Here is a 46296-nt window from a genome sequence, read left to right as displayed (position 1 = left end):
TGCCAATGGTAGAAACAGCAGCGCATAAGCGATCAGCAGCAACGCCGATGTCTGGTACAGCGCCGGCACATAGTGCAGGGCGAAATACACCAGCGTCAGCGCAATCACGAGTCCTGGGAGTGCATGCAACAGGTACGGCAAGCGCTCGGCCCAGATCGCCAATTGGCCTTTGTAGCGCACCACCAACAAGCCCACCGGCACCGCCAGCACCAGGCACAGCGCGGCGCCACCCAGCGAAAGCGCAAGGGATGACAGCAGCGCCTCGCTGATCGCCGCCACCGGAAACGCTGCCGACGAACCTACCGCCAGCCAGTACACCAGCATCCCCAGTGGAATGCCGCTGCCGATGATCGCCAGTGCCAGACAGTAAATCTGCCCAACAGCCGCCCAGGGTCCCAACTGCACCTGTTCCGCCTGCCGCGCCGCGCCCTGGCCGGTGCGCACGTGCCGACCCTTGCCACGGGCTCGCAGCTCAAGCCACAAGAGCATCAGGCACAGCGCGAGCAGCACGGCGGAAAGCATCGCCGCATTGGCATTGCTGAATTCCAGTTCGAATTGCTGATAGATCGCCGTGGTGAACGTCTGCAAGCCAATAATCGACAGCGCGCCGAACTCAACGAGCATGTGCAATGCGATCAGCAGCGAACCGGCGAGCAGCGACGGCCACAGCAGTGGCAGGGTGATCCTGAAAAACACGCCCCAGCGATTCTGCCCGAGCGTGCGTGCGGACTCTTCAAGCGACGGATCGAGATTGCGCAGGGTCGCCGCCACCGGCAGAAAAATCAGCGGGTACTTGGACAGGGTCATCACCAGAATCGCCCCGCCCAAACCCTCGAAGTGCGCGCTCAGCGAGACCCAGGTAAAGCTGCTGACAAACGCCGGCACCGCAAACGGCAAGCACAGGATCACGCCCCACAATCGTCGGCCTGGCAGATTGCTGCGTTCCAGCAGCCAGGCCAGCGACAAACCGATCACGCCACAAGCGACCGTTACGCCGACCATCAGCTCCAGGGTGTTGCGCAGCAAGCCAAACACGTAGGGCCGCCACAGCAAATGCAATGCCTGGGCCCAGCCGGCTTGCCAGGTCTTGAGCCCGACATACACCAGCGGCAACACGCTGAGCAGTACCAACAGCAAAACCGGCAGCAGTAGCCAGATCGACGGCCGCTTGCGCCGTGGCACGTAGCTTCCGCGCATGGCTGGGGCAGAGGGCGGTGCGCTCATCAGTTCAAGCCAACGTCGCGTTCCAGGTCCAGGGCTTCTTCGGCGTTGCCGAGGTCGGCTGGCGTGACTTTCGGTGCTTCAAGCTCGCTGAACGGCTTGAGGCCTCGGTCCGACTCCATGCCTTTGTGCAGCGGGTATTCGGCGGTGGTCTGGGTGATCACGCGCTGACCTTCTTCGCTGGCCATGTAGGCGAGGAATTGCTGGGCTTCCTTTGGGTGTTTGCTGGACTTCAGCACGGCTGCACTGGAAACGGTGATCAGCCCGCCGACGTCGCCGCCAGTGAAGTAATGCAGTTTCGAATCGAGCTGGCCTTTTTCGCGTTGCAGGGCGAACCAGTAGTAGTTGTTCACCAGCACGGTCGCGACTTCGCCGTTCTCCACGGCTTTCAAGGCGACCATGTTGTTGCTGTAGGTCTTGCCGAATGCGCGCAAGCCGGTCAGCCATTCTTCGGCTGCATCCATGCCGTGCACTTTGATGATTGCCACGGCCTGTTCCTGGAACGCGCCGCTGGTGGGCACGAAGCCAACCTTGCCTTGCCATTTCGGGTCGGAGAATTCCATCACCGATTTGGGCAGGTCTTTTTCATCGATCAGTTTGGGATTGAACGCAACCACGCGGACTCGCGCGGTGATGCCGATCCAGGTGCCATTGCCGGCGACGTAGTCTTTTGGCAGAACGGCGAGGGTGGCGGCATCGGTTTGCGCCAGTAGGCCTTGCTCGCCGAGTTTGTTCAGCGGTGGCGATTCTTCGGTGTAGATCACGTCGGCCGGGGAGCGATCGCCTTCTTCGACGATCTGGCTGGCAAGCTGGTTGCTGCTGCCTTTGCGCACATTGACGTGGATGCCGGTCTTGGCTTCGAAAGCTTTGGCGACGGCGTCGCCGACTTCCTTGTGTTGACCGTTGTAGAGTGTCAGGGAAACTGGATCAGCAGCCTGGGTGAGGGGGGTAGCGAGTGCCAGGCCGAGCAGGGTGATGGTCAGGCCGCGGCGCAGGGTATTTCGAAACGTCATTCGCAGGGTTCCTCACTGTCGCATTGCAAAAACTTGAAACAATGATAAACGATATTGTTTCTCAAGTGCGCCTTGCGGAGGGTGCCTGACTCCTGTAGGAGCGAGCCTGCTCGCGATGGACGTGAACGATGACGGCGGCGCCTGTGAGTTCATCACGAGCAGGGGGGGGGTGTGATTTTTCGAATGCCGGAAACGCAAAAACCCGCTTTCGCGGGTTTTTGTGAAATTCCAGAGCAAGCTCTGAAATTTGAATTGGTGCCCAGAAGAAGACTCGAACTTCCACGACCGTAAGGTCACCAGCACCTGAAGCTGGCGTGTCTACCAATTTCACCATCTGGGCATAATCTTCAGCGTTGCCGCTGTTGATGTGGCGCACTATACGGAGAGCAGTTTGATCTGTAAACCCCTGATTTGGTTTTAATAAATCAGAACCGTAGAATGCAAAAAACCCGCTTTCGCGGGTTTTTGTGCGAGCCTTGAAATTGATCTAATCTCAAGCTCTGAATTGGTGCCCAGAAGAAGACTCGAACTTCCACGACCTTGCGGTCACCAGCACCTGAAGCTGGCGTGTCTACCAATTTCACCATCTGGGCAGTATCGGCAACGTCTCCGTCGTCGATGGCGCGCACTATACGGAGCGTCTTTTTAACTGTAAACCCCCAGCGTCAAAAAAACCTGGAAAATTTTACCAGCGGCATTTAAATCAGCTTTGCGCTGTCGATAAAGGGCTTTAGATGGGCTCTCGTAGCCTGAAATTTCCCGTTTCATTACGCCTATGCCAAACTAACCCGCATATAGACAAGGTGAAAACTCTCTAATGGCCGATTGGCAGTCCCTCGATCCCGAGGCCGCTCGTGAAGCGGAAAAATATGAAAACCCTATTCCTAGCCGCGAACTGATCCTTCAGCACCTTGCTGATCGGGGTTCGCCTGCTAACCGCGAGCAACTGGTCGAAGAGTTTGGTCTGATCACAGAAGACCAGATCGAAGCCCTGCGCCGCCGCCTGCGCGCCATGGAGCGCGACGCTCAACTCATCTATACCCGTCGTGGCACGTATGCGCCGGTGGACAAGCTCGACCTGATCCTGGGCCGCATCAGCGGTCACCGTGACGGCTTCGGCTTCCTGGTCCCGGACGACGGCAGTGACGACCTGTTCATGAGCCCGGCGCAAATGCGTCTGGTGTTCGATGGCGACCGTGCCCTGGCCCGTGTTTCCGGTCTGGACCGTCGCGGTCGTCGCGAAGGCATGATCGTCGAAGTGGTGTCCCGCGCTCACGAAACCATCGTCGGCCGTTACTTCGAAGAGGGCGGTATCGGCTTCGTGGTGGCGGACAATCCGAAGATCCAGCAAGAAGTGCTGGTTACGCCGGGGCGCAATGCCAACGCCAAAGTCGGTCAGTTCGTCGAAGTGAAGATCACTCACTGGCCGACGCCACGCTTCCAGCCGCAAGGCGACGTGGTCGAAGTCGTGGGCAACTACATGGCGCCGGGCATGGAAATCGATGTCGCCCTGCGCACCTACGATATTCCGCACGTCTGGCCTGAAGCGGTCTTGAAAGAAGCCGCCAAGCTCAAGCCGGAAGTCGAAGAGAAAGACAAAGAGAAGCGCATCGACCTGCGCCATCTGCCGTTCGTGACCATCGACGGTGAAGATGCGCGCGACTTCGATGACGCGGTCTACTGCGAAGCCAAACCGGGCAAGCTGCGCCTGTTCTCCGGTGGCTGGAAGTTGTACGTGGCGATTGCCGACGTTTCCAGCTACGTGAAAATCGGTTCCGCGCTGGACAACGAATCCCAGGTTCGCGGCAACTCCGTTTACTTCCCGGAGCGCGTAGTGCCGATGCTGCCTGAGCAGCTGTCCAACGGCCTGTGCTCGCTGAATCCACATGTCGATCGTCTGGCCATGGTCTGCGAGATGACTATCTCCAAATCCGGCGAGATGACCGACTACTGCTTCTACGAAGCAGTGATTCACTCCCATGCCCGTCTGACCTATAACAAGGTCAGCACCATGCTGGAGACGCCGAAAGTTACCGAAGCGCGCCAGCTTCGCGGCGAATACACCGACGTTCTGCCACACCTCAAGCAGCTGTATTCGCTGTACAAGGTGCTGCTGGCGGCCCGTCATGTGCGTGGCGCGATCGATTTCGAAACGCAGGAAACCCGGATCATCTTCGGTTCCGAGCGCAAGATTGCCGAAATCCGTCCGACCGTGCGTAACGATGCACACAAGCTGATCGAGGAATGCATGCTGGCGGCCAACGTGGCCACTGCCGAATTCCTGAAGAAGCACGAAATTCCTGCGCTGTATCGCGTCCACGATGGTCCGCCACCGGAGCGTCTGGAAAAACTGCGCGCCTTCCTTGGTGAGCTCGGCCTGTCCCTGCACAAAGGCAAGGACGGCCCGTCGCCGAAGGATTACCAGGCCTTGCTGGCAAGCATCAAGGACCGTCCGGATTTCCACCTGATCCAGACCGTCATGCTGCGTTCGCTGAGTCAGGCGGTGTACAGCGCTGATAACCAGGGCCACTTCGGCCTGAATTACGAAGCCTATACCCACTTCACATCGCCGATCCGCCGCTACCCGGACTTGCTCACGCATCGGGCGATCCGCAGCGTCATTCATTCGAAAATGGACACCCCGCACGTTCGCCGTGCCGGCGCGATGACCATTCCGAAGGCGCGCATCTATCCGTACGACGAAGCCGCGCTGGAGCAACTCGGCGAGCAGTGCTCGATGAGCGAGCGCCGTGCCGACGAAGCGACCCGCGACGTGGTGAACTGGCTCAAGTGCGAGTTCATGAAAGACCGCGTGGGCGAGTCGTTCCCGGGTGTGATCACCGCCGTGACCGGTTTTGGTCTGTTCGTCGAGCTGACCGATATCTATGTCGAAGGCCTGGTGCACGTCACCGCGCTGCCGGGCGATTACTACCACTTCGACCCTGTGCATCACCGCCTCGCCGGTGAGCGCACCGGTCGCAGCTTCCGCCTTGGCGACACCGTTGAAGTGCGCGTAATGCGCGTCGACCTCGACGAGCGCAAGATCGACTTCGAGATGGCTGAAAAAACCATCAGCGCACCGATCGGCCGCAAAAAACGCGGGACTGAAACCGCTGCACCTGCTGGCAAGACCGCAGCAGAGCCGGCACCGGCAAAAACCGGTCGTCGTCCTGCCAAGGAAAAAGCAGTCGAAGCCTATCGCCCAAGCGATGCGGCAGCGAAAAATGCTGAGCTGCGCAAAAGCCGTGAAATGAAGCAGGCGTTGCTGTCTGAAGCGAAAAGCGGTGGTAAAGCGGCGTCTGGGGGAAAGACCGGACGGTCGGCGCCTGACAAGGCTCCCGGCAGCAAGCCGAGCAAACACCGTAAAGGCCCGCCGAAAGCGGGCTCGGCCCCAGCCAAAAGCGGCGGGGCGCGTAAACCTAAGGCCAAGTCATGAGTCAGTTGGAAAAAATCTACGGCGTGCATGCAGTAGAAGCATTGCTGCGTCACCACCCGAAACGCGTCAAGCAGATCTGGCTGGCGGAAGGCCGCAGTGATCCGCGGGTTCAGACGCTGATCGCGCTCGCGGCCGAAAACCGCGTGGCCGTCGGCAATGCCGAACGTCGCGAGCTGGATGCCTGGGTTGAAGGCGTGCACCAGGGCGTGGTGGCGGACGTGAGTCCGAGCCAGGTCTGGGGCGAAGCAATGCTCGACGAGCTGCTCGATCGCACCGATGGTGCACCGCTGTTGCTGGTGCTCGACGGCGTGACCGATCCGCACAACCTTGGCGCTTGCCTGCGTTCGGCCGATGCGGCCGGTGCGCTGGCGGTGATCGTGCCGAAAGACAAGTCGGCCACGCTGACTCCAACGGTGCGAAAGGTTGCGTGTGGCGCGGCGGAAGTGATTCCGTTGGTCGCCGTAACCAACCTGGCGCGTACCCTGGAAAAACTCAAGCAGCGCGGCTTGTGGGTTGTCGGTACGGCGGGCGAAGCCGAGCAGAGCCTGTATCAGCAAGACATGACCGGGCCGACCATCCTGATCATGGGCGCGGAAGGCAGCGGCATGCGTCGCCTGACCCGCGATCTTTGCGACTACCTGGTGCACCTGCCGATGGCCGGCAGCGTCAGCAGTCTCAATGTGTCCGTGGCCACCGGTGTCTGCCTGTTCGAGGCCCAGCGCCAGCGCAGCGTAAAAGCCGCCACTGGCAAGAAGCCCTGACACTCCCTTGTAGGAGCCGGCTTGCTGGCGATCCAAGCGCCACGGTACTTCTGAAGCACCGCGTTGCCTGAATCGCCAGCAAGCCGGCTCCTACAGAGGCGGGGTTGTTGGTGGTTGTTCAAATAATCACCAATTGCCTTGCACCTCTTCTGTCCCTTCTCTACAATTGCGCCCCTTGCTGTGACGGCAGGCACGCATGTGTCTATCGCAAGCAAGTCCATAAGTGTCATTCACTCCTTGTCTGACCGCTTTTGAGCGGCAGGCTACAACCCGTAAGGAGCATTCATGCGTCATTACGAAATCATCTTTTTGGTCCACCCGGATCAAAGCGAGCAAGTCGGCGGCATGGTTGAGCGTTACACCAAGCTGATCGAAGAAGACGGCGGCAAAATCCACCGTCTGGAAGATTGGGGCCGTCGTCAACTGGCCTACGCAATCAACAATGTTCACAAGGCTCACTACGTGATGCTGAACGTTGAGTGCACTGGCAAGGCCCTGGCCGAGCTGGAAGACAACTTCCGCTACAACGATGCAGTGATCCGTAACCTGGTCATCCGTCGCGAAGAAGCCGTTACCGGCCAATCCGAGATGCTCAAGGCTGAAGAAAACCGCAGTGAGCGCCGTGAGCGTCGCGACCGTCCTGAGCACTCCGACGCCGAAGGCGTTGATGGTGATGACAGCGACAACAGCGATAACGCTGACGAGTAATCCACGGACCTTTTGAGGAGCCTATTACATGGCACGTTTCTTCCGTCGTCGTAAATTCTGCCGCTTCACCGCTGAAGACGTGAAAGAGATCGATTACAAAGATCTCAACACTCTGAAAGCCTACGTATCCGAGACCGGCAAAATCGTTCCAAGCCGCATCACCGGTACCAAAGCTCGTTATCAGCGTCAGCTGGCCACCGCTATCAAGCGCGCCCGCTTCCTGGCCCTGCTGGCCTACACCGACAGCCACGGCCGCTGAGACCGGGCAGTCGACACGTAGCAAAGGATTGAATGCATGCGTGCCATAGCTGAGTTCATCATGCGCGGCCGTATGCAGGCCACTCTCGTAGTGGCTGGATGCGCAACATTGCCGTTGTTGTATTGGTTGGGTGCTGCCGCCGGATGCCTTGTGCTCCTGCGGCGCGGATTGAAGGACGCCCTTGGCGTACTTGCTCTGGGACTGCTGCCGGCGTTGATCTGGTGGCTTTACTCCGATGACCCACGGGCACTTCTGGTGCTGCTGGGGTCTTCGAGCCTTGCGTTGGTTTTGCGCGCAAGCGAGTCCTGGAACCGCGTGCTGCTGGTCAGCATAGCGATGGGAGTGGTGTTTGCAGTGGTGCTGGGGACAGTTTTTGCTCCCCAAATCGAGATGCTGGCGCAGGCCTTGATAAAGGTCATGCCGTCGCTACTCGGTGATGTCTACCAGAAGTTGTCGGTAGACGAGCAAGCGCATTTTGCGTCCCTGATTGCACCGGTCCTGACTGGCCTGATTGCGGCCTTGTTGCAAATCGTCAGTGTGCTGAGCCTGATTGTCGGGCGCTACTGGCAGGCGTTGTTGTACAACCCGGGTGGTTTTGGTCGCGAATTTCGCGCCATCCGATTCCCGCTGGGGCTGGCGATGTTACTGCTGGCGTTCATGCTTCTGGGGCCGAACATCGGTCCGCAGATGGCCATGTTGACGCCGTTGTGCAGTGTACCGCTGGTGTTCGCCGGGCTGGCCCTGATTCACGGGCTGGTGGCGCAAAAGCGACTGGCCAGATTCTGGCTGGTGGGGTTGTACGTCACGCTGTTGCTGTTCATGCAGCTGATCTATCCGTTGCTGGTGGTCCTGGCCATCGTCGACAGCCTGATTGATTTTCGCGGTCGTTCGACGCCGAAAGACGTCGATAGCGCGAACGGTGAAGGTTAAAAGTTAAGAGGATTTTCACATGCAACTGATCCTTCTGGAAAAAGTCACCAACCTGGGCAACCTGGGTGACAAAGTAAACGTTAAGGCTGGTTACGGTCGTAACTACCTGCTGCCTTACGGCAAAGCTACCGCCGCGACCCCAGCCAACCTGGCTGCGTTCGAAGAGCGTCGCGCTGAGCTGGAAAAAGCCGCAGCAGACCGTAAAACTTCGGCTGAAAGCCGTGCCGCCCAACTGGCTGAGCTGGAAGTGACTATCACTGCCACCGCTGGTGACGAAGGCAAGCTGTTCGGTTCGATCGGTACTCACGACATCGCTGATGCACTGACCGCCTCTGGCGTTGAAGTTGCAAAAAGCGAAGTTCGTCTGCCGAACGGCACCATCCGCAACGTAGGCGAATTCGACGTAGCCGTGCACCTGCACGCCGAAGTTGAAGCCACCGTACGCGTTGTCGTGGTAGCAGCTTAAGCAGCACTTGTCGGCTGGCACCCTCGGGTGCTTGCCGGTAACATCGGGCACGATCCTGTTTACAGGTCGTGCCCTTTGTCTTTCTGCAGTTCCTGATTTTCACAACTATTCAAGTGGCCATGAACGATATCTCCGCTCCCGAGCAATACGATCTGCAAACCGCTTCCCTGAAGGTGCCGCCGCATTCCATCGAGGCCGAACAGGCCGTGCTCGGTGGTTTGATGCTGGACAACAACGCCTGGGAGCGCGTGCTCGATCAAGTCTCCGACGGCGATTTCTATCGACATGACCACCGCCTGATTTTCCGCGCGATCGCCAAACTCGCCGACCAGAACTCCCCGATCGACGTCGTGACCCTTGCCGAGCAATTGGACAAGGAAGGTCAGACCTCGCAGGTCGGTGGCCTCGGTTACCTCGGTGAACTGGCGAAAAACACGCCGTCCGTCGCCAACATCAAGGCGTATGCGCAGATCGTTCGCGCGCGAGCGACGTTGCGGCAGTTGATCGGCATCGCCACCGAGATTGCCGACAGCGCCTTCAACCCGGAAGGTCGCACGGCTGAAGAGATTCTCGACGAAGCCGAGCGGCAGATCTTCCAGATCGCCGAGGCCCGGCCTAAAACCGGCGGCCCGGTGAGCGTGAATGACCTGCTGACCAAGGCCATCGACCGCATCGACACCTTGTTCAACACCGATAACGCCATCACTGGCTTGTCCACCGGTTACACCGACCTCGACGAGAAGACCAGCGGCCTGCAGCCGGCCGACTTGATCATCGTCGCTGGCCGTCCGTCGATGGGTAAAACCACCTTTGCGATGAACCTGGTGGAAAACGCCGTGTTGCGCAGCGACAAGTGCGTACTGGTTTACTCGCTCGAGATGCCAGGCGAATCGCTGATCATGCGTATGTTGTCGTCCCTCGGCCGTATCGACCAGACCAAGGTCCGTGCCGGTCGCCTGGACGACGACGATTGGCCGCGCCTGACATCGGCGGTCAACCTGCTCAACGACCGCAAGCTGTTCATCGACGATACGGCGGGCATCAGCCCGTCGGAAATGCGCGCGCGGACCCGGCGTCTGGTGCGTGAGCACGGCGATGTCGCCCTGATCATGATCGACTACCTGCAATTGATGCAGATTCCGGGTTCCGGTGGTGACAACCGGACCAACGAGATTTCCGAGATCTCGCGTTCCTTGAAGGCCCTGGCCAAGGAATTCAATTGCCCGGTGGTGGCGCTGTCCCAGCTCAACCGCTCCCTGGAGCAACGACCGAACAAACGGCCGATCAACTCCGACCTCCGGGAATCCGGAGCGATCGAGCAGGATGCCGACGTCATCATGTTCGTGTACCGGGATGAGGTTTATCACCCGGAAACCGAACACAAAGGCATCGCCGAAATCATTATCGGCAAGCAGCGGAACGGCCCGATCGGCACGTCGCGACTGGCGTTCATCGGTAAGTACACCCGCTTCGAAAACCTGGCGCCGGGTAGCTACAACTTCGACGACGAGTAAGTTATTTGTTGTTTTTTTGGGCCTCATCGCCGGCAAGCCGGCTCCTACAATGATTGTGTAGGAGCCGGCTTGCCGGCGATGGGGCCTGATAATTTCCGACCATAACCGTCGGAATTGGTCATTTTTTGTGCTATATTCCGCGCCCGCGATTTTTCATCTCAACACCGGTCATCGTCATGCAAACAGCCAAGCCGTTATTTGACTATCCCAAGTACTGGGCCGAATGCTTCGGTCCAGCGCCATTCCTGCCAATGAGCAGGGAGGAGATGGATCAGCTCGGCTGGGATTCATGCGACATCATCATCGTCACCGGTGATGCCTACGTTGACCATCCGTCGTTCGGCATGGCGATCATCGGCCGGCTGCTGGAGTCCCAGGGCTTCCGCGTCGGGATCATTGCCCAGCCGAACTGGCAGTCCAAAGACGACTTCATGAAGCTCGGCGAGCCGAACCTGTTCTTCGGTGTCGCGGCCGGCAACATGGACTCGATGATCAACCGCTATACCGCCGACAAGAAGATCCGCTCCGACGACGCCTACACCCCCGGTGGCCTGGCGGGCAAACGTCCGGATCGCGCGAGCCTGGTTTACAGCCAGCGCTGCAAGGAAGCCTACAAGAACGTGCCGATCGTACTCGGCGGCATCGAAGCGTCCCTGCGCCGCATCGCCCACTACGACTACTGGCAGGACCGGGTGCGCAACTCGATCCTGATCGACGCCTGTGCCGACATCCTGCTCTACGGCAACGCCGAGCGTGCGATTGTCGAAGTTGCCCAGCGCCTGTCCTACGGTCACAAGATCGAAGACATTACCGATGTGCGCGGCACCGCGTTCATCCGTCGCGATACGCCGAAAGACTGGTACGAAGTCGACTCCACGCGCATCGACCGTCCGGGCAAGATCGACAAGATCATCAACCCGTACGTGAACACCCAAGACACCCAGGCCTGCGCCATCGAGCAGGAAAAGGGGCCGGTTGAAGACCCGAGCGAAGCCAAAGTCGTACAGATTCTGGCCAGCCCGAAAATGACCCGCGACAAAACGGTTATCCGTCTGCCGTCGGTCGAGAAGGTTCGTGGCGATGCGGTACTTTACGCTCACGCCAACCGCGTGCTTCACCTGGAAACCAACCCGGGTAACGCCCGCGCGCTGGTGCAGAAGCACGGCGAAGTCGACGTCTGGTTCAACCCGCCGCCGATTCCGATGACCACCGAAGAAATGGACTACGTGTTCGGCATGCCTTACGCACGTATTCCGCACCCGGCGTACGGCAAGGAAAAAATCCCTGCCTACGACATGATCCGCTTCTCGGTGAACATCATGCGTGGCTGCTTCGGCGGCTGCACCTTCTGCTCGATCACCGAGCACGAAGGCCGGATTATCCAGAACCGTTCCGAAGAGTCGATCATTCGCGAAATCGAAGAGATCCGCGACAAGGTGCCAGGTTTCACCGGCGTCATTTCCGACCTCGGCGGCCCGACCGCGAACATGTACCGCATCGCCTGCAAGAGCCCGGAAATCGAATCCGCGTGCCGCAAGCCATCGTGCGTGTTCCCAGGCATCTGCCCGAACCTGAACACCGACCACTCGTCGTTGATCCAGCTGTATCGCAGCGCCCGTGCGTTGCCGGGTGTGAAGAAGATTTTGATCGCTTCCGGTCTGCGCTATGACCTTGCGGTCGAGTCGCCGGAATACGTCAAGGAGCTGGTGACCCACCACGTCGGTGGTTACCTGAAGATCGCCCCGGAACACACCGAGGAAGGTCCGCTCAATCAGATGATGAAACCGGGCATCGGCAGCTATGACAAGTTCAAGCGCATGTTCGAGAAGTACTCCAAGGAAGCCGGGAAAGAGCAGTACCTGATTCCGTACTTCATCGCCGCTCACCCGGGCACGACCGACGAAGACATGATGAACCTGGCCCTGTGGCTCAAGGGCAACGGCTTCCGTGCCGACCAGGTGCAGGCGTTCTACCCGTCGCCGATGGCCACCGCCACCGCGATGTACCACTCGGGCAAGAACCCGCTGCGCAAGGTCACTTACAAGAGCGACGCCGTGACCATCGTCAAGAGCGAAGAGCAGCGTCGTCTGCACAAGGCGTTCTTGCGTTATCACGACCCGAAAGGCTGGCCGATGCTGCGTGAAGCGCTGACCCGCATGGGCCGCGCCGACCTGATCGGGCCGGGCAAGAACCAGTTGATCCCGCTGCATCAGCCAGCGACCGACAGCTACCAGAGCGCCCGTCGCAAGAACTCGACGCCGGCCGGCAGTCACAAAGTCGCAGGTGAGAAGACCACCAAGATCCTGACCCAGCACACCGGTCTGCCACCACGTGCCAGCGATGGCGGTAACCCGTGGGACAAGCGTGAACAGGCCAAGGCAGCGGCATTCGCCCGCAACCAGCAGGCGGCCAAGGAGCGCAAGGATGCAGCCAAAGGCAAAGGGCCGAAGCCCGCGCGCAAGCCGGTTGTGCCGCGCTAAACCGCACTTGAGCTGAACAGAACGCCAACCTTCGGGTTGGCGTTTTTGTGTGCGGCAACCAAGCGGGCGTTTTCAGAGTCAGATAATGGGGTGTAGCTACTGGCCTCATCGCGAGCAGGCTCGCTCCCACAGGTTTTTCTTTGGATGCAGAATTTGTGAACGACAGAGATCATTGTGGGAGCGAGCCTGCTCGCGATGAGGCCACTACAGCCGCAGCCAATTCCAGCTGACAGCCCACTGGTCGCCACATTTGCGTGCAACGCCCCCAAACCAATTTCCTGCATCGCCCGATTTTGGTGCTGTACTGCCTCAAGCAACCGGAGAAAGCGCCAGCGCCACTGGATGGCATAAGTCTTGCGCGCTTTCGATAACGCTTAAGGCTCGCAGGAGGCACGCCGTGTCGATTCATGTCGCATTGCACCACGTCACGCATTACCGCTACGACCGCGCTGTCGAGCTCGGTCCGCAGATTGTTCGCCTGCGCCCGGCCGCCCACAGCCGTACGCGGATACTGTCGTATGCGCTGAAAGTCTCGCCCGAGCAGCACTTCATTAACTGGCAGCAAGACCCCCAAGGTAATTACCTGGCGCGTCTGGTGTTCCCGGAGAAAACCGAGGAACTGCGGATCGAGGTCGATCTGCTGGCGGAAATGGCCGTATTCAATCCGTTCGACTTCTTCCTCGAACCCTACGCGGAAAAAATCCCGTTTGCCTACGCCGCGGACGAGCGCAAGGAACTGGCGCCGTACCTGGAAACCCTGCCGCTGACGCCGAAATTCAAGGCCTATCTGGACGGTATCGACCGCACGCCGCTGCCCAGCGTGGATTTCCTCGTCGCGCTCAATCAGCGCCTGAGCGAGGACATCGGCTACCTGATCCGCATGGAGCCGGGCGTGCAAACGCCCGAACACACACTCGAACATGCCTCCGGTTCCTGCCGCGACTCGGCGTGGCTGCTGGTGCAACTGCTGCGTAACCTGGGTCTGGCGGCGCGTTTTGTCTCCGGTTATCTGATTCAACTGACCGCCGACGTCAAAAGCCTCGACGGCCCGTCGGGTACCGAAGTGGATTTCACCGATTTGCACGCCTGGTGCGAGGTCTATTTGCCCGGTGCCGGCTGGATCGGCCTGGACGCGACCTCAGGCCTGTTTGCCGGTGAAGGACACATTCCGTTGGCGTGTAGTCCCGATCCGGGCTCTGCGGCACCGATCAGTGGCCTGGTGGAACCGTGCGAGTGCGAATTCACCCACGAAATGTCCGTTGAGCGGATTTGGGAGGCGCCGCGCGTCACCAAGCCCTACACCGAAGATCAGTGGCTGGCGATCCAGGCGCTGGGCCGACAGATCGATGCCGACCTGCTGGAAGGCGACGTACGCCTGACCATGGGCGGCGAGCCGACCTTCGTCTCCATCGACGATCCGGACGGCGCCGAGTGGAACACCGCCGCGCTGGGGCCAGACAAGCGGCGTTTGTCCGCCGAGCTGTTCCAGCGCATGCGCAAACATTACGCACCCAAAGGTCTGGTGCATTTTGGTCAAGGCAAGTGGTACCCCGGCGAGCAACTGCCGCGCTGGTCGCTGAACTGCTACTGGCGTCGCGATGGTGTGCCGATCTGGCACAACAGCGCGCTGATTGCCGATGAGCAGGAAGACTACGGTGCCGATGGCGAACTGGCTGGGCGTTTTCTGGCGAGTGTCGCCGAACGCCTGAAAATTCCGACACGCTTTGTGTTCCCAGCCTACGAAGACAATTTCTATTACCTCTGGCGCGAAGGCACTTTGCCGCTGAATGTCAGCGCCGAAGATTCGCGTCTGGAAGAACCCTTGGAGCGTGCGCGACTGCGCAAAGTCTTCAGTCAGGGACTGGATAAAGTGATCGGCCAGGTGTTGCCATTGGCGCGCACCGCCAAGGGCGATCAGTGGCAAAGCGGTCGCTGGTACCTGCGCGACGAGCACTGCCGGTTGGTGCCGGGCGATTCGCCACTGGGTTATCGCTTGCCGCTGGGCTCGCAGCCGTGGGTGAAAGCCGCCGAGTATCCCTTTATCTATCCCAACGACCCCAATCAGGAATTCCCGGCGCTCCCGAATACTCAGCAGTTGAGCAGCCCCGCCGCCGCGGCCGAAGCGGTCGAGCGTGATCTGGAAATCGACGAATCCGCCGATTGGCTGACACGCACCGCGTTCTGCGCCGAGGCGCGGGAGGGGCGGTTGTACTTGTTCATGCCGCCGCTGGAGCGGGTCGAGGATTATCTGGAGCTGGTCACTGCAATCGAGGCCACGGCTGAGGAACTGCATTGTCCGGTGCTGCTGGAAGGCTATGAGCCGCCAAGCGATCCGCGCCTGAGTAACTTCCGCATTACCCCGGACCCAGGCGTGATCGAGGTCAACGTGCAGCCGTCCGCCACCTGGGATGAACTGGTCGAACGCACCGAGTTTCTCTACGAAGAAGCGCGCCAGACGCGGCTGACCACTGAAAAATTCATGATCGACGGCCGACACACCGGCACCGGCGGCGGTAACCATTTCGTACTGGGCGGCGCGACACCGGCTGACTCACCGTTCCTGCGCCGTCCCGATTTACTGCGCAGCCTGATCAGTTACTGGCATAACCACCCGTCGTTGTCCTACCTGTTTTCCGGATTGTTCATCGGCCCGACGTCCCAGGCGCCGCGCGTCGATGAAGCGCGAAACGATGCGTTGTACGAGCTGGAAATCGCCTTCGCCCAGATGCCTGAACCCGGCGAGGAATGCGCGCCGTGGCTGGTCGACCGGCTGCTGCGCAATCTGCTGATCGACGTGACCGGTAACACGCATCGCGCCGAGTTTTGCATCGACAAGCTTTATTCGCCCGATGGCGCAACGGGGCGCCTTGGCTTGCTGGAGTTGCGCGCTTTTGAAATGCCGCCCCATGCGCGCATGAGCCTGGCTCAGCAGTTGTTGCTGCGAGCGCTGGTTGCGCGGTTCTGGCGCGAGCCTTATGCGCCGCCGAAACTGGCGCGCTGGGGCACGGAATTGCACGACCGGTTCCTGTTGCCACACTTTATCGAGCAGGATTTCGCTGATGTGATCGTCGACCTCAATGCCGCGGGTTATCCGGTGCGGGCCGAGTGGTTTGCCGCGCATCTGGAGTTTCGCTTTCCCAAGGTCGGCGATTACGCCGTCAGCGGCATCGAACTGGAAGTGCGTCAGGCGCTGGAGCCTTGGCATGTACTGGGCGAGGAGGGCGCGGTCGGCGGCACGGTGCGCTACGTGGATTCATCCCTGGAGCGCTTGCAGGTGAAGCTCACCGGCCTGGCACCGCAGCGCTATTTGCTGACCTGCAACGGCGTTCCGGTGCCTTTGCAGCCGACCGGCCGGGTTGGCGAATTCGTCGCAGGCGTGCGCTTTCGTGCCTGGCAACCGGCCAACTGTCTGCAACCGACGATCCCGGTCCATGCGCCGCTGGTGTTCGACCTGCTCGACACTTGGATGCAGCGTTCGCTGGGGGGGTGTCAGTACCACGTCGCCCATCCGGGCGGGCGCAACTATGACAGCTTGCCGGTGAACGCCAATGAAGCCGAGAGTCGGAGGATGGCGCGTTTCTTCCGCATCGGACACAGCCCGGGGAAACTTCCTATACCAATTCTGGAAATAAACGACGAGCTGCCGATGACTCTCGATTTGCGACGTTTCTAAACCGTACGCGACGCTCGGATTTTTCGTATATCCGGGCGTCATGAGCGTGCGTTAGTCTGACCGTTCCTTGCTGTCTGCCGAGCTTTCCATGCCTGACCTGCTTGACCGCTACCCGCTGACGGCGGGCACTTATCACGAACTGCTCGACGACAGTGGCGCCGTACGCCCGCACTGGCGTCGGTTGTTCGACCAGTTGCAACGCAGCACGCCCGCGCAGCTGGTGCAGCGTCAGGCACTGCTGACCCGGCAGATCCAGGAAAACGGCGTGACCTACAACGTCTATGCCGATCCCAAGGGCGCGGACCGGCCGTGGGAGCTGGACTTGCTGCCGCACGTGATCGCTGCGGATGAATGGGAGCACTTGTCGGCCGGGATCGCCCAGCGGGCTCGACTGTTGAATGCTGTGCTGGCGGACTTGTATGGCCCGCAACGGTTGATCGCTGAAGGCTTGTTGCCGGCTGAGCTGGTATTCGGCCACAACAACTTCCTCTGGCCTTGTCAGGGCATCTCGCCGCCCGACGGGGCCTTTCTGCATCTGTATGCCGTGGATCTGGCGCGCACGCCCGACGGTCGCTGGTGGGTGACGGCGGATCGAACCCAGGCACCGTCCGGCGCCGGTTACGCGCTGGAAAACCGCACGATCGTGTCCCGGGCCTTCCCCGAGTTGTACCGTGATTTGAAGGTGCAGCATCTGGCCGGGTTCTTCCGCACGCTTCAGGAAACCCTGGCCCGTCAGGCGCCAAGCGACGATGAAGTGCCGTTGGTGGTGCTGCTGACACCGGGGCGTTTCAACGAAAGCTATTTCGAGCACCTGTACCTGGCGCGGCAACTCGGTTATCCGTTGGTGGAGGGCGGCGACCTCACGGTGCGCGATGCCACGGTTTACCTGAAAACCTTGAGCGGCCTGCGCAGGGTCCACGCGATCATGCGTCGGCTCGACGACGACTTCTGTGATCCGCTGGAGCTGCGCACCGACTCGGCGCTCGGTGTGCCGGGCCTGCTCGAAGCCGTGCGACAAGGACGGGTGCTGGTGGCCAACGCACTCGGCAGCGGCGTACTGGAATCGCCGGGGTTGCTGGGCTTCCTGCCGAAGATCAATCAATTCCTGTTCGGCGAAGAGTTGATCCTGCCCTCTATCGCCACGTGGTGGTGCGGCGAAGCGCCGGTGCTGGCCCAAGCGCTGGAAAAACTGCCGGAATTGCTGATCAAACCAGCGTTCCCCTCACAGAGCTTCGCGCCGGTGTTTGGCCGCGATTTGAGTGAAAAACAGCGCCAGGCGCTTTCCGAGCGCATGCAGGCACGACCTTATGCCTATGTGGCGCAAGAACTTGCGCAATTGTCCCAGGCGCCGATCTGGCAGGCCGAGGGCGGTCAGTTGCAACCTCGGGCCATCGGCATGCGCGTGTACGCAGTGGCGAGTCGCGACGGGTATAGGGTTCTGCCTGGCGGTTTGACCCGGGTGGCCGCCGAGGCCGACGCTGAAGTGGTGTCGATGCAACGCGGCGGTGCGAGCAAGGACACCTGGGTGCTGGGGGACCGGCCACCCAGCGGCGAACAATGGAAAGCCCAGCGCAACATTGGCGTGCACGATCTGGTGCGACGCGATCCGTATTTGCCGTCGCGGGTGGTGGAAAACCTGTTCTGGTTCGGCCGTTACTGCGAGCGCTGCGATGACAGTGCGCGGTTGCTGCGGATCATGCTGGCGCGCTACGTCGATGGCGATGACCCGCAGGCGCTGGACGCTGCGGTCGATCTGGGTGAACGGCTGATGTTGCTGCCCGAAGAAGGCGAGCTGCCTGAACGTTTGTTGGCGGCGTTGCTTGGTGACGACTGGCCGTTCAGCCTGCGTTCCAACCTGCAGCGCTTGCAGTGGGCGGCGTCGCAAGTGCGCGGCAAGCTCTCGCGGGAAAACTGGCAAGCGCTGGTGGAGTTGCAGCGCGAGGCCGTCGAGCTGGAAACCGAAGAACCGGATTTCGGCGAGTTGCTGGATTTTCTCAACCGTCTGGTGATGTCGCTGGCGGCACTGTCTGGTTTTGCACTGGACGACATGACCCGGGACGAAGGCTGGCGCTTCCTGATGATCGGTCGACGGATCGAACGCCTGCAATTTCTCAGCGGCAGCCTCGCGGCGTTTCTGCGCGGTAGCGGCGCCTTTGATCAGGCCGGGCTGGAGTGGCTGCTGGAGCTGGGTAACAGCAGCATCACCTACCGCTCGCGGTATCTGGCGGTGGCGCAATTGATTCCGGTGCTGGACCTGTTGCTGCTCGACGAACAAAACCCGCATGCGGTGCTGTTCCAGTTGAAGCTGGTGACCCGCACGCTTAAACGTTTGAACGATGATTTTGGTGTGCCGCGCGAAGCTGGTCTGCCGTTTCTGGTGGAGCGTCTGGCGCGCTTTGATCTTGGGTGTCTGGAGAATTCGCTGTTCGGTGAAGCCAGCGTACGCGCCGCCATCAATGGCCTGGCCGACCTGCTGCAAGAGATCGCCGATGCGAGCGGGCAGGTGTCGGATCGTTTGGCATTGCGCCATTTCGCCCACGTCGATGATGTCAGCCAACGCACGGTGTCCGTCTGATGAGCGCTCATTACCAGATTTTCCATGACACCCATTATCACTACGACAGCCCGGTGTCCCTCGCTCAGCAGTTGGCGCATCTGTGGCCGCGCTCGTGCGCCTGGCAGCGTTGTACTGCGCAACAATTGCAGATCAGCCCCGACCCGACGGCGCGCCGCGATGAACTGGATGTATTCGGCAATCCACTGACCCGGCTGGCGTTCGAGCGGCCTCACGATGAGTTACTGGTCAACGCCAGTCTTACCGTCGAAGTGCTGGCCCGGCCAACGCTGGATTTCACTCAATCGCCGGCCTGGGAAGAAACCCGCAACGCACTGACCTACAGCAGCCAGCCGCTTTCGTCCGACGTGCTCGAAGCGTGTCGTTACCGGTTTGAATCGCCGTATGTGCATTTGAAGCGCAACTTCGTCGAATTCTCGGAAAGTTGTTTTCCGGCAGGCCGGCCGCTGTTGCTCGGCGTCCAGGCGTTGATGGAAAAAATCTTCAGCGAATTCACCTTCGACGCCGAGGCCACTCAGGTGGCAACGCCTCTGGTGGAAGTGCTGGAGCGCCGTCGCGGGGTGTGCCAGGACTTCGCTCACCTGATGCTCGCGTGCGTGCGTTCCCGTGGGTTGGCGGCGCGTTACATCAGCGGCTACCTGCTGACTCAGCCGCCACCGGGCCAGCCGCGGCTGATCGGTGCCGATGCATCACACGCCTGGGTTTCAGTGTTTTGCCCGGTGTTGGGTTGGGTGGATTTCGATCCGACCAACAATGTGCAACCGGCACTCGAACACATCACCCTGGCCTGGGGCCGGGATTTCTCCGATGTATCGCCGTTGCGCGGGGTGATTCTGGGGGGCGGAAATCACGATCCGGAAGTCCGGGTCACCGTGATGCCACTGGAGTAACAAAGATCCACCCTGTAGGAGCGAGCCTGCTCGCGATGGACGTCAACGATGACGCGTCCTGTCTGGAAAAACGCGCTGTCTTCGATATCTTCGCGAGCAAGCTCGCTCCTACACGGGACACAGATCCGGTGGGCCTGATCAGATCATCGGGCCCTGAGGGTCTCAGGCGTCGGGTGCCTGATCTTTCGGTGCTTCAACATCACTTTCTGCGGTCACTTCACCGTCTGCTTCCGGGTTCAGTGCGGCGGCGTCTTCTTCAGCTGAAGCTTTCTTGCGCTGAAGCTTTTCCTCTTTCTTCTGCTCCTTGGCCAAGTCTCTCTGACGTTTGGCGAAGGAATAATTAGGTTTAGCCATGGGCGATCCTCTGGGGTCGAAGGTGAGGTTGAGCGGCGCATATTCTGCCCTGTATCGGTGCCTAGCCGTTAGCTGGGTTTTTGCTCGGCCCATTTTGGCAGTACCGAGGGCTGCCAGGCGTCCAGTGCATCGAGCAGGGTGTGCGGCGATTCGCTCACTTGCAGCATGTCACGGTGTGCTTCGCGAACGAAGCCTTCGCCGACGATATGATCAAGAAAACCGGTCAACTTGCTGTAGAAACCGTTCACTTCCAGCAGTCCCAGCGGTTTGCCGTGGTAGCCGAGCTGGCCCCAGGTCCAGACTTCGAACAGTTCTTCCAGAGTGCCCAGGCCACCGGGCAGCGCGATAAAGGCGTCGCTGAGCTCGGCCATCCGCGCCTTGCGCGCATGCATGCCGTCGACCACTTCCAGGCGCGTGAGGCCGCTGTGACCGATTTCCTTGTCTTTGAGGCTTTGCGGGATGATCCCGATCACTTCACCGCCGGCCGCCAGTGCGGCGTCGGCGACGATCCCCATCAGCCCGACGGCACCGCCGCCATAGACCAGGGTCAGCTTGCGCTCGGCCAATGCTCGCCCGAGGGCGACAGCGGCTTCACGATAAGCCGGGTTGGTGCCGGTGCTGGCACCGCAAAATACACAAACGGACGCTAAAGACATGCCTTACTCCATGGTCAGGATGGCCACAGAGTAAAGGCAGAGGCGCTATGCTCCAAGGTCTAAACTTCACGCCGGGACGTTTCACAGGTGCCACTGGCGCCACAGGCGTAAGCGGCGAGCAAACTGCACAACAGGCTATTGATGGACATGACAGACGCTCCGTATAAGTGATGACGACCTGATGATAGGGCCGCCCTAGACGTCTGGCTGGTAGATTGTTTCGATAGGTGTCATAGCCCGAAAGTTGTATACAATTTTTGATTCAGGTCATAGGAACTTGCGAAGTTTTCAGGCAGTCTTCTGTCCATTCGCACTTTTGTTAACCCTGCCTTGGAGATTCACCATGTTTGCCAAACTTGTTGCGGTATCCCTGCTGACACTGGCCAGCAGTCAATTGATGGCTGCCGAGTGCAAGACGACCATCGATTCCACCGACCAAATGGCCTTCAACACCAAGGCCATCGAAATCGACAAAAGCTGCAAGACCTTCACCGTTGAACTGACCCACTCCGGCAACCTGCCGAAAAACGTCATGGGCCACAACTGGGTGCTGAGCAAAGAAGCGGACATGCAGCCGATCGCTACCGATGGCCTGTCTGCCGGCATCGACAAGAACTACCTGAAAGAAGGTGATGCGCGCATTATCGCTCACACCAAAATCATCGGCTCCAAGGAAACCGACTCGGTGACCTTCGATGTGTCCAAGCTTGATGCTGCCGAGAAATACGGCTTCTTCTGCTCGTTCCCGGGCCACATTTCGATGATGAAAGGCACGGTTACGCTGAAGTAAGCGAATCGCTCGCATAAAAAAAGCGTCCACTTGGGACGCTTTTTTTGTGCCCGGCGTTTGACCGCGTCATCGTTCATCGCCAGCAAGCTGGCTCCTACAGTGACCGCGCGGTACTTGTAGGAGCCAGCTTGCTGGCGATAGCGTCGGGACTGACAACCCAAATCTTATGGGGCGAAAGGCATCACCCGCTTGTGATGGGTCTTCCTGTACGTATCGCAAATGATCTTGAACGCTTCCTCACGCACCGGCTGCCCATGCAGGAACGCGTCGATCTCGGCATACGTCACGCCATGGGACGCTTCGTCCGGTTTACCCGGCGACAGGTCTTCAAGGTCCGCCGTCGGGACTTTTTCCACCAGCGATTCCGGCGCGCCGAAACTGCGGGCAATTGCCCGGACCTGATTTTTTACCAGGCCGCTCAACGGGGCCAGGTCGCAGGCGCCGTCGCCGAATTTGGTGAAGAAACCCATCACCGCTTCCGCTGCATGATCGGTGCCGATCACCAGGCCATGGGCCGCGCCGGCGATGGTGTACTGGGCGACCATGCGCATCCGCGCCTTGGTGTTGCCGAGGACGAAATCCACCGAGACCGCGTGCTTGCCTTCGAACGCTGCCACTTCATTGGCCAGGGATTTGACCGCCGGGCCGATGTTCACGGTGTGGCGCTCGTCTGGCTTGATGAAATCCACCGAGGCCTGGGCGTCGTGTTCATCGAACTGGGTTTCGTACGGCAGGCGCACGGCGATGAACTTGTAGTTGTCATCACCGGTGCGGGTGCGCAGTTCACACATGGCGCGCTGCGCCAGCAGGCCGGCGGTCAGGGAATCGACGCCGCCGCTGATCCCGAGCACCAGTGTCTTGAGCCCGGAATTGACCAGGCAATCCTGGATGAAACTGATGCGCCGCGCGATTTCAGCCTCGAGGGCGGCCTCGTCGGCGAATGGCGGTTGAACCTTGAGCTGCTCAGCAATCTCACGCTGTACGGCTTGCATGAATTCACTCCTTGCTTGGTGTGCTGGAAAGGGCGGCAGGAACTTTGAAAACGTGTCGCAAATAGGCAACGAAATTCGGGTCTTTACAGTGAGTCTTGCCAGGCTCGTCGGAGATCTTTGCCACCGGCTGGCCGTTGCAGGCCGCCATTTTAAGCACGATGCTCATCGGTTCGACACCCGGAATATCGCACGTCAGGTTGGTACCGATGCCGAAGCTGACATTGATCCGACCGCGCAATGCGCGAAATATTTCCAGCGCCTTGGGCAGCGTCAGGCTGTCGGAGAACGTCAGCGTCTTGCTCATCGGGTCGATACCCAGCTTTTGATAGTGGGCGATCGCCTTTTCCGCCCAGATCACCGGATCTCCGGAGTCATGTCGCAGACCGTCAAAGAGCTTGGCGAAGAACAGGTCGAAGTCGTTGAGGAAGGCATCCATGGTGATGCAGTCCGTCAAGGCGATCCCCAGCAGGCCGCGGTACTCGCGGACCCAGCAATCGAGGGCGGCGATCTGGCTGTCGATCAGCCGCGGGCCCAGTTGCTGGTGGGCCATGATCCACTCGTGGGCCATGGTGCCCAGCGGTTTCATGTCCAGCTCTCGCGAAAGGTGCACGTTGCTGGTGCCGACGAAGCGCCCGGGGAAATCGTGCTTGAGCACGTTCACCACTTCTTCCTGCACACGGTAAGAGAAGCGACGGCGAGTACCGAAATCGGCTACTTGCAATTCGGACAATTCGTCGCTGCCGGCATTCGCGGTCAGCCAGTCGAACTTGCGATAGAGCTGTTCACGCGCCTGTACCAGCACGATCTCCCGGTAGCGATAGCGGTTGCGCACTTCGCTGACGATGGACAGCAGCGGCACTTCGAACAGGATCACATGCAGCCACGGTCCGCGCAGGCGGATGAACAGTTCGCCGTTTTCGATGCCGGTGTGGACGTAGCGCAGATTGAAGCGGAACAACCCGAGAAAACGCAGGAAATCCGGTTTCATGAAGCTGATGCGCTCCATGAAACTCAACTGGTCGGCGCTCAGGCTCAGCTCGGCCAAGCGCTCGATCTGAAAGCGGATTTCCGCCAGGTACGGGCGCAAATCCTCACTATTACGGCAACGAAACTCCCATTCGACTTCTACGTTCGGGTAGTTGTGCAGCACCGCCTGCATCATCGTCAGTTTGTAGAAGTCGGTGTCGAGCAGGTTCTGCACGATGCGATCGGCAAACACACTCTCGCTCATAACGGGATTCTCCAGGCTGGCCGCGGCCCGTGGCGGCGACGTTGCAGCTGTTTCAATGATGGGGGCTAGTGGCGCATATCAGCGCGGGGTATTGCCAGTGTTTTTTTGTGAGGGTTGTGCCGCTGCCGATGGCCTCTTCGCCGGCAAGCCCGGCTCCTACAGGACCTTTGTCTGGCCCGAAACCTGTAGGAGCACGGCTTGCCGGCGAAGGCGTCCTCAAGGCATTACAGGGCTGTCGATCTGCTCCAGCATCCACTTCACAAAATCCCGCACCTTCGGCACTTCCGCCGAATGCTCCGGGTACGCCAGGTAATAGGCGTCGGAACTGGGCATCGCATGCTGCCAGGGAATGACCAGTTTGCCGTCGGCCAATTCCTCTTCCACCAGAAACCGCGGCAGCAGCGCCACGCCGCAGCCGACCTGTGCGGCACGGATGCACATATAAAAGGTTTCGAAGCGCGGGCCGTGGTAGCTGTGTTCGGTGTGGTAACCCTGGCTGTCGAACCAGTCGTGCCAGGCCTGCGGCCGGGAGGCGTTTTGCAGCAGGACCAGGTCGGTGAGTTGCGTCGGATCGGTGAACGGCGTGGCCGGCAGGCTGCTCGGTGCACACACCGGAACAAGCTCTTCGCCGAACAGCTTCAGGCATTCGGTGCGGGGCCGTGAGCCCTGGCCGAAATAGAACGCCAGATCGCTGCGACCTTGCAGCAGGTCATCGGCTTCCTGCTCGCTGCACAGGTCTAGATGAATCGACGGATGGCGCAGTCGCCAGCCCTTCAAACGGGGGACCAGCCAGCGGGCGCCGAACGTCGGAGGCGTCGAGACGCGCAGGACTTCGGTCTCACCGCCGTAGGAACGCAGGTAATGGGTCGACATCTCGACTTGCGTGAGGATTTTTCGTACCTCAACCAGATACAAATCACCGGCCGGGGTCATTTGCAGGCGTCGGCGTACTCGACGAAACAACAGGTGCTGCAACAATTCTTCGAGTTGCGCGACCTGTTTGCTGACGGCACTCTGGGTCAGGTTCAGCTCTTCGGCGGCCCGCGTGAAGCTCAAATGCCGGGTCACGGCCTCGAAACACTGCAGTGCAGTGATCGACGGCAGGTAGCGTTTATTCAGCATGGGTTGTCCTTTTTTCTTGTTTCTTGCTGACCAGCAATTCGCAGCATGAATAAACGGAATGATATCTCTCTTAAAGGTCGTTTGTTGGGTAACCTCCGGCGAGCTAAAACTACAGGTCTGATCAGCCGTGATATTCCGGCTGCACGTTTTCTGTTTTAGCTCGAGGAGTGACCCATGGTTGCCGCATTGCTTGATCGTCTTGGTGTGAACCCGGCCCTGTACCAGAACGGCAAAGTGCCGGTGCATTCGCCGATCGATGGCAGCAAGATCGCCTCTGTGAACTGGGAAGGCGCCGCTGAAGTCGAGCAGCACATCAGTCGCGCAGATCATGCGTTCGAATTGTGGCGCAAGGTCCCGGCCCCGCGCCGTGGCGAATTGGTGCGTCAACTGGGCGACATCCTGCGCGAATACAAGGCCGACCTCGGCGAGCTGGTGTCCTGGGAAGCGGGCAAGATCACTCAGGAAGGCCTGGGTGAAGTTCAGGAGATGATCGACATCTGCGACTTCGCCGTCGGTCTGTCCCGTCAACTGTACGGCTTGACCATCGCCTCCGAGCGTCCAGGCCACCACATGCGCGAAACCTGGCACCCGCTGGGCGTCGTGGGTGTGATCAGTGCGTTCAACTTCCCGGTCGCGGTCTGGGCCTGGAACACCACGCTGGCGCTGGTCTGCGGCAACCCGGTGATCTGGAAACCGTCGGAGAAAACCCCGTTGACCGCACTGGCCTGCCAGGCGCTGTTCGACCGCGTACTGAAAAACTTCAGCGATGCACCTGCGCACCTGAGCCAGGTGATCATTGGCGGTCGCGATGCTGGCGAAGCACTGGTCGATGACCCGCGTGTCGCGCTGATCAGCGCCACCGGCAGCACCCGCATGGGCCGCGAAGTGGCACCGAAAATCGCCGCACGTTTCGCCCGCAGCATTCTCGAACTGGGTGGCAACAACGCCATGATCCTCGGCCCAAGCGCAGACCTGGACATGGCCGTTCGCGCCATCCTGTTCAGCGCCGTCGGCACTGCCGGTCAGCGCTGCACCACGTTGCGTCGCCTGATCGCTCACGAATCGGTGAAAGAAGAAATCGTCACCCGCCTGAAAGCCGCGTACTCGAAAGTTCGTATCGGCAACCCGCTGGAAGGCAACCTGATCGGTCCGCTGATCGACAAACACAGCTTCGACAACATGCAGGATGCGCTGGAGCAGGCCTTGAGCGAGGGCGGCCGGGTCTTCGGCGGCAAGCGTCAGCTGGAAGACAAATACCCGAACGCTTACTACGTCTCGCCGGCCATTGTTGAAATGCCGGAGCAGAGCGACGTGGTCTGCCACGAAACCTTCGCGCCGATTCTTTATGTGATCGGCTACAAAGACTTCGACGAAGCCCTGCGTTTGAACAATGCCGTGCCACAAGGCCTGTCTTCGTGCATCTTCACCACTGACGTGCGTGAAGCCGAGCAATTCATGTCCGCAGTGGGCAGCGACTGCGGCATCGCCAACGTCAACATCGGCCCGAGCGGCGCGGAAATCGGCGGCGCGTTTGGTGGCGAGAAAGAAACCGGCGGTGGCCGTGAGTCGGGCTCCGATGCCTGGCGCGGGTACATGCGCCGCCAGACCAACACCGTGAACTACTCGCTGGAGTTGCCGTTGGCGCAGGGCATTACGTTCGACTGATGGGCCCCTTCGCGGGCAAGCCTCGCTCCTACACAGGATCACTCAACACCTGTAGGAGCGAGCGGGCGGCGATCCGACTTGCCCGCGAAGCTTTTGCTTTGTTGTTTGTTAGGTTTCTGTTGGAGTCTGGCAATGCCGTTACGCGAAGAGTGTCTGTGGGAAAAACTGACGCCGCAAAGGCCCGACAATGCTGCGCTCAAGGGCGAAGTAACGGTCGATGTCTGCGTCATCGGTGCCGGGTTCACCGGTCTGTCGGCGGCGGTGCATCTGCTGGAACAAGGCAAGACGGTGTGTGTGCTGGAAGCTCATCGTGCCGGTCATGGCGGTTCTGGACGCAACGTCGGGCTGGTCAACGCCGGCATGTGGATTCCACCGGACGAGATCGAAGCCGGGTTCGGCGAAGCGGTGGGCAGTCAGCTCAATCGCATGCTGGGTGCCGCGCCGTCCCTGGTGTTCAGCCTGGTCGACAAATACAACATTGATTGCCAGTTACGCCGCGAAGGCACGTTGCACATGGCGCACAACGCCCGTGGCGAAGCGGATTTGCGCAGTCGTGAAGAACAATGGAAACGTCGCGGCGCCCCGGTGGAACTGCTGACTGGTCAAGCCTGCGAACAAGCAACCGGCACCAAAAAGATCGCCGCTGCGTTGCTCGACAAGCGTGCCGGCACGATCAACCCGATGGCTTACACCACGGGGCTGGCCAAGGCGGCTATCGGCCTTGGTGGTCGGCTGTTCGATCATTCTCCCGTGACCAGGCTCGAACGTCAGGGCCAGCGCTGGTCGGTGCAAACGGCGCAGGGTTCGGTGCTTGCCGAGCAAGTCGTGATTGCGTCCAACGCTTACACCGAAGGTGACTGGACGGAACTGCGGCGCAATTTCTTCCCCGGTTATTACTATCAAGTGGCCTCGGTGCCGCTGACTGACGACGCCGCGCAGCAAATCCTCCCGGGTGGCCAGGGCTCGTGGGACACCCGGCAGGTGCTCAGCAGTATTCGTCGCGACAAAGACGGTCGCCTGTTGCTCGGCAGTCTGGGTAATGGCAATCAGAAGCCGACCTGGTTCCTCAAGGCTTGGGCCGACCGGGTTCAGCAGCACTATTTTCCGTACCTCAAACAGGTGGAATGGGAGTGCACCTGGACCGGTTGCATCGCGTTTACGCCCGATCATTTGATGCGCCTGTTCGAACCGGCGCCCGGTTTAGTGGCAGTCACCGGTTACAACGGTCGGGGCGTGACTACGGGGACGGTGGTCGGCAAAGCCTTTGCCGATTATTTGTGTAACGGAAATCCTCAGGCGCTGCCGATTCCCTTCGCACCCATGCAGCCACTGGCGGGGGTGGGGCTGCGTAGCTGTCTATATGAGGCGGGGTTTTCGCTGTATCACGCGGGCCAGTGCCTGCGGATCGTGATTTGATTGTTGAAATTTGTTGCTGGAAGCGGCGCTTTTCGGCGCAGCGGCTAGCCTGTAAAAGGTGCGGGTTGTAGCAGTACCGCACCAGCAGTGTGCACTTCGGTGACGCACGTTGTTACAGGCTGGTTGCACGTCGTTTGGCGCCGCGGTTGCAATGATGGCGCGTGCGGGTTGCGCCTTAAAAAATAAATGGTTTCACCTTCCGCGGTTTAGACGGTTGCACGCCCAATGAAAATGGGCTCGAAACAGTCGAAATAACAATAAAGCAGCGACTTTTTTCAGAATAAAAAACCGATGGCACGGCCCTTGCTCTGAGCATTCAGTGAAGTCGCAGTGCCAACTAAAAAAAAACCTTGGAGCACCACCTCATGTCCCAGACGTTTTACAAGAAAGGCTTTCTGGCCCTCGCAGTGGCAGCTGCGCTGGGTGTTTCTGCGTTTGCACAGGCTGACGTAAAAATCGGTGTTGCGGGTCCTATGACAGGCGCCAACGCAGCATTTGGCGAGCAGTACATGAAGGGTGCACAGGCAGCAGCCGACGCAATCAACGCGTCGGGCGGCGTCAACGGGGAAAAAATCGTACTGGTCAAGGGCGATGACGCCTGCGAACCGAAACAGGCTGTGACGGTCGCCAAGGACCTGACCAACCAGAAAGTGGCAGGCGTGGTTGGTCACTTCTGCTCCTCGTCGACCATCCCGGCCTCCGAGATCTACGACGAAGCAGGCATCATCGCAATCACTCCGGGTTCCACCAACCCACAGGTGACCGAGCGTGGTCTGAGCGCCATGTTCCGTATGTGCGGTCGTGACGACCAGCAGGGCATCGTTGCCGGCGACTACATCGTCGACGTGCTCAAGGGCAAGAAAGTCGTGGTTCTGCACGACAAAGACACCTACGGCCAAGGTCTGGCCGACGCCACCAAGGCTCAACTGGCCAAGCGCGGCGTAACGCCGGTTCTGTACGAAGGCCTGACCCGCGGCGAGAAAGACTTCAGCGCCGTGGTAACCAAGATCCGTGCAGCCGGTGCCGATGTCGTCTATTTCGGCGGCCTGCACCCGGAAGCCGGTCCACTGGTTCGCCAACTGCGTGAACAAGGCCTCAAGGACGTCAAATTCATGTCCGATGACGGCATCGTTACTGACGAACTCGTGACCACCGCCGGTGGCCCGCAGAACGTTGATGGCGTGTACATGACCTTCGGTGCCGACCCACGCTTGCTGCCAGACAGCAAAACCGTGGTAGACACCTTCCGCAAGGCCGGCACCGAGCCAGAAGGCTACACCCTGTACGCCTACGCTTCGGTTCAGACCCTGGCGGCTGCTTTCAACGGCGCCAAGTCCAACAGCGGCGAAAAAGCGGCTGAGTGGCTGAAGAAAAACCCGGTTAAAACCGTGATGGGCGAGAAGACCTGGGACGCCAAGGGCGACCTGAAAGTCTCCGACTACGTGGTTTATCAGTGGGACAAGGATGGCAAATACCACCAACTGGAAAAACAGAAGTGATATGAGCTGTTGATCTGCCCGGCGCCTTGAGCGCCGGGCAATCGAAGAACATGTCCGTGCAGTACCTGTCTTTTCTCGTAGAGCTGCACACAACCGTGTTGCGCGGGTGGCTGAACCCCGGTCCGTCGCACCTCGCTTCTGTGCAGTCTCTCAAATGCGTGAGATTGCGTTATGGATGGTATTTTCCTGCAGCAACTGGTCAACGGCCTGACCCTCGGGTCGGTCTATGGCCTGATCGCCATCGGCTACACAATGGTCTATGGCATCATCGGCATGATCAACTTCGCCCACGGCGAGGTTTACATGATTTCCGCTTACCTCGCGGCAATCAGTCTGGCTCTGCTGGCATACTTCGGTATTGAATCCTTCCCTCTGCTGATGCTTGGCACACTGGTCTTCACCATCATCGTCACAGCGGTATATGGCTGGGTCATCGAGCGTGTCGCCTACAAACCCCTGCGTAACTCCACCCGACTGGCACCGCTGATCAGCGCCATCGGTATTTCGCTGATCCTGCAAAACTATGCACAGATCGCACAGGGCGCCCGTCAACAAGGCGTACCGACCCTGTTGACCGGTGCATGGCGAGTGGAAGTCGGAAGCGGCTTCGTTCAGCTCACCTACACCAAGATCTTCATCCTGGTTGCCGCATTCGCCGGCATGGCCCTGCTGACCTACGTCATCAAGTACACCAAGCTCGGCCGCATGTGCCGCGCCACCCAGCAAGACCGCAAGATGGCCTCCATCCTTGGGATCAACACCGACCGCGTCATTTCCTACGTGTTCATCATCGGTGCGGCAATGGCGGCCCTGGCCGGCGTGCTGATCACCATGAACTACGGCACGTTCGACTTCTACGCAGGCTTCGTCATCGGCATCAAGGCGTTCACCGCAGCGGTACTCGGCGGGATCGGCTCGCTGCCTGGCGCGATGCTCGGCGGGATCATCCTCGGGATTTCCGAGTCGCTGTTCTCGGGTCTGGTCAACTCGGACTACAAAGACGTTTTCAGCTTCTCGCTGCTCGTTCTCGTTCTGGTCTTTCGGCCCCAAGGCCTGCTCGGCCGTCCTCTTGTGTCGAAGGTGTAAGCGATGTCTTCAACCACTAAAAAAACCATTGATCTCAAAAGAAGCCTGGTTGACGCGATTCTTGCCGGTCTTGTTGCCCTCATCGTGTTCGGCCCGATTGTCGGCATAGTCCTCGACGGCTATGGCTTCAATCTGGAAACGACCCGAGTGGCGTGGATTGTCGCCATTGTCATGGCCGGCCGCTTTGCCTTGAGCCTGTTCCTGCAAACGCCGAAAGGCCTGAGAATTCTCGAAGGCTTTGAAACCACCGGTTCGGGGGTTCATGTACTGGCACCCGATTACAAATCCCGGCTGCGCTGGATCATCCCGCTGATGATCGTCATCGCCGTGGTGTTCCCGTTTTTCTCCAACTCCTACCTGCTGGGCGTGGTCATCCTCGGGTTGATCTACGTGCTGCTCGGGCTTGGTCTGAACATCGTGGTTGGCCTGGCCGGTCTGCTCGACCTCGGTTATGTGGCGTTCTACGCCATCGGCGCCTATGGGTTGGCACTCGGTTATCAATACCTGGGGCTGGGTTTCTGGACGGTGCTGCCACTGGCGGCGATCACGGCGGGGCTGGCCGGTTGCATCCTCGGTTTCCCGGTGTTGCGCCTTCACGGTGACTACCTGGCGATCGTGACCCTGGGCTTCGGTGAAATCATTCGCTTGATCCTCAATAACTGGCTGACCCTGACTGGTGGCCCCAACGGTATGCCGGCGCCTCTGCCAACCTTCTTCGGCCTCGAGTTCGGCAAAAGGGCGAAGGACGGTGGCGTTCCGTTCCACGAGTTTTTCGGCATCGCCTATAACCCTGACGTGAAGTACTACTTCATCTACGCGGTATTGTTCCTGGTCGTGCTGGCTGTGCTGTACATCAAGCACCGTTTGACTCGCATGCCGGTCGGTCGCGCCTGGGAAGCCTTGCGTGAAGATGAAATCGCCTGCCGTTCCATGGGTTTGAACCACGTGCTGGTCAAGCTTTCGGCGTTCACCATCGGTGCGTCGACAGCCGGCCTCGCTGGCGTGTTCTTCGCCACTTACCAGGGCTTCGTCAACCCGACCTCGTTCACCTTCTTTGAATCGGCCCTGATCCTCGCCATCGTGGTACTCGGCGGCATGGGTTCGACCATCGGCGTGGTTATCGCAGCCTTCGTGCTGACGGTGGCCCCGGAACTGCTGCGTGGCTTCGCGGAATACCGCGTGCTGCTGTTCGGCATCCTGATGGTGTTGATGATGATCTGGCGACCGCGCGGCCTGATTCGGATCAGCCGTACCGGTGTGACCCCGCGTAAAGGAGTAGCGCCATGAGCGAAGTCGTACTCTCGGTCGAGAAGCTGATGATGCACTTCGGCGGCATCAAGGCGTTGAACGATGTCAGCCTGAAGGTTAAGCGCAACTCGATCTTCGCCCTGATCGGCCCCAACGGCGCCGGCAAGACCACCGTGTTCAACTGCCTGACCGGGTTCTACAAGGCCTCGGGCGGCAAGATCGAACTCAACGTGCGCGGCGAGCGCACCGATGTCATCAAAATGCTCGGTGAACCGTTCAAGGCGACTGATTTTGTATCGCCGAAAAGCTTCATCAGCCGGCTCCATTACAAGATGTTCGGCGGCACTCACCTGGTGAACCGTGCCGGCCTGGCGCGGACCTTCCAGAACATTCGCCTGTTCAAGGAAATGTCGGTGCTGGAAAACCTGCTGGTGGCCCAACACATGTGGGTCAACCGCAGCATGCTCGCGGGCATCCTCAATACCAAGGGCTATCGCAAGGCTGAAAGCGATGCGCTGGACCACGCCTTCTACTGGCTGGAAGTGGTGGACCTGGTGGATTGCGCCAACCGTCTGGCCGGTGAGTTGTCCTACGGCCAGCAGCGTCGTCTGGAGATTGCGCGGGCCATGTGCACCCGGCCGCAGATCATCTGCCTCGACGAACCGGCCGCCGGCCTCAACCCTCAGGAAACCGAAGCGCTGAGCGCGATGATCCGGCTGCTGCGCGACGAGCACGATCTGACCGTGGTGCTGATCGAACACGACATGGGCATGGTTATGAGCATTTCCGACCACATCGTGGTGCTGGACCACGGCGTCGTCATCGCCGAGGGCGGCCCCGAGGCGATTCGCAACGATCCGAAAGTGATTGCAGCCTATCTGGGCGCCGATGAAGAGGAGGTGGTGCTATGAGCAACCCGATCCTCGAACTCAAAGACCTGGACGTGTTTTACGGCCCGATCCAGGCCCTGAAAAAAGTATCGATGCACATCAACGAAGGGGAGACCGTCAGCCTCATCGGTTCCAACGGTGCGGGCAAGTCGACCCTGCTGATGTCGATCTTCGGCCAGCCGCGCGCGGCAGACGGGCAGATCATCTATCAGGGCGTGGACATCACCCATAAGTCGTCGCACTACATTGCGTCCAACGGCATTGCACAATCACCGGAAGGCCGGCGCGTGTTCCCCGACATGACCGTCGAGGAAAACCTGCAGATGGGCACCATCCCGATTGGTGACAAGTACGCCAAGGAAGACATGCAACGCATGTTCGAGCTGTTTCCGCGTCTCGAAGAGCGGCGGACCCAGCGGGCCATGACCATGTCCGGCGGCGAGCAGCAAATGCTCGCCATCGCCCGTGCGTTGATGAGCCGGCCGAAACTGCTGTTGCTCGATGAGCCGAGCCTTGGGCTCGCGCCGATTGTGGTGAAACAGATCTTTGCCACCCTGCGGGAACTGGCCAAGACCGGCATGACCATCTTTCTGGTCGAGCAGAACGCCAACCACGCCCTGCGGTTGTCGGATCGGGCATACGTGATGGTCAACGGCGAGATCCGCCTCAGTGGCACCGGCAAGGAGTTGCTGGTGAACGAAGAGGTGCGTAACGCTTATCTCGGCGGGCATTGAGTCCTGTTGAAACATCTAAAGCCCCGACGAGCAATCGTCGGGGCTTTTTTACGCCTCCAATACACCGCAAATCCCTTGTGGGAGCGAGCCTGCTCGCGATTGCGGTGGGTCTGTGAAAAGCATGGCGACTGACACTGCGCTATCGCGAGCAGGCTCGCTCCCACAGGGACCGCGGTGAATTGTGGAAAACAAATTTGCCAAGCTCTCAAAGCGCGACATAAAGCCGCTGCAAATAGTTGTTTTGTCACGGTTTTGACTTGTCCCCGTTTGCTGTGGAACTGGCTGTGAATAACGTGGGAGTAGCTGGCTGAGAGCCTTTTAAATCGTGGCTTGTAGCGATGTGGTTGTTTTTTGATCAGGCGTTTTTGCCGGGCTTGAGGTCAGCGTTGTCAACCTTTTTATTGATTGCGAAAGAGGCCTGAAACACACGATGGCAGCCTGTGGATAAGTCTGTGGTTAAACTCTGGAAAGACTCGGCTAAGGGCCGTAGTTACTGGCTTGGCGCCATCGTTGGCAAACCCGGTCAATCGTGCAAAACGCCTTGGGCTACACAGCCAGCACTTCAGGGTCAAGCGAAAAACTTTATGATCTGCCCGCAAAGCCTTGTGCACAGCGGCTTCCAGCTTTTTCACTTGCCCCCGGAAACTGTGGACCGGCCTGTGGATAACGTGCGCGTACATAGCTACAGGCCACGGTGTATATGGCGTTGCTCGCGTTGGTTGTTTTTCGTACAGATTTTCTGATAGTTGCCGCTGTCGGCAAGGCCGGGCATGCTGCCAGCTGATTTTCTAATCCAATGGCGGCCCGTCGGCCGAAGCAAGGAGAACACGATGTCCAACACCCTGTTTATTACCGGCGCGACTTCCGGTTTTGGCGAAGCCTGTGCCCGTCGTTTTGCCGAGGCTGGCTGGAAACTGGTGCTGACAGGTCGTCGTGAAGAGCGCCTCAATGCCTTGTGCGCCGAGTTGTCGAAGCAGACCGAGGTCCATGCCCTGGTGCTCGACGTGCGTGATCGCAAGGCCATGGAGGAGGCGATCGCCAACCTGCCACCATCCTTCGCCAAGCTGCGCGGGTTGATCAACAACGCTGGCCTGGCGCTCGGCGTGGATCCGGCGCCGAAGTGCGATCTTGATGATTGGGACACCATGGTCGACACCAACATCAAGGGCCTGATGTACAGCACTCGCCTGCTGTTGCCGCGTCTGATCGCCCATGGCCGTGGCGCCGGCATCATCAACCTCGGCTCCATTGCCGGCAACTACCCGTATCCGGGCAGCCACGTGTATGGCGCGAGCAAGGCGTTCGTCAAACAGTTCTCCCTGAACCTGCGCTGCGACCTGCAAGGCACGGGCGTTCGCGTCAGCAACATCGAGCCGGGCCTGTGTGAGAGTGAGTTCTCGCTGGTGCGCTTTGCCGGTGACCAGGAGCGTTACAACGCGACCTACGCCGGTGCCGAGGCGATCCAGCCGCAAGACATCGCCGAGACCATTTTCTGGGTGCTCAATGCGCCAGCGCACATCAACATCAACAGCCTCGAGTTGATGCCGGTGAGCCAGACGTGGGCCGGGTTTGCGATTGAGCGTAACAAGGGGTAAGACTGCGTAACGTCCATTCGCGGGCAAGCCTCGCTCCTACAGGTCTATGCAAAACCTGTAGGAGCGAGGCTTGCCCGCGAATACGATCTATTTGTCAACGAAGATAGTCGACCAACCCGCGATAGCAGGTCGCCAAATGATAAGGCGTAGTCGACGGCATATCCTGCCGGCTCACTTCACCGTTCTCGTCACGACACTCATACCAGCCATGCGCATGCAGAGAACGCTGTTGCAGCGCCTGCAATTGGTGCAGTACCGATGCCCCGCTGTCCGGGCGCAGCGTCAACGCACGCAAGTATTCAGCCTGAGCCCAGATGCGTTGGGTGGCATCTTTCGAATGCCCGTCGAGCGTGAGCATCGCGCGCACGGCGCCACTCGATTGATCGACGCCCAGTTGCTCGGTGAACGCAAAGGCGCGCTCCACAGAGGCGTGCAGTTTTGAACCGCGCAACAACGGCGAAGATTCCAGCAGGAAATACCATTCGAACTGGTGTCCCGGTTCAAACCAGTTATCCACAGACCCCAGCGGCTTTTCCATCAGCACACTGTGTTGCGGATCGATAAAGCGTTGTTGCATGGCTGTGCATAACTCGACGAGCGCACGCTGCACGGCGAGGTCTTCACGCACTGAAAGCGTGGCAAGAAACGCTTCGGCGAGGTGCATCAGCGGGTTTTGCAGCGGTCCGGTATTCAGCAACGACCAATCACGCTCAAGGCAGGCTTCGTACAAGCCATCGCCCGAACTGAAGCGCTGATCAAGCACTTCCAGCACCGCGTTGAGCACCGACTCCACCAGCGGTTCGCGAACCTTGTCCCAGTAATGGGCGCAGGCGAAGAGGATGAAGGCGTGGGTGTAGAGATCTTTGCGCTGATCCAGCGGCGCGCCCTGCGGGTCGATGCTGTAGAACCAGCCACCGTGTTCGGCATCGTGGAAATGTTGCTGCAACGAGCGGAACAACGCAGCCGCACGCTCTTTCGCGCCCGGCACCTGGCCGATCAGGCTGGAAAACAGATACAGCTGCCGCGCGCAGGCCATGGCCCGGTAGCGTTGCGGTGGCAAGGGATGATGCTCGGCATCCAGTGCTTCGTAGGGCAGCGCCAGTTCGGCATTCCAGCCGGGGCCTTGCCAGAGGGGCACGATCACGTCCTGGAAATGCTGTTGCACCGCGGCAAACAGAGCGGTCAATTCAGGCTGGGAAGCGGAGCGGGGAGCATGAGGCATTGGCTGGCGTCGTCACGGCAGGGGCGAATGCGCGACATGTTATCAGGCCTGAGAGATGTGGTGTCTGTCGGGCCGCCTTCGCGGGCAAGCCTCGCTCCTACAGGAAGAGGCTATTACCGGCAAAACCAAATCAACCCGCCAACAACCACACCCCGGTCGCCGCCGACGCCGCACCCGCCAGACGAACCAGCGGCGCTGCTGCTTGCGGCAACACGCGAACCAGCGCATAACCCGCCGCATGCAACGCCGCCGTTGCCGCCACAAACCCTGCGGCATAGGCCCAAGGGCTCGACATGTCCGGCAATTCCAGCCCATGCGCCACGCCATGGAACAACGCAAACAACGCCGTCGCACCCACCGCCACGCTCAGTGGCGGACGTACCGCCAGCGCCACCGCCAGCCCCAGCGCCAGTACCGACGCCGCAATCCCGCTTTCCAGCGCTGGCAGGTTCAGCCCTTCAAAACCAAGCAGGCCGCCGATCAGCATGGTGCCAACGAACGTGCACGGCAGCGCCCAGCGTGCAGCGCCTTTCTGCTGTGCCGCCCACAGCCCGACGGCAACCATTGCCAGCAAGTGATCGAGGCCGCCGATCGGGTGGCTGATGCCGGCGATCAAGCCATTGTCGCCGTGACCGGGGTGGGCGAAGGCGATGGCCGGAGTCAGCAGCAGGGCCATGGCGCCCAGGATGCGTTTAAGTGTCATGGATAAGCTTCCTTGTTGATAAGTTTGATCGTGATCAGGCTGCGGTCAGCAGGCCCTGGCGCTCGATGAAGGCGATGATTTCTTCCAGGCCCAGCCCGGTTTTCTGGTTGCTGAAGACAAACGGTTTGCCGTTGCGCATGCGCTTCGTGTCGCTGTCCATCATCGAAAGCGACGCGCCTACCAGCGGTGCGAGGTCGACTTTGTTGATCACCAGCAGGTCGGATTTGCAGATCCCCGGCCCACCCTTGCGCGGCAGTTTGTCGCCCGCCGAGACGTCGATTACGTAAATTGTCAGGTCGGACAATTCCGGGCTGAACGTGGCTGAAAGGTTGTCGCCTCCGGACTCCACCAGAATCAGATCCAGCCCCGGAAAGCGTCGGTTCAGTTGATCCACGGCTTCGAGGTTGATCGAGGCGTCTTCGCGGATCGCCGTGTGCGGGCAGCCGCCGGTTTCCACGCCGATGATCCGTTCCGGCGCCAGGGCCTGGTTGCGCACCAGAAAATCGGCGTCTTCGCGGGTGTAGATGTCGTTGGTCACGACCGCCAGGTTGTAGCGCTCGCGCAACGCCAGGCACAGGGCCAGCGTCAGGGCGGTTTTGCCGGAACCGACCGGGCCGCCGATGCCGACGCGCAGAGGTTGTGTGTTCATGTGATTCTCCAAAATAACAGGCCCTAGGAACGGAACAGACGGCTGTACTGGCGCTCATGGGCCATGCACGCCAGGGACAGGCCGAAAGTGGCGCTGCCATAGTGGTCGGGGTTGATTCGGGTGGCGTCCTGCTGGGCTTGTTGCAGCAGTGGCAGCAGTTCGCTGGTCAGTCGTTGCGCGGCTTGCTGGCCCAGCGGCAGGGTTTTCATCAGCACCGCCAACTGGTTTTCCAGCCAGCTCCAGAGCCATGCGGCCAGCGCGTCTTGCGGGCTGATGTGCCAGGCGCGTGCGGCCAGCGCCCAGCCGAGGGCCAGGTGCGGTTCGGGGCGTTGTTCGAGAAAGGCGCGGGCCGGTGCATCGAGTTCCGGCAAACCGTTGAGCAGTTGCTGTAAGGAATAGCCCATCTGTCGGCTCTCCTGATGCAACTCGCGGGTTTCCCGGCTGGCGCGGTGTTCTTCGCAGCGTTGCAGCAGTTCGGCCCAGTTTTCTGCGGCGGCGGCCACGCAATGGGCGAGCAGCAGGGGCGCCTCGAAGCGTGCCAGGTTCAGCAGCAATTGATCGCTGATCCAGCGACGGGCGCTGTCTGAATCATTCACCCGGCCGTTATCCACCGCCATTTCCAGACCTTGGGAATAGCTGTAGCCGCCAATCGGCAATTGCGGACTGGCCAGGCGCAACAGCGCCCAGGCCGGGTTCATTGGCGTACGCCGAACTGATGCAGTTTCGGCGGGTAGTTGAAGTCTTCGTCGCCATGCCGCGAGTGGTGATGGCCACCACCATAGGCGCCGTGCTCCGGCTGGAACGGCGCTTCGATGTTTTCGACCTTGGCTTCAAGTTGTTCGAGCATGGCCTTGAGCACGTAGTCGTCGAGCAGGCGCAACCAGCCATCACCGACTTGCAGTGCGACGTGGCGATTGCCCAGGTGATAGGCCGCGCGGGTCAGTTCGAATGCATTGGCGCAGGTGACGTGCAGCAGTTGTTCGGGGCGGGCGCAGACGCGGACGATGCGACCGTCTTCAGCCTGTAGGCATTCGCCATCAGTGAGGGGCGACTGACCGCGCTCCAAAAACAACCCGACGTCTTCACCCTCGGCACTGAAACAGCGCAAACGGCTTTTGCTCCGGGCTTCGAAGGTCAGGTGCAACTCGGCGGCCCAGACGGGTTGAGGCTCGATTCTGCGATGAATCACCAGCATCGGAAAGCTTCCAGCTATGGACAATAGTCAGGCTAGAGCAAGGGGCTTGCCAATCGGCGCAAGTGTAGGAAATGCCTGTCGGCGCATGGATGGCGTTTCAGTTTGTTGCGGCAATTTGGTGCGGGGCTGGGAACGGCGCACCAAATGACGGCGCAGGGTGTGCTCCAGATTGTTCGCGATCCCGCATTCACCACCCAACCTTGTAGGAGCCGGCTTGCCGGCGATAGCGGTCGGCCAGACGACATCTTTATTGGCTGAAGGGCGCCATCGCTGGCAAGCCAGCTCCTACAAGGGAGGTGGTGGTTCAGACGCACCGAGTTGTCTGAATCGCCAGCAAGCCGGCTCCTACAGGAGATCGGCGTGCAGGAGGGTTATTCCGTGCTGCCCAGGCCTTGCCAGTGCTTGAGGCCGATGAAGATAAAGCGCAGCTGCTGTGTGATTTTCGCCTGCGGTGTCAAATGCGCGGGCAACGCCTCGGCCGGCGGATCAATGATTTCCGGCAGGGTCGCAAACACGCTTTTGACGATGAGATCGGCCATGACACTCAGGCCGGCGATGTCCAGGTGTTGCAGCTTTGGCATCAGCGACAAATCGGCCGCAAGGTCCGAGCTGATGTCTTCGCGCAAGCGACCGATGGCCAGGCGCACCGGTAGCGAACCGCCGTACTGCTCGCGGGCCAGAAACAGGAATTGCGAACGATTGGCCGACACCACGTCGAGAAAAATCCGCACAGAGGCATCGATGATGCCGCCCATGACGAACTCGTTGTGACGCACCAGGCGGATGGTTTCGCGGAAGGTTTGTCCGACTTCACTCACCAGCACCAGGCCCAGTTCATCCATGTCGGCGAAATGCCGGTAGAAACCGGTGGGGACGATGCCGGCGGTTTTCGCCACTTCGCGCAGGCTCAGGCTGCCGAATCCTCGGCCGCACTCCATCAAATGGCGGGCAGCGTCCATCAAGGCATTGCGGGTTTGTTGTTTCTGTTCGGCGCGGGGCAGCATCGCAAGGGTGTTTTCTGGACAAGACAGCGGCGCACTCTAGCAAATCGGCTTTGCCGGCGTCGAACGACTATCGGGAGTGATGCGAGGGAATGCGTGGCTTCTATAAAGTCAAAAGCCCAATCCGTGGATTGGGCTTTTTTTCAAGGCCGCCATGGGCTTAGCTCACAGCGCTGTTGCGTTCGATTACGCGGTCACCACCACCTTCAGCCAGGGTTTGGCCTTGTGGGGTACGGTCGGAACCGTCGGCAGCCAGGGTTTGGCCTTGTGGGGTACGGTCGGAACCGTCGGCAGCCAGGGTTTGGCCTTGTGGAGTGCGGTCGGAACCGTCAGCAGCCAGGGTTTGGCCTTGTGGAGTGCGGTCGGAACCGTCAGCAGCCAGGGTTTGACCTTGTGGGGTGCGATCGGAACCGTCGGCAGCCAGGGTTTGGCCTTGTGGGGTGCGATCGGAACCGTCAGCGGCCAGGGTTTGACCTTGTGGAGTGCGGTCCGAACCATCTTGAGTGATCAGGCCTTTTTCTTTCAGGCGATCATTACCACCTTCGGCAACGGTTTGACTGAACACCGAGTGGCTGTCTTTCACTTGTGGGGTGGCCTGGTCAGCGGCTGGCAGGGCGAAAGCGGTGCTGGCCAGCATGGAGAGGGTAAGGCTAAACAGTAGTTGGCGTTTCATGATCATGTGCTCCGTGGGAGGGCGGCAAAGTGGGTACGAGGCCAATGCTACTCTCGATAAGTCGATATAAAAGTTCATAAACGCAATGGTAATAATCAACAGAATTGATTGTTCCGTGCGAAGGCTCTAGACCGGGCCTTTCCGGCGGATGTTTTCGCACTGATGTGGGTATTTTCTACTCACGTGCGTCGCACAAAAGTGCGGGGTCGGTAACGCCGGATTTCGAGTGCAGGGTGTCCCCGACCGATTATTTGAACGTTAAGCCGCATTTCGATTAAACCTGCGCGCCGTTTCCCAGTCCTAGGCTTCATGCCAGGCCGGTTCTGGCCTGGGGTTTCACACGCGCGTCGCGGTCAGGGCGCTCAGTCGTATTCAGGAGCCCTGTGCAATGACGCGCACCCCGAAAATTCTTGCCTGGACCTTTGCCAGCCTGGTTGTGTTACTGGCGATACTGGTTCTGATCATCGCGTTCTTCGATTGGAACCGGATCAAACCGACCCTCAACGCCAAAGTCTCCGAAGAGCTGCATCGACCGTTTGCCATCAATGGCAACCTCGCGGTGGTCTGGCGGCGTGAGCTTGACGAAGGTGGGTGGCGCGCCTGGGTGCCGTGGCCGCATGTGGTGGCGCAGGACCTGAGCCTCGGCAACCCGGACTGGTCGAAGCAACCGCAAATGGCCACGCTCAAACGCGTCGAGCTGCGCATTTCGCCGCTGGCTCTGTTGGCGCAACGGGTGACGATCCCGCGCATTGACTTGACCGAACCAAACGCAGACCTCCAGCGCCTGGCCGATGGCCGCGCCAACTGGACCTTCAAGTTCGACCCGAAAGACCCGAACGCCAAACCTTCCAGTTGGGTGGTCGACATCGGTGCGATCGGCTTCGACAAAGGCCACGTCACCCTCGACGACCAGAGCCTGAAAACCCAGCTCGACCTGATCATCGATCCGCTGGGCAAGCCGATCCCATTCAGCGACATCGTCGGCGAAAAAGCCGCGAAAACTGCGCAGGAGAAGGGCGTGGCTCCCCAGGATTACGCGTTTGCACTGAAGGTCAAAGGCCAATACCACGGCCAGAAACTGACGGGCGAAGGCAAGATCGGCGGCCTGCTGGCCTTGCAGGATTCGGCCCGGCCGTTCCCGCTCCAGGCCCAGGTCAAGATTGCCGACACCAGCGTCGAGCTCGCCGGTACGCTGACCGACCCACTCAACCTTGGTGCGCTGGACCTGCGGCTGAAACTGGCCGGCAGCAGCCTGGGCAACCTCTATCCGCTGACCGGCGTGACCCTGCCGGATACACCGCCCTACGCCACCGACGGCCACTTGATCGCCAAGCTGCATGAGCCGGGCGGCGCGGTGTTCCATTACGAAGCGTTCAACGGCAAGATCGGCGAGAGCGACATCCATGGCAGCCTGGCCTACGTCGCCAGCCAGCCTCGGCCGAAACTCAGCGGTTCGCTGCTCTCCAATCAACTGTTGTTTACCGACCTTGCGCCCTTGATCGGCGCCGACTCCAACGCCAAGCAAAAGGCCCGCGGCGGCGAAAGCAAGCAGCCGGCGGACAAGGTGTTACCGGTCGAAGAGTTCAAGACCGAGCGCTGGCGCGACATGGACGCCGACGTCGAATTCACCGGCAAGCGCATCGTCCACAGTGAAAAACTGCCGTTCAATGACCTCTACACGCACCTGGTGCTGACCGACGGCGTGCTCAGTCTCGAACCCCTGCGTTTCGGCGTGGCCGGCGGCAAACTGGATGCGCAGATTCGCCTGAACGGTCGCACCGAGCCGCTGGAAGGCAACGCCAAGCTGACCGGGCGCGGTTTCAAGCTCAAGCAGCTGTTCCCGACCTTTGAACCGATGAAGACCAGTTTCGGCGAGCTCAATGGCGATGCCGACATCAGTGGTCACGGCAACTCGGTGGCCAAGCTGCTGGGTTCGGCCAATGGCAATCTGAAGATGCTGATCAACGACGGTGCCATCAGCCGCGAGTTGATGGAACTGGCTGGGCTGAACGTTGGCAACTACGTGGTCGGTAAAATCTTTGGCGACAAAGAAGTGAAGATCAATTGCGCGGCGGCCGACTTCGACATCAAGACCGGCCTGGCCACCACTCGGTTGTTTGTCTTCGATACCGAGAACGCGATCATCTACATCGATGGCACGGCGAACATGGCGACTGAGCAACTGGACCTGACCATCACCCCGGAATCCAAGGGCTGGCGCCTGATTTCCCTGCGTTCGCCGCTGTACGTGCGGGGCAAGTTCATCAAGCCGGATGCGGGCGTGAAGGCGGTGCCGCTGATATTGCGCGGGGCGGGGATGGTGGCCTTGGGCGTGATTGCGGCGCCGGCGGCGGGGTTGCTGGCGCTGGTGGCGCCGAGTGGGGGTGAGCCGAATCAGTGTGCGCCGTTGCTGGAGCAGATGAAGGCAGGCAAGGCCCCCGTCACCGTTAAGCCCACCAAATAAACCGATGACGGTCTGACAGGCGCTACAAATCTTTCAGGATGTCGGCCACAGGGAAGTGATCGCTACTCCGGTGTGAGTGACAAGCGCGGCGAAAAGTTTGATGTGATTGGCGATCTTGGCAACAGGCCAGACAATCGGGCTTCCTCCTGCAACCACGCAAAAAATGCCCGCACCGGCGGATGGCGTTCTCGACCCGGTACGCAAAGCGCGCTGTAACCGGCGCCACTCACCTGAATGTCACTCCGGTAAGCCACCAACAAACCACTGGCCACGCTCTCGGACACCAGGATATTGCTCGCCAGCACCAGGCCTTGTCCGGCGATCGCGGCTTGCAGCGCGTAATGCTCTTCGTCGTATTCGCGGACCGCCGGGTTTGCCGTCAGCCAGGTTTCTGCAGACTGCGAGCACCACGCTTCCCAGCCATGGGCGTACAGCTTCGAGTTGTGCCAACGCACGCTGATCAACGTCGGTGCCCGGATGCTGGCCTGTGCAACCTGTTCCGGCGAGCCATAAACGCCGAACGATTCATCGAACAGGCACAGGCCATAAAGGTTCGGGTAGTCATCGAGGCTATAACGCACCACCAGATCGACGCTGGCGTCCTGATGCAAATCGATGACTTCGCAATGGGTGTCCAGCCGCACGCTGATGTTCGGATGCCGGGCGTAAAAACGCCCCAGTCGCGGCACCAGCCACAAGGCGGCAAAAGCCGCGGTGGTGGAGATTGTCAGGCTGGTGCCGCTGCGTTGCGGGCGCAAGGTGTCGACGCTTTGCGCCACTTCCAGAAAAGCGCCGTGCAGGCTGTGAAACAGGCGCTCGCCGCATTCGGTCAGGCGCACTTGCCGTGGCAGTCGCTCGAACAGCGGCACGCCGAGCCAGGTTTCCAGCGAGCGGATCTGGTGGGAAACCGCCGTTGGCGTCACCGACAGTTCTTCGGCGGCGGCCTTGAAACTCAACAGGCGTGAGGCGGATTCGAAGGCGCGCAGGGCGGTCAGTGGCAGCGAGGCAAACATTGAACACTCCATGGATGAAATTAATTCATCTAGGCTGATTTTTGCTCATTTGAGGCGAAACGGTCGCGGGCACAAGCTGCATGCCACACGCCGTTTGAGTTTAGTCCTCAGGAGATTCAGATGAACACAATTCTTGCCATTCACGCCAGCCCACGGGGCGAACGTTCCCACTCCCGTCGCCTGGCCGAAGTGTTTCTCGGCGCCTGGCAGGTCCGCCATCCGCAAGCGCAACTGACTCGCCGCGAAGTTGGACGGGCGTTGATTCCTCCGGTCAACGAAGCGTTTGTGGCCGCCGCGTTTTACCCCGAGCCCGAGGCGCGGCCGCTGACGATGCAGGCCGACCTCGCGTTCAGCGATGAACTGGTCGCCGAGTTGCTGGGCCACGATCTGCTGCTGATTTCCACGCCGATGCACAACTTCAGCGTGCCCAGCGGCCTCAAGGCGTGGATCGATCAAATCGTGCGGCTCGGGCTTACCTTCAATCACACGCTGGACAATGGTGTCGCGCAATACGAGCCGTTGGTGCACGGCAAGAAAGCGCTGATCGTCACCAGCCGTGGCGGGTTCGGTTTCGGTCCCGGTGGTGAACTGGAAGCCTTGAACCATGCCGATACGCTGTTGCGCACGGCGCTGGGGTTTATCGGCATTACCGACGTGACCGTCGTGGCCGCCGAGGGTGAAGAATCCGCCGAGCGCACCTTCGAGATCTCCGTCGTCGAGGCCGAGCAGCGTTTGCTGACGCTGGCCAGGGAGTTCTAGATGGCCTGGGTGTTTTTGCTGATTGCCGCCGGGTTCGAAGTCACCTTTGCCATGGGCATGAAGTATGCCGAAGGCTTCACCCGGCTCTGGCCGTCACTGATCACGGTAGTGGCGGCAGTGGGCGGGATTTACTTCCTGACCCTGGCGATGCGCGAATTGCCGGTGAGCATCGCTTACCCGATCTGGACCGCAATCGGTTCGCTGGGCACGGTGTTTCTCGGGTTTGCGTTGCTCGGCGAAAGCCTGACGGCGGTCAAACTGGTATCGGTCGGATTGATCGTGGCGGGGGTGGCGGGGCTGAAATAGAGCGGATGTCATAGACTGGTCGTCGAGCTGTCACATTCGATGTCGATGCTGGGCTGATGTCTTGTATTCAGCCTTGCGTCACCTCACCGATCACAAGGACGTTTGCCCATGTCGCAAGGTTCTGCCACGCGTTATCCGTTGGTGCTGGTCCCGGGAATGCTCGGGTTTATCCGTCTGGTGCTTTATCCGTACTGGTACGGGATCGTGGCGGCGTTGCGCCAGGGAGGGGCGACGGTGATTGCGGTTCAGGTGTCGCCGCTGCACTCGACTGAAGTGCGCGGTGAACAATTGCTGGCGCGGATCGATGAAATCCTGCGGGAAACCGGTGCCGAGAAGGTCAACCTGATCGGCCACAGCCAAGGCTCACTGACCGCCCGTTACGCCGCCGCCAAACGCCCGGATCGCGTGGCTTCCGTGACCTCGGTGGCAGGCCCCAATCACGGCTCGGAACTGGCGGACTACTTGCACAAACATTATCCGGCGGACAGCGCGAGGGGGCGGCTGCTGGCGTTTTTTCTTCGGATCATCGGTGCGTTGATGAGTTTGCTGGAGACGGGTTATCGCGGGCCGAAGCTGCCGGTGGACATCCACGCGTCCCATGAATCGCTGACGACGGCGGGTGTGGCGTTGTTCAACCAACGTTATCCACAGGGCTTGCCTGAAACATGGGGTGGGCACGGGCCGGAAGAGGTCAACGGCGTGCGCTATTACTCGTGGTCCGGCACGTTGCAGCCAGGCAAGACCGATCGCGGGCGCAATCTGTTCGACGGGACGAACCGCAGTTGTCGGCTGTTTGCCAAAACCTTCGTGCGTGAAGTCGGGCATTGCGACGGGATGGTCGGGCGTTACAGCTCGCATCTGGGCACGGTGATTGGCGATGAGTATCCGCTGGATCACTTTGACATCGTCAACCAATCGTTGGGGTTGGTGGGGAAGGGGGCCGAGCCGATCCGGTTGTTTGTGGAGCATGCGGCGCGGTTGAAGGCGGCGGGGGTTTAGCCGTCAGACCGCATTATCGTTCTTCGCGGGCAAGCCTCGCTCCTACAGGGACAGCGCATGAACTGTAGGAGCGAGGCTTGCCCGCGAAGGCGTCAGATCAGGCGACGC

39 protein-coding genes and 2 tRNA genes are annotated in these 46296 nt (G+C 60.1%); 24 read left to right on the top strand and 17 right to left on the bottom strand.

Annotation, left to right across the window (positions count from 1 at the left end; genetic code table 11):
- The 4 genes from KGA97_RS16160 to KGA97_RS16145 all read right to left on the bottom strand — a co-directional run.
- A partial coding sequence (locus KGA97_RS16160) for an ABC transporter permease (protein WP_223481085.1) occupies positions 1-1224 on the bottom strand: 1224 nt, incomplete at its 3' end.
- A complete protein-coding gene (locus KGA97_RS16155; protein WP_223481084.1) occupies positions 1224-2234 on the bottom strand; it encodes an iron ABC transporter substrate-binding protein in 1011 nt (336 codons plus the stop codon). The genes KGA97_RS16160 and KGA97_RS16155, both read right to left, overlap by 1 nt.
- A gap of 253 nt (positions 2235-2487) precedes the next feature.
- A tRNA-Leu gene (locus KGA97_RS16150) sits at positions 2488-2574 on the bottom strand.
- Positions 2575-2740: 166 nt separating this feature from the next.
- Positions 2741-2827: transfer RNA gene (locus tag KGA97_RS16145), tRNA-Leu, on the bottom strand.
- 224 nt (positions 2828-3051) lie between these two features.
- On the opposite strand from KGA97_RS16145, the gene rnr reads away from it, so the two are divergent.
- From rnr to KGA97_RS16090, 11 genes are all read left to right on the top strand, one after another.
- Positions 3052-5670: a ribonuclease R gene (gene rnr / locus KGA97_RS16140; RefSeq protein ID WP_207284728.1), complete on the top strand. Its 2619-nt coding sequence runs from the start codon at positions 3052-3054 to the stop codon at positions 5668-5670.
- A complete protein-coding gene (gene rlmB / locus KGA97_RS16135) occupies positions 5667-6431 on the top strand; it encodes a 23S rRNA (guanosine(2251)-2'-O)-methyltransferase RlmB (RefSeq protein ID WP_192226930.1) in 765 nt (254 codons plus the stop codon). Before rnr ends, rlmB begins: the two co-directional genes overlap by 4 nt.
- 285 nt (positions 6432-6716) lie before the next feature.
- Complete coding sequence (gene rpsF, locus KGA97_RS16130; RefSeq protein WP_008035342.1) at positions 6717-7139, top strand: 30S ribosomal protein S6; 423 nt, start codon at positions 6717-6719, stop codon at positions 7137-7139.
- A 28-nt stretch (positions 7140-7167) separates the two neighbouring features.
- Positions 7168-7398 carry a 30S ribosomal protein S18 gene (rpsR, locus tag KGA97_RS16125; protein ID WP_002551829.1) on the top strand — a complete coding sequence of 77 codons (231 nt, stop codon included), beginning with the start codon at positions 7168-7170 and terminating at the stop codon, positions 7396-7398.
- Positions 7399-7434: 36 nt separating this feature from the next.
- Positions 7435-8328, top strand: a complete 894-nt coding sequence (locus tag KGA97_RS16120; RefSeq protein ID WP_008035345.1) for a hypothetical protein — start codon at positions 7435-7437, stop codon at positions 8326-8328.
- A gap of 19 nt (positions 8329-8347) precedes the next feature.
- Entirely contained in the window at positions 8348-8794 is a 447-nt protein-coding gene (rplI, locus tag KGA97_RS16115) for a 50S ribosomal protein L9 (protein WP_008035347.1), read from the top strand.
- Between the two features lie 119 nt (positions 8795-8913).
- Positions 8914-10308, top strand: a complete 1395-nt coding sequence (dnaB, locus tag KGA97_RS16110; RefSeq protein WP_008035349.1) for a replicative DNA helicase — start codon at positions 8914-8916, stop codon at positions 10306-10308.
- A gap of 176 nt (positions 10309-10484) precedes the next feature.
- The gene (locus tag KGA97_RS16105; protein ID WP_008035358.1) at positions 10485-12788 is read left to right on the top strand and encodes a YgiQ family radical SAM protein; all 2304 of its coding nucleotides are present in this window, start codon (positions 10485-10487) and stop codon (positions 12786-12788) included.
- 397 nt (positions 12789-13185) lie between these two features.
- Entirely contained in the window at positions 13186-16461 is a 3276-nt protein-coding gene (locus KGA97_RS16100) for a DUF2126 domain-containing protein (RefSeq protein WP_223481083.1), read from the top strand.
- 88 nt (positions 16462-16549) lie between these two features.
- Positions 16550-19036 (top strand): circularly permuted type 2 ATP-grasp protein, encoded by a 2487-nt coding sequence (locus KGA97_RS16095; protein WP_008035360.1) that lies wholly within the window; start codon positions 16550-16552, stop codon positions 19034-19036.
- Positions 19036-19926 carry a transglutaminase N-terminal domain-containing protein gene (locus tag KGA97_RS16090; protein WP_223451715.1) on the top strand — a complete coding sequence of 297 codons (891 nt, stop codon included), beginning with the start codon at positions 19036-19038 and terminating at the stop codon, positions 19924-19926. The genes KGA97_RS16095 and KGA97_RS16090 overlap by 1 nt, the downstream gene beginning before the upstream one ends.
- A gap of 162 nt (positions 19927-20088) precedes the next feature.
- Here KGA97_RS16090 and KGA97_RS16085 read toward each other — a convergent pair whose 3' ends face one another.
- Positions 20089-20280, bottom strand: a complete 192-nt coding sequence (locus KGA97_RS16085) for a hypothetical protein (protein ID WP_008035362.1) — start codon at positions 20278-20280, stop codon at positions 20089-20091.
- 68 nt (positions 20281-20348) lie between these two features.
- On the bottom strand, positions 20349-20936 hold the full coding sequence (locus KGA97_RS16080) for a TIGR00730 family Rossman fold protein (protein ID WP_008035363.1): 588 nt from the start codon (positions 20934-20936) through the stop codon (positions 20349-20351).
- 343 nt (positions 20937-21279) lie between these two features.
- Between KGA97_RS16080 and azu the strand changes: the two genes are divergently transcribed.
- Complete coding sequence (gene azu / locus KGA97_RS16075) at positions 21280-21726, top strand: azurin (RefSeq protein WP_008035372.1); 447 nt, start codon at positions 21280-21282, stop codon at positions 21724-21726.
- 164 nt (positions 21727-21890) lie between these two features.
- Here azu and nadE read toward each other — a convergent pair whose 3' ends face one another.
- The 3 genes from nadE to KGA97_RS16060 form a co-directional block, all read right to left on the bottom strand.
- The gene (nadE, locus tag KGA97_RS16070; protein WP_008043144.1) at positions 21891-22718 is read right to left on the bottom strand and encodes an ammonia-dependent NAD(+) synthetase; all 828 of its coding nucleotides are present in this window, start codon (positions 22716-22718) and stop codon (positions 21891-21893) included.
- Between the two features lie 4 nt (positions 22719-22722).
- Positions 22723-23949: a nicotinate phosphoribosyltransferase gene (pncB, locus tag KGA97_RS16065; RefSeq protein WP_223435564.1), complete on the bottom strand. Its 1227-nt coding sequence runs from the start codon at positions 23947-23949 to the stop codon at positions 22723-22725.
- A 216-nt stretch (positions 23950-24165) separates the two neighbouring features.
- Positions 24166-25071: a LysR family transcriptional regulator gene (locus tag KGA97_RS16060; RefSeq protein WP_008043152.1), complete on the bottom strand. Its 906-nt coding sequence runs from the start codon at positions 25069-25071 to the stop codon at positions 24166-24168.
- A 174-nt stretch (positions 25072-25245) separates the two neighbouring features.
- On the opposite strand from KGA97_RS16060, the gene KGA97_RS16055 reads away from it, so the two are divergent.
- From KGA97_RS16055 to KGA97_RS16020, 8 genes are all read left to right on the top strand, one after another.
- Positions 25246-26736, top strand: coding sequence for an aldehyde dehydrogenase family protein (locus tag KGA97_RS16055; RefSeq protein WP_008043154.1), 1491 nt, complete (start codon positions 25246-25248; stop codon positions 26734-26736).
- A gap of 132 nt (positions 26737-26868) precedes the next feature.
- On the top strand, positions 26869-28152 hold the full coding sequence (locus KGA97_RS16050) for an NAD(P)/FAD-dependent oxidoreductase (RefSeq protein WP_008035381.1): 1284 nt from the start codon (positions 26869-26871) through the stop codon (positions 28150-28152).
- Between the two features lie 365 nt (positions 28153-28517).
- Positions 28518-29651 carry a branched-chain amino acid ABC transporter substrate-binding protein gene (locus KGA97_RS16045; protein WP_008035383.1) on the top strand — a complete coding sequence of 378 codons (1134 nt, stop codon included), beginning with the start codon at positions 28518-28520 and terminating at the stop codon, positions 29649-29651.
- A gap of 171 nt (positions 29652-29822) precedes the next feature.
- On the top strand, positions 29823-30737 hold the full coding sequence (locus tag KGA97_RS16040) for an ABC transporter permease subunit (protein ID WP_008035385.1): 915 nt from the start codon (positions 29823-29825) through the stop codon (positions 30735-30737).
- Between the two features lie 3 nt (positions 30738-30740).
- Positions 30741-32024: a high-affinity branched-chain amino acid ABC transporter permease LivM gene (gene livM / locus KGA97_RS16035; protein ID WP_008035387.1), complete on the top strand. Its 1284-nt coding sequence runs from the start codon at positions 30741-30743 to the stop codon at positions 32022-32024.
- Positions 32021-32896 (top strand): ABC transporter ATP-binding protein, encoded by an 876-nt coding sequence (locus KGA97_RS16030; protein ID WP_008035389.1) that lies wholly within the window; start codon positions 32021-32023, stop codon positions 32894-32896. Before livM ends, KGA97_RS16030 begins: the two co-directional genes overlap by 4 nt.
- Positions 32893-33609 carry an ABC transporter ATP-binding protein gene (locus KGA97_RS16025; protein ID WP_223481082.1) on the top strand — a complete coding sequence of 239 codons (717 nt, stop codon included), beginning with the start codon at positions 32893-32895 and terminating at the stop codon, positions 33607-33609. The genes KGA97_RS16030 and KGA97_RS16025 overlap by 4 nt, the downstream gene beginning before the upstream one ends.
- A gap of 830 nt (positions 33610-34439) precedes the next feature.
- On the top strand, positions 34440-35204 hold the full coding sequence (locus KGA97_RS16020) for an SDR family oxidoreductase (protein WP_008035394.1): 765 nt from the start codon (positions 34440-34442) through the stop codon (positions 35202-35204).
- A 94-nt stretch (positions 35205-35298) separates the two neighbouring features.
- On the opposite strand, the gene KGA97_RS16015 is transcribed toward KGA97_RS16020, so the two are convergent.
- From KGA97_RS16015 to KGA97_RS15985, 7 genes are all read right to left on the bottom strand, one after another.
- A complete protein-coding gene (locus tag KGA97_RS16015) occupies positions 35299-36426 on the bottom strand; it encodes an AGE family epimerase/isomerase (RefSeq protein WP_223481081.1) in 1128 nt (375 codons plus the stop codon).
- 130 nt (positions 36427-36556) lie between these two features.
- Positions 36557-37129, bottom strand: coding sequence for a HupE/UreJ family protein (locus tag KGA97_RS16010; RefSeq protein ID WP_192226939.1), 573 nt, complete (start codon positions 37127-37129; stop codon positions 36557-36559).
- Between the two features lie 34 nt (positions 37130-37163).
- Positions 37164-37778, bottom strand: coding sequence for an urease accessory protein UreG (gene ureG / locus KGA97_RS16005; protein WP_008035409.1), 615 nt, complete (start codon positions 37776-37778; stop codon positions 37164-37166).
- Positions 37779-37801: 23 nt separating this feature from the next.
- Positions 37802-38476, bottom strand: a complete 675-nt coding sequence (locus tag KGA97_RS16000) for an urease accessory protein UreF (protein WP_223481080.1) — start codon at positions 38474-38476, stop codon at positions 37802-37804.
- Positions 38473-38973, bottom strand: coding sequence for an urease accessory protein UreE (gene ureE / locus KGA97_RS15995; RefSeq protein ID WP_207284739.1), 501 nt, complete (start codon positions 38971-38973; stop codon positions 38473-38475). Before ureE ends, KGA97_RS16000 begins: the two co-directional genes overlap by 4 nt.
- Positions 38974-39344: 371 nt before the next feature.
- Positions 39345-39977, bottom strand: coding sequence for a TetR family transcriptional regulator (locus KGA97_RS15990; protein WP_008035416.1), 633 nt, complete (start codon positions 39975-39977; stop codon positions 39345-39347).
- Between the two features lie 157 nt (positions 39978-40134).
- Complete coding sequence (locus KGA97_RS15985; protein ID WP_207284740.1) at positions 40135-40647, bottom strand: hypothetical protein; 513 nt, start codon at positions 40645-40647, stop codon at positions 40135-40137.
- A 388-nt stretch (positions 40648-41035) separates the two neighbouring features.
- Here KGA97_RS15985 and KGA97_RS15980 point away from each other — a divergent pair, with 388 nt between their 5' ends.
- Positions 41036-43111, top strand: coding sequence for an AsmA family protein (locus KGA97_RS15980; protein WP_223481079.1), 2076 nt, complete (start codon positions 41036-41038; stop codon positions 43109-43111).
- Positions 43112-43173: 62 nt separating this feature from the next.
- Here KGA97_RS15980 and KGA97_RS15975 read toward each other — a convergent pair whose 3' ends face one another.
- On the bottom strand, positions 43174-44136 hold the full coding sequence (locus KGA97_RS15975; RefSeq protein WP_223481078.1) for a LysR substrate-binding domain-containing protein: 963 nt from the start codon (positions 44134-44136) through the stop codon (positions 43174-43176).
- Between the two features lie 108 nt (positions 44137-44244).
- On the opposite strand from KGA97_RS15975, the gene KGA97_RS15970 reads away from it, so the two are divergent.
- The 3 genes from KGA97_RS15970 (at position 44245) to KGA97_RS15960 (ending at position 46188) form a co-directional block, all read left to right on the top strand.
- Positions 44245-44883 carry an FMN-dependent NADH-azoreductase gene (locus KGA97_RS15970; RefSeq protein ID WP_223481077.1) on the top strand — a complete coding sequence of 213 codons (639 nt, stop codon included), beginning with the start codon at positions 44245-44247 and terminating at the stop codon, positions 44881-44883.
- Positions 44884-45189, top strand: a complete 306-nt coding sequence (locus KGA97_RS15965) for a DMT family transporter (RefSeq protein WP_008031171.1) — start codon at positions 44884-44886, stop codon at positions 45187-45189.
- A 108-nt stretch (positions 45190-45297) separates the two neighbouring features.
- Positions 45298-46188: an esterase/lipase family protein gene (locus tag KGA97_RS15960; RefSeq protein ID WP_008045209.1), complete on the top strand. Its 891-nt coding sequence runs from the start codon at positions 45298-45300 to the stop codon at positions 46186-46188.
- The last annotated feature ends 108 nt before the right edge of the window (positions 46189-46296 follow it).

Source organism: Pseudomonas sp. BF-B-15 (assembly GCF_019946675.1).
Taxonomy (GTDB): Bacteria; Pseudomonadota; Gammaproteobacteria; order Pseudomonadales; family Pseudomonadaceae; genus Aquipseudomonas; species Aquipseudomonas migulae.
This window is presented reverse-complemented; position numbering and strand designations above follow the sequence as displayed.

Excerpts from the sequence above, each read along its gene's own strand:
- KGA97_RS16155 (WP_223481084.1), bottom strand. The coding sequence starts at position 2,234 with ATGACGTTTCGAAATACCCTGCGCCGCGGCCTGACCATCACCCTGCTC.
- rnr (WP_207284728.1), top strand. The coding sequence starts at position 3,052 with ATGGCCGATTGGCAGTCCCTCGATCCCGAGGCCGCTCGTGAAGCGGAA.
- rlmB (WP_192226930.1), top strand. The coding sequence starts at position 5,667 with ATGAGTCAGTTGGAAAAAATCTACGGCGTGCATGCAGTAGAAGCATTG.
- rpsF (WP_008035342.1), top strand. The coding sequence starts at position 6,717 with ATGCGTCATTACGAAATCATCTTTTTGGTCCACCCGGATCAAAGCGAG.
- rpsR (WP_002551829.1), top strand. The coding sequence starts at position 7,168 with ATGGCACGTTTCTTCCGTCGTCGTAAATTCTGCCGCTTCACCGCTGAA.
- KGA97_RS16120 (WP_008035345.1), top strand. The coding sequence starts at position 7,435 with ATGCGTGCCATAGCTGAGTTCATCATGCGCGGCCGTATGCAGGCCACT.
- rplI (WP_008035347.1), top strand. The coding sequence starts at position 8,348 with ATGCAACTGATCCTTCTGGAAAAAGTCACCAACCTGGGCAACCTGGGT.
- dnaB (WP_008035349.1), top strand. The coding sequence starts at position 8,914 with ATGAACGATATCTCCGCTCCCGAGCAATACGATCTGCAAACCGCTTCC.
- KGA97_RS16105 (WP_008035358.1), top strand. The coding sequence starts at position 10,485 with ATGCAAACAGCCAAGCCGTTATTTGACTATCCCAAGTACTGGGCCGAA.
- KGA97_RS16095 (WP_008035360.1), top strand. The coding sequence starts at position 16,550 with ATGCCTGACCTGCTTGACCGCTACCCGCTGACGGCGGGCACTTATCAC.
- KGA97_RS16090 (WP_223451715.1), top strand. The coding sequence starts at position 19,036 with ATGAGCGCTCATTACCAGATTTTCCATGACACCCATTATCACTACGAC.
- KGA97_RS16085 (WP_008035362.1), bottom strand. The coding sequence starts at position 20,280 with ATGGCTAAACCTAATTATTCCTTCGCCAAACGTCAGAGAGACTTGGCC.
- KGA97_RS16080 (WP_008035363.1), bottom strand. The coding sequence starts at position 20,936 with ATGTCTTTAGCGTCCGTTTGTGTATTTTGCGGTGCCAGCACCGGCACC.
- azu (WP_008035372.1), top strand. The coding sequence starts at position 21,280 with ATGTTTGCCAAACTTGTTGCGGTATCCCTGCTGACACTGGCCAGCAGT.
- nadE (WP_008043144.1), bottom strand. The coding sequence starts at position 22,718 with ATGCAAGCCGTACAGCGTGAGATTGCTGAGCAGCTCAAGGTTCAACCG.
- pncB (WP_223435564.1), bottom strand. The coding sequence starts at position 23,949 with ATGAGCGAGAGTGTGTTTGCCGATCGCATCGTGCAGAACCTGCTCGAC.
- KGA97_RS16060 (WP_008043152.1), bottom strand. The coding sequence starts at position 25,071 with ATGCTGAATAAACGCTACCTGCCGTCGATCACTGCACTGCAGTGTTTC.
- KGA97_RS16055 (WP_008043154.1), top strand. The coding sequence starts at position 25,246 with ATGGTTGCCGCATTGCTTGATCGTCTTGGTGTGAACCCGGCCCTGTAC.
- KGA97_RS16050 (WP_008035381.1), top strand. The coding sequence starts at position 26,869 with ATGCCGTTACGCGAAGAGTGTCTGTGGGAAAAACTGACGCCGCAAAGG.
- KGA97_RS16045 (WP_008035383.1), top strand. The coding sequence starts at position 28,518 with ATGTCCCAGACGTTTTACAAGAAAGGCTTTCTGGCCCTCGCAGTGGCA.
- KGA97_RS16040 (WP_008035385.1), top strand. The coding sequence starts at position 29,823 with ATGGATGGTATTTTCCTGCAGCAACTGGTCAACGGCCTGACCCTCGGG.
- livM (WP_008035387.1), top strand. The coding sequence starts at position 30,741 with ATGTCTTCAACCACTAAAAAAACCATTGATCTCAAAAGAAGCCTGGTT.
- KGA97_RS16030 (WP_008035389.1), top strand. The coding sequence starts at position 32,021 with ATGAGCGAAGTCGTACTCTCGGTCGAGAAGCTGATGATGCACTTCGGC.
- KGA97_RS16025 (WP_223481082.1), top strand. The coding sequence starts at position 32,893 with ATGAGCAACCCGATCCTCGAACTCAAAGACCTGGACGTGTTTTACGGC.
- KGA97_RS16020 (WP_008035394.1), top strand. The coding sequence starts at position 34,440 with ATGTCCAACACCCTGTTTATTACCGGCGCGACTTCCGGTTTTGGCGAA.
- KGA97_RS16015 (WP_223481081.1), bottom strand. The coding sequence starts at position 36,426 with ATGCCTCATGCTCCCCGCTCCGCTTCCCAGCCTGAATTGACCGCTCTG.
- KGA97_RS16010 (WP_192226939.1), bottom strand. The coding sequence starts at position 37,129 with ATGACACTTAAACGCATCCTGGGCGCCATGGCCCTGCTGCTGACTCCG.
- ureG (WP_008035409.1), bottom strand. The coding sequence starts at position 37,778 with ATGAACACACAACCTCTGCGCGTCGGCATCGGCGGCCCGGTCGGTTCC.
- KGA97_RS16000 (WP_223481080.1), bottom strand. The coding sequence starts at position 38,476 with ATGAACCCGGCCTGGGCGCTGTTGCGCCTGGCCAGTCCGCAATTGCCG.
- ureE (WP_207284739.1), bottom strand. The coding sequence starts at position 38,973 with ATGCTGGTGATTCATCGCAGAATCGAGCCTCAACCCGTCTGGGCCGCC.
- KGA97_RS15990 (WP_008035416.1), bottom strand. The coding sequence starts at position 39,977 with ATGCTGCCCCGCGCCGAACAGAAACAACAAACCCGCAATGCCTTGATG.
- KGA97_RS15985 (WP_207284740.1), bottom strand. The coding sequence starts at position 40,647 with ATGAAACGCCAACTACTGTTTAGCCTTACCCTCTCCATGCTGGCCAGC.
- KGA97_RS15980 (WP_223481079.1), top strand. The coding sequence starts at position 41,036 with ATGACGCGCACCCCGAAAATTCTTGCCTGGACCTTTGCCAGCCTGGTT.
- KGA97_RS15975 (WP_223481078.1), bottom strand. The coding sequence starts at position 44,136 with ATGGAGTGTTCAATGTTTGCCTCGCTGCCACTGACCGCCCTGCGCGCC.
- KGA97_RS15970 (WP_223481077.1), top strand. The coding sequence starts at position 44,245 with ATGAACACAATTCTTGCCATTCACGCCAGCCCACGGGGCGAACGTTCC.
- KGA97_RS15965 (WP_008031171.1), top strand. The coding sequence starts at position 44,884 with ATGGCCTGGGTGTTTTTGCTGATTGCCGCCGGGTTCGAAGTCACCTTT.
- KGA97_RS15960 (WP_008045209.1), top strand. The coding sequence starts at position 45,298 with ATGTCGCAAGGTTCTGCCACGCGTTATCCGTTGGTGCTGGTCCCGGGA.